Here is a 44,844-nt window from a genome sequence, read left to right on the forward strand (position 1 = left end):
CGCGGGACGCGCGGCGGCGGTAGTGCCCTGCGCATGAGCATGCGCAGGGCGGTCGAGCGGGAGATCCAGCAGGCCGGCACGCGCGAGAGGCGGGCGCCCGCCCGGCCCGCTAACTCCTTGACCACCGAGCCGAGTTGGTCGGCCAGGCGGCTGGTGCGGCGCTGGTAGCGCTCCACGACGCCGGGAACCTGCTCGCGGAACGTCTGCCGCCGGCAGCCGAGCACCGGGCACGCCAGGCGCCGCAGCCTCACCGAGACGACGACCCGCCGTCCGTCCACCGGCACGTCCGCGACCCTCCGCCCGTGGAAACCGTGCACCCGCGCTGTCGGCGTCCCGCACACGGGGCACGGCACCGGATCATCCCGGGTCCGCGCCGTCACCCGGATCAGATCGCCCTCGTCCGCCACATCCTCGATGACCAGCGCCGACAACCCCGAAAACACCACGCTCACAAGCTCGTTGACATCTCGCACACCATGCCGACGACGCCCGTCACCCTTCGTTACCACCGATTACGGGACAGAGCCGAAGACCGTACAGACCCCCTGCGCCGAGCGATGGTCGAGGCTGCGGAATCCCGGCCGGGCACCGATCCCGATCGCCGCGGTTTCACCATCGCATTCCAGGCCGCCCGGGACCTGCTGACCCGTGCGGAAGGAATCATCGAGCAGGGCATCGGGGAGATCGGCCGCCGGCTCCTGTCGGCCCTTCTGCCTGCGCGCCGCTTCCGCATCGGCACCCGTAAGGTGAAGTCCCCCATCTCGCGTTACGCGGAAAGGAAGCTGGACGGCCGCCCCGATGACAGCCAGGCCGTGACCTCGATGACCATCACGGCCCTTCCGCCCCCATCGCCCGAGCCGCCATTGCCTGCGACGACCATCCCGCAGTACGCCGGGCCCGGCAGAACCAGCAACCGCATGACACGTGTCCTGGCCCTCCTGCAGACAGAACCCCAACGGCAGTGGCGGGCACGGGAGATCGCCGAACTCCTCGGCGACGTCACCCTCGTCGCCACATATCGGCAACTCGCCCGCTGGGCCGAGAGAGGACTGATCACAAGAGTCAGGACCGGCCGCTACACAGCGGCCCCACCGGCCACGCCGTTCCGCTTGCGTCCTCCAACGAAACGCTAACTACCCGGCCTTGGGGATACTTCAACTCGCCAAGGTGCCCCGGCGCGGACACACCCGGGGCTGTCGTGATCGTCCGGGTGATGACAGACTTCTCCTGTAACAGGACCCCTGGTTCTAGATCATCTTGCTCGACACAAGTGATCTACCAGAGGTCCCGTTCCTCGTCATCACGGACTTGACCAACCGTCGACTGGCCAAACGCAACGGTGTTGGGTTTGCGGATCGCTTCTGATCTACAGGATCGGGGACTGCCCGCCGTCGCAGCGCAGCGCCGTGCCGGTCACATACGCGGCGGCGTCGCTGCAGAGGAAGGCGGCGCAACGGGCGAACTCCTCAGGGGATCCGTAGCGCTTCATCGGTATCCGGCCGGCGGACTTGGCACGCTCGGTTTCGATGTCGCGGCCCGACCGGGCGGCCCGGGCGGCGTCGAGTTGCTCCACTCGGTGGGTGGCGATGCGTCCTGGAAGCAGCATGTTCACAGTGACGCCGTTCTCGGCCACGTCGGTGGCCAGCATCTTTAGGTAGGCAGCGAGCGCGGTGCGGCCGATGCCGGAGAGGGCCAGGTCACCGATGGGGGACACCACCGCGCTGGATCCGATGGCGAGTACCCGCCCCCACCGTTGCCGCCGCATGTGCGGCAGGGTGAGCGATAGGAGACGATGGTGTGCCGTCAGGAGTGAGTCGACGGCTTCGCCTAGCTCGTGGGCTTCGATGTCCGTGACCGGTGCGGGGCGTGGCCCCGGGCCGTTCAGCACCAGGATGTCGATCGGTCCGAACGCCGCGGTGGCCTGCCGCACGAGCTCAGTGGGGCCGCCGGGCGCGAGCAGGTCGGCGCCGATGCCGGTGGCGACCGGAAGCTGTGCCGCGATGTCGCGGGCAAGCTCCGCGCGGCGGCCGCAGACCACCACGTTGGCGCCTTCGTGCGCGAGCAACTCGGCGACCGCGCGGCCGAGACCGGACGTCGAGGCGCACACCAGGGCGGTCCGCCCGGAGATCCCCAGTTCCATTGCTGACTCCCGATGTGTGTTGCTCGCGAGTTGGGGGCCGGCCGGCGGGGGCTGGCCGACCCGGTGCTGCCGGCGACGGCTACCGGGCGGCCCGGCGCACGGTGTTCTGAAGGGTGCCGACCCGCTCGACGACCGCCTCGACGACGTCGCCGTCGCGGATGACACAGGCCCCGGGCGTGCCGGTCGCGATGACGGACCCCGCGTCGAGCATCATGCCGCCGGAGAAGTAGGCGACCTGCCAGTGCGGGTCGCGCATCATGGCGGCGACCTGATTGGTGGCGATGGTCTCGCCGTTCACGACGGTCGAGATGCGGATCGAGGCGAGCTCGCCGACCTCATCCGGCGTCACGACCCACGGGCCGAGGCTGCAGAAGGTGTCGAACGCCTTGGACCAGGGGATGTAGCGGGGGTTGATCCGGATCGCGTCCTCCGCAGTCATGTCCAGGATGGTCGTGTAGCCGAAGATGACGGACTCGGCGTCCTCGGCCGCGACGTCCCGGCAGGTGCGGCCTATCACCACTCCGAGCTCGGCCTCCGCGGTGACCCGGTCCGACTGGGTCGGCAGCACGATCTCGTCCCCGTAGCCTATAACGCAGTTGCTCGGACGCAGGTAAGAGCCCGGGGTGCCGCTAGGCTGCTCGACTTCGAGGTCGTCGGCGTGCCGACGGTAGTTCAACCCGACCCCCCAGAGCTTGGGCGGGTGGCGATAGATCGGCCCGAAGGCCACCTCCGCGGACCAAACGGCCTTGGCCTGGATCTCCGGATCGGCCAACGCCAGCCGGATCTGCTCGGCCTGGCCGTCGACGACCACGTCGAGCAGCGTCGGCCCGAGCTTCGTTTCGGTCAGCTCGGCGAGGATGCTGAGCCGGGCGATTCCACCGTCGACCGCGATTCCGACATCCTCCTGGCCGTCCACGGTCATGGTGCAAAAGCGCATGTGAGTACTCCGGTTCCTGTGGCAGAAGGCTTTGCTGTGAAGGAAGATGAATGAGAGTCAGCTCGCGGCAAGTGCGAGGCGGGGGACCAGCGGGGTGCGATCGCGCAGGGCGACGCGGACGAGGTTGAGCAGGGTGAAGCGGACCGGACCGCCCGTGCGTGACGGAAGCTCGACGATCAGGCCGGCGTGCAGCAGGGACTGGATGGCGAGGGCGGCCTGCACCCGGGGGAGCCCTGACAAGCGGACCACCTCCTCGATGGTCCAGCCGTTGGGCCGGTCAGCGAGTTGGAGCGCCAGGTCCTGGGCGACCGGGGTCTGCCGGCCCAGCACGGCCTGAGCGGCGGCCACCGGGTCGATGCGCGTTGCCGGGTGGCTGGCGAGTGCTTCCGGCTCCTCCCGCGCCATGGTGAGCAGTTCGTCGATGGAGATCACCGTGGCCCAGGAGGCGGCGGATTCGAGAGCGCCCGGCAGGCCGTCCAGTCGGCGGCAGACCTCGGCGAGCTTGGTCAGATCGCTTTCGTCGACCTGGAAGTTGGGCCGCAGGTCAGCGAGGCGCCGAAGCAGGAACTCCAGTGCGGGCGCGGTCGTGCTTTCGGCATGCTCCGTGCCGGCCCGCCAGCTGGCGAGCGGGGCCACCGGGAAGCGATGGTGATCCGAGACGTCGTGCGGGACGCGGCTGGTCTCCAGGACGCTCAGGTTGGGGCACTCGCGGATGAGGGTCCACACGGTCTCGCGGCGGACCTGGCCGCTGTCGTTGCCGTCGAGGACGAGCAGCGTGGCGCGCTCGCCGATCTGCCTGGCCAGCCGGTAGACCCCGGCACCCTCACCGACCAGCAGTTCGGCGATCGCCGCCTGGAGTGGGCCGCGGTCGACCTTTTTCTGCAGTTGAACCCAGAGGATCGGGGTGGCCGTCAGCGCCTGGATCGATCGGGCCACGGCGACCGCCAGGTGGGTCTTGCCGACGCCGGCGAATCCGGACATGACCGTGATTCGCTGCTGATCGTTCAACAATTGCCTCATGAGCACGTCAAGCTCGCGAGTGCGGCCGACCAAGGGGCGGGCCAGCACATTGGTGGGCAGGCTGAGGGTGCCGAAGAGCGCCTCGTCGACCTCGCCCCCGGCTGCGAGCTCGAACGAGAGTCGCTCGTGCGGGGTCAACTGGAGGGCGTCCGCGAGCAGTCGCACGGTCTCCCGGCGTGGTGCGGCGACCTGTCCAAGCTCCAGGTTGCGGACGGCCCGAACGCTCACCGTGGAGAGGCCGGCCAGGGTCTTCTGACTGAGCTGGGACCTCCTGCGATAGCGCTGAAGTTGGATCCCGAAGTCCTCGACATTAGCCCAGTTAATCATCGTCACATGCTCCAGAATTGGATACCTGCGCGTGCCGCCGCCTGGGTGGGGCGGCGATGTCAGCGCAGCCGACAGCCATTCCCTCGTGGGAAATTCTCCTGGCCCCCGTAAGTCGGATGAAGGGTAATTCGGCGGATCAGCCGAGGAGCACTCCGGAGAGCCTCGCCGGACGCGGATCCGGCCAGTTCGCCTCGATTTAGTCGAGGCAATCCCCGTGTCTTCCTGGGCCGAAGACCGCGTCCCAGCCTGGCGGAAGGCCGATGGTGTCGGGCCAGAGGCTGTGCTGCCCGTCCCCGTTCACGAGCACCACAAATTCCACGTTGGGATTGTCGAAAAGGTTCGCCACTAATACTCCTTGAGCGCAGGAACTGCGCCGCCACGAACTCCGGTCGGTGTACCGACAAGACTCGACCTTAACCGTAGTGGCTCTGCCAGGGAACCCCCAGTGATTAAGTGCCGCGCGTCGAACAGGAGGCATTTGGGCAGTTGAGGCTGCCGCCGACTGCCTCGGGGTGACGGCGGGGGATGCGACGGCGGTGCCGTTCGGCCGCCCGGCACCTTGTCCAGCCCCGGTCAACGGGGATCCCCGGTATGGAGCCGGTGCTTTCGGGAGCGGCGCACTGAGGGCCCTTGCGTGAGGCATGTCACGTCATGCATGCCCGCCCGCGGCGCGGGCCCTGCGGTGCGGGGTGCGGGGTGCGGGGTGCGGGTGCGGGTGCGGGTGCGGGGTGCGGGGTGCGGGGTGCGGCGGTGCGGGGATGTGCGAAGGCCGGCTGCCCGGGGTTGCATCCCGCGGGAGCTGGCCGCGTGCCGTTCGCTGTCGGGGGCTCAGGACCGCAGCCCGGCGGCGATCTCCTTGACCAGTACCTCCGTCGGGCGGACTCGCTCGACCTTGGCCACGGCGGCCATCAGGTCGAAGACGTCGACCCTGGCTGCCTCGGCGCAGCGCGTGATCAGTGGGAAGAAGCTGGAGTGCGTCTGCGTCAGGCCGCCGAGCACCTGCAGGGTCCGGTCGTCGTGCAGCCGGGGGAGCGGGCGCACGATGGCCTCACTGAGCTCGGCGAGCGCGCGATAGTCGTACTCGGCGGGGTTCCGGTGGTGCGTCAGGATCGCCGCGAAGGCTTCGGTCACGGTGTTCCCCGCACCGCGTCCGATGCCGTCGAGGGTGGTGTCCACGTACCGTGCCCCCGCGGTCGCGGCGGCTAGGGCGTTGGCGTTGGCGAGGCCGAGGTTGTCGTGGCCGTGGAAGCCGAGCGGTACCGGCACCTCCGCGCCGACCCGCCGGAACAGCTCCGCGACCTCGTACGGCAGGTAGCCGCCGACGGAGTCGACCAGGTAGACGCTGTCGGCCCCGAAGCCGGCGCACCGCCGGACCGCGGCCACCACGCCGTCCGTGTCCAGGACGTTGGTCTTCATCAGGTTCACGAAGGTCCGTAGGCCCAGCTCCTTCGCCAGTCCGACGAAGTGCTCGGCTGGGGAGACATCGGTGATGTCGACGCCGATGCGGACGAAGCCCATGCCGGCCTCGGCGGCGCTCCGCAGCTGGCCCGGATCGGCGAGTCCGGGGATGCAGAACATGCCCCAGGCGGCCCGGCGCAGCGTCTCGGCCGCGACCGTGAAGCACCGGTCGTCGGCGATCAGGCTGGGCTGCGACAGCGCCTCACCCGCGCCGAGGCCCAGGCCGTGGCCGAGCTCGACGAGGCCGATCCCCGACTTCTCCAAGCCGGCCAGGACCGCTCGAATGGTTTCCTCCGTGAATTTGAAGTCCACGGAATAGCTTCCATCCCGGAGCGTGCAGTCGAGAATCTCGACCGCCGTTGCAGTCGTACGGACAGCGGGCTCCCGCGAGACGCCGGTCATAGCACTCCCTAGCCGTCGGAAAAATCGCACAGGGAACGTCACGGTACCCAGCGGAAGCCGGCTTGAGCGGCAGTAGCAGAGGCACCTTGGATGCGCTGTCGAGCACTCAAGATGCCTCCCTGGGAGCGCTGTTGATGCTTGTGGGTCCCCGCGAGCGGTGCGAGACTCCTGGCATAGATCGTTCACATGCTTGTGCCGACGGACCGCGCACCGACGGTCATCACGCGGCGATTGCCGGAAAGAGAGTCAATTCATGGGACACGTCCTCTCCGAGAGCCAGCTCGAAAACTATCGGGACAACGGGTTCCTGGTCGTCGAGGGACTCCTCGACGGCGACCTGGTGGCTCGGGCCCGCCAGGTTGTCGACGACCTACTCTCCGCTCCGGAACTGGACTCGGTCGCCGAGAAGGAGCCCGGTGACGCCTCCAAGGCCCGCCGGATCTGGGCCCCGACCAGCCGCGATCAGGTGTTCGCCGACCTCGCGGTGGACGCGCGCCTGCTGGACGCCGTCGCGGACCTGATCGGCGAGGACCTGATCCTGCAGTACTCGAAGCTCAACGTGAAGGCGCCCCACGTCGGCAGCGTCGTGGAGTGGCACCAGGACTTCGCCTACTACCCGCACTCCAACACGGACCTGGTGGCCGCGCTCATCTACCTCGACGACGCGACCCGGGAGAACGCCTGCCTGCGGGTGGCCGCCGGCTCGCACAAGAAGGGCCTGCTCAGCCACGAGGTGGACGGATTCTTCGGTGGGAAGATCGTGAGCCTCGACGGTGTCGGTGTCGACGCGTCCACCGTCGTGGACTGTCCGGGGACCGCTGGCAGCGTGGTCTTCCTGCACCCGCTGGTCGTCCACGCGTCCGAGCAGAACCGCTCCGACCGCTACCGCCGCGCGTTCATCCCCGCCTACCGCGCCACCGACGCCTTCCCGCTGTACTACGGGCCGCATGCCGCGCACAACGAGCCGACCGCCAAGCTGGTCCGCGGCAAGCTCTCCAAGACCGCCCGCAGCGAGGGCGGCACCTGGCGGCTGCCGATCGCTGCGGCCGAGTTCAACTCGCTCTTCGAGATCCAGGAGGGCGCCCACCTGCGGGCCGACCGCAAGGTGGCCACCGGCTACTTCTCGCACGAGGTGGACTCCGCCGCCGCGGGCGCCACCATGTAGCCTCCGCAGGAAACGCCTGATCGGGAGGGACTCGGCATGTCGTACGCCTGGGCCGCGGATGGAACGCGCATCGCCTGCCAGCTTCGGGGGACGGGTTCCCCACTGGTCCTGCTCGCGGGTCAGGCGAACGACCACCACTGGTGGGACGGTGTGCGCGAGGACTTCCACAGTGCCCGCAGCACGATCACGATCGACTACCGCGGGACTGGGGACAGCGACAAGCCGGATGTGCCGTACAGCACCAGGCTGCTGGCCGACGACGTGCGTGCGGTGCTGGACGAGCTCGGGATCGATCGGGCGGACGTGTACGGCACCTCGATGGGGGGCCGGGTGGCGCAGTGGCTGGCGGTCGACCAACCGCACCGCGTCCGCTCCCTCGTCCTGGGCTGCACCTCGCCCGGTGGGCCGCACGCGGTCGAGCGCGACGCGGCCGTCCGCAGGGCGCTCGCGGACCGCGACCCCGTCGCGGCCCGCGCCGCGCTGCTCGACCTGATGTACACCCCGGCCTGGCTGGCCTCACACCCAGGCCCGCACAACACCGTCGGCGATCCCGCGATGCCGGCCTTCGCCCGGACCCGGCACCTGGTGGCCAGCAACCGGCACGACGCCTGGGACGTCCTGCCGCGGATCACCTGCCCCACCCTGGTCGTGCACGGCACCGACGACCTGCTCAACCCGACGGTCAACTCGCGTCTGCTGGTGCAGCGCATCCCCGACGCCCGGCTCGAGCTGCTGGCGGGGGCGCGGCACGCGTACTTCGAGGAGTTCCGGGCGATCGCCGGACCCCTTGTGTCGGACTTCCTGGACTTCATCGACTGAAGGACCCGTTCATGGTCAGCATCGCGGACCTGCCCATCCGCCCCGAACTGAAGGGGCTGACCGCCTACGGCGCCCCGCAGCTCGATGTTCCCGTGCGGCTCAACACGAACGAGAACCCGTATCCGCTGCCCGACGGGCTGGTGGCGGAGATCGCGGCCCGGCTGGTGCCGGTGCTGCGCGAACTGAACCGCTATCCGGACCGGGACGCGGTGGCCCTGCGCATCGCGCTCGCCAAGCACCTGGAGGGCAGCACCGGGGTCGCGCTGAGCGAGCGGCAGGTCTGGGCGGCCAACGGATCGAACGAGGTCATCCAGCAGCTGCTGCAGGCGTTCGGCGGGCCCGGGCGAGTCGCCCTCGGCTTCGAGCCGTCCTACGCGGTGCACCGCGAGATCGCCCGCAGTACGGGCACCCGCTGGGTCTCGGCGCCCCGGGCCGCGGACTTCACGATCGCGCCGGCCGCGTCGTGCGCGGCGATCGCCGAGCACCGGCCGCAGGTCGTCTTCATCACCGCGCCGAACAACCCGACCGGCACCGGGGTTAGCGCCGACACCGTGGCCGCGCTCTACGACGCGGCCCAGGAAGCGGGTCCCTCGCTGGTGGTTTTGGACGAGGCGTACGTCGAGTTCCAGCGCACCCCGTCTCTGCTGCCGCTGATCGCCGGCCGGCCGCTGCTGGTCGTGGTGCGCACCCTGTCGAAGGGGCTCGGCTTGGCCGGGCTGCGCCTCGGCTACCTGGCCGGCTGCGCCGCAGTCGTCGAGGCCCTGCAACTCGTGCGTCTGCCCTATCACTTGTCCGCCCCCACGCAGGCCGTCGCGCTGACGGTGCTGGAGCACGCCCCAGCCCTGCTGGCCAACATCGAGAGGATCACCGCGGAGCGGGACCGGCTGGTGCGGGAACTACGCGCGGCCGGCTACGAGGTGGCCGCCTCCGAGGCGAACTTCGTGCAGTTCGGCCGGTTCCGGGACACCCGCCGGGCCTGGCGGGAGATCGCGGCCCGCGGTGCGCTCGTCCGCGACAGTGAAGTCCCCTCCTGGTTGCGGGTCTCGGTGGGGACGCAGGCGGAGAACGACGTGTTCCTGGCGGCCGTCCACGAACGGCTGCCGTAGTGCCTGCGCACCTGCCGCTCTTCGTGCTCACCACCTGGCTGCTGGCGATGTTGCCGGGCGCCGGACACGCCCTGATGTTGCGCCAGACCCTGGAGGGTGGGCTGCACATCGCCAGGGTCACCATTGTCGGCAACGCGACGGGCCTGCTGCTGTGGTCCCTGTCCGCAGCGGCTGGCCTGTCCGCGCTGCTGTCGGCCAGGCCGGGTGTGTACGTCGTGGTCCGGATCGCCGGCGGCGTCGTGCTGTGCGTGCTCGGGATCAACACGTTCCGGGCGCGCCGCGGCCGTCCGCAGCCACCCGGAGCGGCCGCCGCACCCGGCCGGCGGTGGGGCGCCTTCGGAGCCGGGCTCGCGACGAACCTGGGCAATCCGAAGGCCGGTGTCTTCGCGGTCTCGGTACTGCCGCAGTTCGTCACCACACACGGCCCGGTCTTCGCGTCGAGCGCGTTGCTGGGCGTGGTCTGGGCGGGTGTGAACGCCTGCTGGTACCTGCTGTTCACCTGGGGCGTCAGCCGTGGCCGGTCACTGGTGACCCGGCCGGCCGTACAGCGGGCCCTGCGCCTGGTGACCGGGCTAGTGCTGGTGCTGCTCGGGGTCGCGGTCGCGGCGGGATACTGACCGGGGAACGGACGATCTGCTGCCGGGGTACTGCCGGCCGGCAGTACCCGGGTGCGTTGCGAAGCCGCTCAGTACTGCGGCAGCTCCAACCCGGTCAGGCGGCGGGGGCCGTCCTCGAAGCACAGCTCGAAGGTGAGGGCGGCCCGGGCGGCCTCGATGCAGGCGAGCACCGCGTCGTGGTCCTCGCCCACGCCGGAGACGGTGTCCAGCGTGCGCGTGGCGGTGCCGCCCGACAGGTCCGTACCGGGGCGGACGAAACTCCGGTAGGCCGTGACACCAGGCAGGCTCCGCACCTCCTCGGCACCTTCGACGCCTTCCAGCCGGCACGGGCGCTGCGGCGCCAGGTTGTTGTACTGGAAGTACACCTTGCCGCCGAGGTCGAACGGCGCCGGCAGCCGGGACTCGCCCAGCGCGACGCGGGCGCCGAGCTCCACCAGGTCCACGTCGCAGGTCTCCCTGGCCATCATGTTGACGTAGCCGGAGATGCGGCCGTTGATCTCGATGATGCGCGGTCCATCGGCGGTGAGCTTGACCTCCGTGTGGGTGAAGCCGCAGTTGGCCCCGACCGCCCGGAGCGCGGCGCCGACCAGGTCGAGTACCTCACGCTGCTCCGCCTCGGGCAGGTGGCTCGGCCAGATTCGGCCGGTACCCCGGAACGGCGGCATGACCGGGGTCTTGTCGGTGAGCACCAGGTGGGTGATGCCCTCCGGGGTGCAGACGCTCTCCACCGAGACGTAGTCGCCGAAGGGCTCGCTCGGCCGGCCCTGCAGGAACTCCTCGACGATGAACGGCCCCCACTGCCCCGCGGCGACCAGCCGGTCCAGATACTCGCGCACCTCGGCGCGGTCGGCCGGCGAGCGTATGGCGAAGGTGTGCCGGCTGAGGGTCCCCTCGACGGGTTTCACGATCGCGGGCAATCCGACGGCGTCCAGGGCACGGTCCCAGCCGGTGATCGAGTTGATCAGCGCGGTACGGGTCCGGTCCACGCCCGATTCGGCCAGGGCCCGGCGCTGAAGTCCCTTGTCGGTGAAGAGGCGGGCGGTCCGTTCGGACGGCCCGGGGACGCCCGCCGCGGCGGCGAGCGCCGCCGCGGGCCGGATCAGCTCGTCGCAGAAGGTGAGCACCGCGTCGGGAGCGATCGTCCGGATCAGGTCGGCGTCCGCGGCCGGTACCCCGGACAGGGTGTGGACCTCGCCGAGCATCTCCATCACCGGCCGCAGCTGCTCGACGTGGTCGGAGTGGGCCGGTACCAGGAAGGCCACGTCGCCCAGATCGGCCAGGCCCGCGCCGATCTCGCCGGCGGGCACGGCGCCGAGGTCGTAGAGGACGGCGAAGCGCGGCCTGGAGCGGGTTGCCATGATCACTGGTCACTTTCCTGTGTCGGGTCGGGGTCTGCGGTGAGCTCCGAGCGTTCCCCGGCCGCTGAGGTGGCCGCGGTCAGTGCGGCGGCCGGGGTGCTCCCGGCCGGATCGGCGGCGAGGCGGACGAGGCTCTCGTGCAGGGTGCGGGCGTACGCCTCGACCGAGGGCCGGGCGATGAAGCCCGGGTCGAAACCGATGCGCAGCTGCCCGCTCTCGCCCGTGATCTCCACGTTGACGTGGAAGGCGAAGCTGGGCTTGCCGCGCCGCCACCGGCCGCGAATGGGCGTGGCCGACGCCTCGTCGAGGTCCCGGTGGGCATGGAAGTGCATGTAGTTGAAGACCACCTGGAACGCGGGCCGGCCCAGGCGCTCGGTCAGCAGTGCCTGCGGGAAGTGCCGATGGGCGTAGCCCGTGCGCTCCAGCTGGTCGGCGGACCGGACCAGGTCCGCCCAGCTGCCGGCGACGGTGGCGAAACGGACCGGCAGGGTGTTGAGGAAGAGCCCGCTCGCGCGGTCCGAACCCTCGCTCTCCGGGCGGGTGTTGAACACCAGTCCGGTCACGAGGTCCTGCTCGCGGCCGGACCAGGCGCCCAGCGCCGAGGCGTGCGCGGCCAGCAGCACCGACTTGAGCGAGGTGCCCAGCACGCGCGCCGCGTCCGACAGCGAGCCGACCAGGTCCGCCGCCAGGTCCAGCTCGTACCGCTCCGCCGCGTCCACCACGTGCGCGGGGGCGACGGGCCGGACGAGCCCGGCCGCGTCGCCCGCCTGGGCGAGCCAGTGCTCCGCCGCCTCCGCAGACGCGGCGGCGGCCAGTTCCGCGGCGATGAAGTCGTGCTGGACCCGGGCGTTGACCGCGGCCACCCGTTCGGCAGCCGCCGGGTCGACGCCCGCCTCGTAGAGGTGCACGAGTTCGACCGCGAGCCGGCTGAAGCTCCAGCCGTCCAGCACCGCGTGGTGAGCGGAGAGCGCCACATGGAACGAGTCGGGCAGCGTGACGACCAGGAACCGGACCAGCGGCGCGGTACGCCAGTCCAGCGGTGCGGCGCTCCGCAACGAGCGCCAGTCGTCGACCTGCAGCAGTGCCTGGTCCGCGGACTCGGCGTGCTCGACCCGCAGCTCGGGCTCGACCTGCTGCCACACCAGTTGGGCCGGTACGGACAGGTCGCCGAAGTCGAACGAGGTCCGCAGCGCGGGATGCCGGCGGGTCAGGCCCTGCACAGCTGCCCGGAACCGGTCCTCGTCGAACGGGGCGCACACCTTCCAGCCCTCGACGCTGTGGTACAGGTGAGGGTCCTGGCTGGTCTCGCACAGGTACAGCATCCCGGTCTGCAGCGCGGACGCGGGCAGCGCGTCCTGGAGGCTGTCCGGCAGGCGTTCGCGGTCCTCGTCGGTGAGCAGCGAGAAGGGACCGCCCGCCGCGGGCACCCCGGCGGCGGGGGCGGCTGCCGTGGTGTCCGGGGCCTCACCCGGCTGGAGGCCGGCGGCGTTCTGCAGCAGTGCGCGGACCGTCTGGTGGACCAGCAGGTCGCGCAGCGAGAGGTTGATGCCGTTGGCCCGTGCCTCGTTCACGACGCGCACTGCGAGAAGTGAATCGCCGCCCATGGCATAGAACTTGCTGTCGAGCGTGACCTCTGACGCCTCCAGGCTCTCCCTGAATATGGCCAGCAGGGTGCCCGCGGTCTCTTCCACGAGTATTTCTTCCGTACTCATCAATGCCCCTCGACCTTGGTCGGGATTCCGGGAATGTCACGCATGGTGCGCAGCGGCGAGAACACGACGAAGAGCGCCGCGCTCCACATGCCGAAGGTGCAGACCCACATGGTGGTGCGAAGGCCGGCGGTGGCACCGAGCGACCCGCCGAAGAGCGAGCCCAGCGGCACCACCCCGTAGCAGATCCACAAATACACCGAGCTCACCCGGCTCAGCAGGTCGGGCGGGCAGACCCGCTGGCGGTAGGAGAGCGAGGCGCTGTTGAACAGCGTCGAGTTCGCCGACAGGGCCGCCAGGCCGACGGCGAACATGGCCAGTCCCCAGCCCGGGCGGGCGGCCGGCATCAGCAGGTAGAGCGGCCCGGGGACCAGCATGGACAGCCAGACGATCCGCGCCGAGCCGACCGCGTTCGAGAGCCGGCTGGCGAACGCGCCGGCGAGCAGGCCGCCGATCGCGGCGGACGAGAAGACCAGGCCGATGGCCGTCGAGGAGGCGTGCAACTGCCGTGACATGAAGGTGACCTGGACCGAGGAGGCGGCCATGACGAAGAAGTTGGAGACGCTGGTGCAGATCAGCATCCGTCGCAGGACCGTCTCGTGGCGCACGAAGGCCAGCCCCTCAGCCATCGCGGTACGGAACGGCGGGCGCTTGGCCGCATCCGCCGGCTCAGCGGCCGCGGGGACCCTGATCAGCCCGAGAGTGAGCGCGCTCAGCCCGTAGGTGGCGGCGTTCGCGAAGAGCCCGCGCGCGGCGCCCAGCCAGCCGACCAGCAGGCCGGCCAGCGCCGGCCCGCCCATCTCGGCGAGTGAGTCCGACATGCCCAGCTTGCCGTTGCCGTCGACCAGTTGGGTGCTGCTGACCAGCTTGGGCAGCTGGCTTCGGTAGGCGACGGTGAAGAGCACCGTCAGGGTGCCGGTCGCGCCGACCACGAGGTAGAGGTAGGGCAGGCTCAGCCAGCCGGTCATGCTCGCCACCGGGATCGACACCAGCAGCAGCATCCGGCCGAGGTCGCACGCGATCATCGTCCTGCGCTGGTCGAGGCGGTCGGCGACCACTCCGGCCGGGAGCGAGAAGAGCAGGTACGGCAGCCAGCCGAGCAGAGTCAACAGCGAGACCTGGAACGTTGACGCGTGTAGGACGTCGAGAGCCAACAGCGGCATGGCGACCAGGGCGACCCGAGGGCCCAAGGTGCCCATTCCCTGGCCGGTCCACAGCAGCATGAAGTTCTTGTTCCGCCACAGCGAGTCCGCGGGACCCGCCTCGGTGCGCCGCGCGGGCGCCGTCCGTTGTGTCACTGTCCTGTCCTGCCTTGCCTGACAACGTTGGGAACTCTGCCAGGCATACAGTGCCAGCTCCGCCGTAGCGCGCACCAGACCAGTGAGTGCGAACTACCGCCATTGTGCCCGGGGTTCTGCCGCCCGCCCGGCCGGACCGGTGCCTAGCATCGGTCTGCGCGTTTGTTGCCGACGGCACCGCGCCGAACATGAGGACATGTGCCGGCGGCCGTTGCTGCCTCACGGGAAATGCCCGTGCAAACCGATCGAGATAGGTGAAAGCGCTCGTGGGAAATGAGCTTCCGGGGCAGGCCGACGCCCCCACCGGGTTCCCCTTCGGCGGAACATGCTGTGCGACGGCGCCCTGCCGGAAGTCGCGGTCGACCCGCATTCTTCCGGCCGAGTTGGCGAGCCGCATCGGCGCCCACGCCGAGGAGCTCATCTGCGCGGCCGTGCTCGTCCTGGCACGCAAGTACGCCGACAGCACCGCCTTCTCGCTGGGGATCCGGCGGACGACCTGGTCGCCGACCGCGTCGGCCCGCGATCTGGTCGCCTCGATGCCCTCCTCGCTACGGCTGGCCGACCATCTCGCCTTCGTCGCCGCGGCGTTGCGGGCGGTGCGCGCCCCCGAGCCGGAGCGGGACGCCACGGCCGAGATCGTCTGCGTGCTCGACGGGCCGGCCGCAGTCGGCCTGGGTGCGGAGCTGGTCGTCTCGCACGAGCGATCCCAGGAGGGTGCCATCGTTCTGCACGCGGACGCCGACGAACACCGGTTCGGCACCCCCTTCGTGCAGCGGATGCTCGGACACCTGGAGCGGCTGCTCTATCAGATGTGCACTGAGGTGGAACTGACTATCGGGCAACTTTCCGTCACCACGGACGCCGAGGTCGAGCAGCTGCGTGCACTGACCTGCACGCGGCGGGACTACCCGCGCGACTCGGGCGTCTACCAGCTGTTCGCCGAACAGGCGGCGGCCCGGCCGGACAGCGTGGCGATCAGTCACCAGGACGGGCCCACCAGCTACCGGGAGTTGCAGCAGCAGGCGGAGGAGCTTGCCCGCTGGCTGCGGGCGCAGGGGGTGTCCGCGGGCAGCCGCATCGCGTTCCTGCTGGAGAAGACCCCGCGGCTGCTCGCGGTGGTGCTGGCGATCGTGCGGCTGGGCGCCTGCTACGTCCCGATCGATCCCAGCACGCCGGCCGAGCGCCGGGCCTTCCTGCTCGCCGACAGCGGCGCCCGTCTGCTGGTCACCGAGGACCCGCGGGTCAGCGCCGACATCCCGGTGTTCGACCTCACCGCGTCCCGGGCGAACCCCGCGGACGGTGGACCGCTGCCGGCACCGGCGGGGCCGGAGGCCGAAGCGTACGTGATGTACACCTCGGGGACCACCGGCCGCCCCAAGGGCGTGGTGATCAACCAGCGCGCCGTGGTCCGGCTGGTGTACAACACCGACTTCGCGGACCTGTCGCCGGACGCCCGCATCCTGCAGACCGGCGCCATCGCCTTCGACGCCACGACCTTCGAGTTCTGGGGAGCGCTGCTCAACGGCGGCACCGTCGTGCTGGTGCCCGCCACCACCATGCTCAACGCAGTGGAGCTGCGGGCCGCCATCGAGCAGCACCGGGCGAACCTGATGTTCCTGACGGCCGCACTGTTCAACCAACTGGTCGACCAGGACCCGACGGCGCTGGCCGGCTGCCATGTGCTGGTGGGCGGCGAGGCGCTGTCCCCGGCGCATGTCGCGCGGGCCGTCGAGGCATGCCCGAGCAGCACCTTCAGCAACGCCTACGGTCCGACGGAGAACACCACGTTCTCAGTGGCGCAGCGCATCACCGAGACCGGCCAGGGCCGGATACCGATCGGGCGCCCGATCGCCAACTCCACGGCCTGGGTGCTTGACCGCGACGGCCACCCCCAGCCGCTCGGTGTCCCCGGCGAACTCCACGTCGGCGGCGACGGGCTGAGCTCCGGCTACCTCAACCGGCCCGAGCTCAACCAAGCGGCGTTCGTGGCGGCGCCCGGGATCGGCGAGGGCCGCCTCTACCGCACCGGTGACATCGTCCGCTGGACCGAGGACGGCCTGCTGGACTACCTCGGGCGCGCCGACAACCAGGTCAAGATCCGCGGTTACCGCATCGAACTGGGCGAGATCGAGGTCCAGTTGGGCCTGCTCCCGGGGGTCCGGGAGGCGGCGGTGGTGCTCCATCCGCTGGCCGACGGCATCCCGGCACTGCGGGCCTTCGTCACCGCGGAAGCCCGGATCGACGCGGCCGGCCTCGGCGAGCGGCTCGCCGCGGTGCTGCCCGAGTACATGATGCCCTCCGTGATCCAGCAGGTGCCCGCGATGCCCCGGACCCAGAACAACAAGATCGACCGGGCCGCACTGAACACGATCGCGCTGCCGTCCGCGGCCGCCGCAGCAGGGGAGCGCGCCCCGCGGACGGAGCTGGAGACCACAGTGGCCGCGGCCTTCGCCGAGGTGCTCGGGGTGGCGTCGGTCTCCCTGGACGACGACTTCTTCGAGCTCGGCGGCCACTCGCTGCGGATGATGCGGCTGTGGAACCGGCTCCGCTCGGTCACCGGCGTGCCGATCGAGCTCAAGCAGGTGCTCGACACCCCGACCGTGGCCGGCATCGCGGCCCTGCTGGAGCAGGGCGCCGCCGGGAGCGTGACGCGGCCGCGCCTGGTGCGCCGTTCGTGACCCGCCACCCGTGCTGTCCGTCGGCCAGGGATTCCAAGGAGTGAGCGTGTTCCCGCTGTCCTACGCCCAACAGGGGCTCTGGTTCCTCAACCGCCTGGAGGGACCCAGCTCCACCTACAACGTGCCGGTGCTGGTGCGGCTGACCGGACCGCTCGACGCGCCGGCGCTCGAAGCCGCGCTGCTGGACGTCCTCACCCAGCACGAGAGCCTGCGCACAGTCTTCGGCGAGCACGAGGGCGTGCCGTACCAGCGCGTCCTCCCGGTGGCCGACACGGGCTTCGACCTGGTCCGGCTGGACACCGGCCGGCGGCCGCTCGCACAGGTGCTCCGGGACATCGTCGGCGAGCCCTTCGACCTGGCCGACGACCTGCCGACGCGGGCCCGGCTGATCCAGGTGGCCGGCGAGGAGCACGTGCTGGCCCTGGTGCTGCACCACGCGGTCTGCGACGGCTGGTCCCTGACGCCGCTGCTGCGGGACCTGAGCACGGCCTACACCGCCCGCCGCGACGGCCGCGCACCCGACTGGGCCCCGCTGCCGGTGCAGTACAGCGACTACACGCTCTGGCAGCGGGAGTTGCTCGGCGACGACGAGGACCCCGACAGCCTCGTCAACCAGCAGCTGCGGTTCTGGCGGCAGACCCTGTCCGGGCTGCCCGACGAACTCGTGCTGCCGGACCAGGGCAGCGGCCAGCCGCGTGCCGCCGCCGCGCCGGCTAACGCCGAGGCCCCGGGAGCCACCTACGACCACCGGGTCGAGGCGGCCCTGCACGGCAGGCTGCTGGGTGTCGCCCAGCAGCACGGCTGCAGTCTGTTCATGCTGCTCCAGGCGGCGGTGGCTGCGCTGCTCACCCGCTGCGGCGCGGGGGTCGACATCCCCTTCGGCACCCCCACCGCGGGCCGCGCCGACGAGGCTCTCGACGCCCTGGTCGGTTACTTCGTCAACACCCTGGTGCTGCGCACGGACACCTCGGGCAACCCGACCTTCGCGGAGCTGCTCGCCCGGGTGCGGGCGGCCGACTTCGACGCCTACAGTCACCAGGACCTGCCCTTCGACCGGCTCGTCGAGGCGCTGAACCCGAAGCGGTCGGCCTCCCGCCACCCGTTGTTCCAGGTGATGCTGGCCCTGCACGAGGGCAGTCCGGGCGACGCGCTCCAGCTGCCCGGGCTGAGCGCGCAGCTGCTCCGTCTCGGGACGCGGACCTCGAAGTTCAACCTCTCCATCGACTTCGAGGACCGGCGCGACGCGGCCGGGCAGGCGGCCGGGCTGCGGATCTCCCTCGAGTACGCGACGGACCTCTTCGAAGAGGGCGCCGTCCGGCTGCTAGCCGATCGCCTCGAACGGGTGCTGGCAGGGGTCGCTGACGACCCGTCGGTGCGGCTGCGCGAGCTGCCGGTCCTGTCCGAGGCCGAGCAGCACCAGCAGCTCGTCGAGTGGAACGGTGCGCAGGTCGCGGAGCAGCCGGTCGACCTCGCCCGAACTGTGCAGACCCGGGCGGCCAGGCAGCCGGACGCGGTCGCGGTGTCCGGCACGGACACGCGCTACACCTACCAGGAGCTCACCGACACCGCGGCGGCCGTCTCCCACGCGCTGACCGCGTCCGGTGCCCGGGCCGACGACCTGACTGCGATCGTCTCCCGGCGTAGCACCTGGTTCGTCATGGCCGCGCTCGGCGCCCTCGGGGCCGGCACCGGCTACCTTGCGCTGGACGCCGAACTCCCCGCGGAGCGGGCGCAGAAGATGCTCGTGGACAGCCGCGCGCGGTTCGTGCTCACCGAACCCGGGCTGGCGGAGCTGAGCGCCGAGCTGCTGGCGGCCAGCGAGGGCGTGCAGTGCGTCGAGCCGCGGCCCGGAGCCGCTGGCCTGGCGGCCGGGGAGCTCTCCCCGGCCGCCGACGCCGGCACGCACCCGCTCGCCCTCGCCTACGCCGTGTTCACCTCCGGGTCCACCGGCCGGCCCAAGGGCGTCCTGGTGCCGCACCGAGGCCTGTCCAACCACCTGCTCGCCGTCGTCGAGCTCTACGGCCTCGACGAGCGCGACACGATGGCCTTCAACGCGCCGCTGACCTTCGACGTCGCTGTTTGGCAGGCGCTGACCATGGCGGTGGTGGGCGGTCGGGTCCACGTGCTGGATGAGGACACTATCCGCGACCCGCTGGCGCTCGTCCAGTGCGTCGCCGCCGAGGGCATCACCGTGCTGCAGATCGTGCCTCAGGTGCTGCGGGCGATCCTCGACCTGTGGGATCTCGACGACCGGTACGTCGACCTCCTGGGCGGGCTGCGCTGGATGCTGGTGCACGGTGAGGAGCTTCCCCCGGACTTGGTCGACCGATGGTTCTCGCGCCACCCCGGCATCCCGCTGGCCAACGTCTACGGGCCGGCCGAGTGCTCGGACGACGTGTCGATCTCGGTGATCCGCGCCGGCGACGACTACCGCCGCAAGCGGGCCCCGATCGGGCAGCTGCTGCGCAACATGAGGGCCTACGTCCTGGACGACTTGCTCCAACTGGTGCCGGCCGGTGTGGTGGGGGAGCTCTACGTCGGCGGCGCGGGCCTCGCCCGGGGCTACGCCGGCCGGGCCGACCTCACCGCCCAGCGCTTCGTCGCCGACCCGCTCGGCACGCCTGGCGAACGGATGTACCGCACCGGTGACCTGGTCCGCTGGAGCGCCGGCGGTGAGCTGGAGTTCATGGGGCGGGCCGACCACCAGGTGAAGATCCGCGGGCACCGGATCGAGCCCGGCGAGGTGCAGGCCGTCCTGGAGCAGCACGCCCTGGTCCACCAGGCGTTCGCGCTGGCCCGCGAGGACCGGCCCGGCGACACCCGCCTGGTCGCCTACGTGGTGCCGGTTTCGGGCGCTGCGCCCGAGCCGGCCGAGCTGCGGCGCCATGCCGTCGAGCAGCTGCCGGACTACATGGTCCCGTCGGCGTTCGTGTGCCTCGCCGAACTCCCGGTGACACCGAACGGCAAGATCGATCGGAAGGCCCTGCCGACCCCCGAGCCGGCCGCGACCCGGCTGGGAGCGGCGCCGCGTACCCCGCAGGAGGAACTGCTCTGCGGCCTCTTCTGCGAGCTGCTGGACCTGCCCCAGGTCGGCGTCGAGGACAGCTTCTTCGACCTCGGCGGGCACTCGATGCTGGCGATGCGCCTGCTCAGCCGCATCCGCACGGTGCTGGGACTGGACGTCACGGTGCGCTCGCTCTTCCAGGCGCCGACCGTGGCGGGGATCCTCGCGGCCAGCGGAGCGCGCGACGATGGTGAGGACTTTGGTGTGCTGCTGCCGCTGCGGCCCGGCGCCGACAGCCCACCGCTGTTCTGCGTCCATCCGGCCACCGGTCTGGCCTGGACCTACGCCGGGCTGGCCGCGTACCTGCCGCCCACCGTGCCGCTGTACGGGCTGCAGGCCCCCGGCCTGGCCGAGGGGGCGAGCCGCCCCGCGGACCTGGCCGAGCTGACCGACCGGATGCTCGCCGAGATCCGCGGCGTGCAGCCGGAAGGCCCCTACCGGCTACTCGGCTGGTCGCTGGGCGGCAACATCGCCCAGGCGCTCGCCGCCCGGCTGGAGGGCGAGGGACACCGCGTCGACCTGCTCGTCCTGGTCGATGCCTACCCCGGCGAGGTCTGGCCCTACCCGGCCCACGCCACCCCCGAGCAGTGGGACGAGTTCAGCCTGCTGAGCACGCTCGCGCCGGAGGCGGTCGACCCCACGCGGGTCGACACGGACCTCAGCGGCGTGCTGGACCTGCTGCGCCCGGCCGCCCTGGAGCGGTTGGCGGTGGCGCCCGAGGTGCTGGACCGGCTGGTCCGGGTTGGTGTCAACGCCAGCCGGCTGGTGGCCCGGCACCGCCCGGCGCGCTTCACCGGCCGGACCGTCTACTTCACCGCCACCCGCAGCCGCGGCGCCACCCGGCCGAGCCCGCGCTCCTGGGAGCCGTACCTGGCCGACCTCACCGAGCACGACCTCGACTGCCGGCACGAGGAGGCCATGGACGCCGAACCGCGCCGCCGGATCGCCCGGATCATCACGCCCGACCTGACCCGCCCGTGAGGGCAACGAACGTGAGCCATCGGAAGGCGAGTAACACCCATGACCGAACTCCTGCAACCGACCTCCTCACCCGCCGCCGAGTCGGAGCTGCGCAACCGCTTCCAGGGCCCGATCGTGGGGCCCGCCGACCCTGACTACGACACTGTGCGGGCGGTGTGGAACGGCATGCACGACCGCCGGCCGAGCCTGATCCTGCGCTGCACCGACACGACCGACGTCAGCGCCGCGCTGCGCTACGCCAAGGCGAGCGGCCAGGCGGTGACGGTCCGCGGCGGCGGCCACAACGTCGCGGGTACCGCGCTGGCCGACGGCGCCGTGCTGATCGACCTGTCGCTGATGCGGGAGGTGACGATCGACCCGGAGCAGCAGCTCGCCCACGCCCAGGGCGGCTGCCTGCTCGGCGACGTCGACGCTGCGACCACCGCGTACGGCCTGGCCTGCCCGGCCGGCGTCGTCTCGCACACGGGTCTGGGCGGACTCGCACTCGGCGGCGGCTACGGGTGGCTCGCCCGCAAGTGGGGCTTGACCTGTGATCACATCATCGCCGCGGAGGTTGTGCTGGCCGACGGCAGCGTCGTGGTGGCCGACGAGAGCAAGCACGCCGAGCTGCTCTGGGGGCTGCGCGGCGGCGGCGGCAACCTGGGCATCGTCACCCGCTTCACGCTCCGGCTGCGCCCGGTGGGCTCGGTGCACTTCCACACCGGTGTCTTCGCCCTCGCCGACGGGGTGGCGGCGCTCGCTCGCTACCGGGAGTTCGCCGAGGCGCAGGCGCCCGACCTGCACACCGTCGGCGCTCTGAAGTACGCCGGCTCGCAGGACTGGGTGCCGGCCGAACTGCGGGGCAAGCCGGCGCTGTTCCTGACCTCGGTCTGGTTCGGCGACCCGGCCGAGGGGCCGGCGCAGACCGAGCCGCTGTTCGCGACCGCGGCCGGCGACGAGGCCCGGCTGATGAGTTACGCCGAGCTGCAGGCCCTGGGCGACCACGGCGAGCCGCACGGGAACCGCTACTTCACCAAGTCCTGCTACCTGACCGAGCTCACCGCGGGTGCCGCCGAGGAGCTGATCGCGAGCGGGGCGGCGATGGTGTCCCCACGCTCGTCCATCGACTTCGAGTACCTGCGCGGCGCCATCGCCGAGGTCGCCGACGAAGCCTCCGCCTTCCCGCGCCGGGACGCCCCGTACATCGTCACCGTCTCGGCCCAGTGGACCGATCCCGCGCAGGACCAGGCCAACGCGGCCTGGAGCCGCGCGGGCGTCGAGCGGCTCGCGCCGTGGCACCTCGGCGGTGCCTACGTCAACTACCTGCAGGACGAGCAGCCGGGCAAGGTCGCCGAGGTCTACGGGACCCGGCGGTACGAGCGCCTGGCCGATCTCAAGCGCCGTTTCGACCCGGAGAACGTGTTGTCCGGCAACCAGAACATCCCTCCCACCGCATCCGCGCACCAGTAAGAAGGGGCATCCCAATGTCGCAGCACACTTCGCATACTCCGAGTGTCATGCCCCCGGCAACCTATGCCAGCAACGAGCCGGGAGCCTTCGTCAAGGCCCTGCGCTCGCCCTGGTACCAGCTCGTGGCAGAGCTCCACGAGACCCTCCAGTGGGCGACCATGGAGTACGCGCGCTCGCAGGGCCTCAAGCACCTGTGGCTGCCGATCACCACACGCACGGTCACCTGCCCGACCGCGCTGGGCAGCGACACCGAGGCGGTCAAGGTCAGCGTCAGCGGCGTTGACACCTACCTGGCGGACTCGATGCAGTTCGCGCTGGAGTACGGCTGCCGCCTCTCGCCCGGCGGGTGCTACAGCATCCTGCCGTCCTTCCGCGGCGAGACCCCGGACGCCACACACCTGAACCAGTTCACGCACAGCGAGGCCGAGATCCCCGGTGGGATGGAGGACCTCATCCGTTACGTCAACGGCTACGTCAAGGCGCTCGCCGCGGCCGTGCTCGACCAGCACGGCGACCGGCTGGCCGACGCGCGCGGCGACATCTCCCACCTGGAGCGAATGGTCAACCACACCGCCCCGTTCGAGCGGCTGACCTTCGACGAGGCCGTCAGGTTGGTGCAGGACGAGGACGGCTGCGTCCGTGACGAGGGAGACTGGCGCACCCTCACGCGCAAGGGCGAGCGCCTGCTGATGACCAAGGTCAGCGAGTTCCTCTGGGTGCACGACCTGGACACCCTGGCGGTGCCGTTCTACCAGGGCTTCGGTCCGGACGACAGCAGCCGAGCCCGCTGCGCCGACCTCTTCTTCGGGATGGGCGAGGTCGTCGGCTCCGGGGAACGCCACGTCGACGCCGACCTGCTGCGCAAGTCCATGGCGATGCACAACGTCAAGGAGGACGAGTACGACTGGTACGTCCGCATGCGCGAGGAGAGTCCGATGCTGACCTCCGGGTTCGGCATGGGCTTCGAACGCTTCCTGATGTGGGTGCTCAATCATGACGACATCCGCGACCTCCCGCTGATCTCCCGGGTCAACGAGCCCGAGGCGTGGCCCCCGGCGGTTGTCCGGCCGTAGCTCCGGCCCGTGTCCCAAATCCTTCGAACGTGCCGTCCCCATCCACCCGGTGGGTCCGGGGACGGCACGTCCCACCGCACGAATCGAGACACAGCGCGATGACGCTCCAGCCCGTACCGCTCCTGTGCCTGCCTTACGCGGGCGCGGGTGCGAGCGTGTTTTGGAAGTGGCGCCAACTGGCGCCGCTGGGCCTGCGACTCGCGCCCCTGCAGCTGCCGGGGCGCGAGGAGCGGACCAACGAGGAACCGTTCCGTAGTGTGGCCGACGCCGTTCATGCCCTGCTGCCCGACGCCGTGGCCGCGGCGGCCGGACATCGCCGGGTCGCCGTGTTCGGTCACAGCATGGGCGCCGTCCTGGCCTTTGAACTCGCCCGCGCCCTTGAGGAGCGCACCGAGATCCCGGTGGCTCACGTGTACGTGAGCGGATCGCCGGGGCCTTACCACGGCCGCGCCGAGAACACCGTCGACCTCGACGACGACACCTTCCTCGCCGCTGTGGAGCAGTTCGCCGGGCACCGGCACCCGGCCTTCGAGTTCCCGGAGTTCCGGGAACTGCTGCTGCCGATGTTGCGCGCGGACGTGGCCATGCACGAGAGCTACCGCCCGCTGTCCGACGCCCCGATCCAGGCGCCGGTCAGCTGCCTACGCGGCGACCAGGACACCCTGGTCAGCGCGGACGACGCTGCGCAGTGGTGCAAGGTGACGACCGGTCGGTTCACCTACATCGAGCGGCCCGGCGGCCACATGTACCTGCTCGACACGCCTGCAGAGCTGCTGCGCCTGATCGCCGCGGACCTGCACCCCGACGCGCCGGCAGAGGCGCTCGCCGGCCCGGCGCAGGGTGCTTCGAGCAGTCGGGAGACGCCGTGCGACTAGCAGACAGGACTGTCATCGTGACCGGGGCCGGCCGCGGGCTCGGCCGTGCGACCGCCGTCCGCTTCGCCCAGGAGGGCGCGGATCTCGTGCTCCTCGACGTCGGCGCGGACATCAAGGGCGTGCCGTACCCGCTGGCCAGCCGCGACCAGCTGGACCGGACCAACGAGTTGTGCCGGCAGGCCGGCGCCTCCACCCTGCCGCTACTAGCGGACGTCCGCGACAGCGCGTCGGTGCGGGCGGCGGTCGACGGCGCGCTGCGGCGGTTCGGCCGGGTCGACGCGCTGGTCAACAACGCCGGTATCGCGGCTCCGTCGGGCAAGCCGGTGCACGAGATCAGCGACGACGAGTGGGAGTTGATGCTCGACGTCGACCTCTCCGGGGCCTGGCGGATGATCCGGGCCGTCGCGCCCGCCATGCTGGAGCAGCGCAGTGGCAGCATCGTCAACGTCTCCTCGACGGCCGGCCTCGTCGGGTACCGGCACTTCGCGGCCTATGTCGCGGCGAAGCACGCCCTGGTCGGGCTGACCAAGGCGGCGGCGCTCGACTTCGCCCCGCGTCAGGTGCGGGTCAACGCCCTGTGTCCGGGCTCGGTGCGCGACGCCGCCCACGTCGAGGGCCGCATGCTCTCCGAGATCGCCCGCAGTCTCGACGTGGACGTCGACGAGCACGAGCAGACTTTCGTCACGGCCCAGCCGATGAACGCGCTGATCGAGCCGGAGGAGATCGCGAACGCGGCGCTCTGGCTGGCCGGCGACGACTCCCGCCAGGTGACCGGAACCACGCTCACTGTCGACGGCGGCTTCTCCGCCCGATGAGCGACCTTCTCGGCTGATGTGGATGAAGAGATGACTGAACAGACTCACACAGGGACCGACACCTGGCCCGTGCTCGGCGGCCAGGCCGAGCACGGCCTGGTCCTCCGGCTGTCCGGCGCCGCCGCGATCGAGCGGGCGGCGGCGGAGGTCACCCAAGCGGCCGCGTCAGCGCGACTGGCCGAGATGGGCAGCTACTGGATCACCGACGCCGGAGCTGGGTCGTGCTCGGCCGCGGCCGCCGGGCGCGGGCGCCGGGAGGCGCTGCGCCCGCTTCCGCGTGGCGCCGGTCTACGCGTGGTCCTGACACGCTACCAGGACGAGGCCGCCGACCTGAGCATCGTCGCCCGCCGTGGGCTGCTGGACCACGGCGGCCTGCGCAGGCTGGCTGGGGCGCTGACGACCGCCGACGCCGAGGCGACCGCCGTGCTCGGTGCCCTGCACGAGGCGGGCGTGCCCGGGACCGCGGGCTGGCGTCCGGCCGCCGCACCTGGCTGGGGGCTGGCCGGTGACATCGTGTCCGTTCCCGTGCCGGCAACCGGCCCCGAGTCCCGCGAAGCGGCTGGCCGGACGCCCGTGCGCCCCGGCTGCGTCGTCGCCGCCGCCGCTCTCGCCCTGAGCCGGTACGAGCGCAGCGCCGCGGTACGGCTGGCCGTAGTGTCGACGGAGTCCTTCGGGTACGCCCCCGAGGCCAAGGTGGTCCAGATCGAGGTCGACGAGGATCTGGCGATCGGGCAGTTGCTCGGCCAGGTCGAGTCCAGGCTCCGCGATCCGGGAGAGGCCGGTGGCGAGGAGAGTCCCGCGGTCTGCGTGGTGCTGACCGACCGCCGGCTTGACGAGACATACCTGCCCTTCGCCCCGCACGCCTTCCCGTTGGTACTGACATTCGTCCAGGAGCAGGGCGATGTCCTCCTCGACACGTCCGCCGGGGCGCCCGAGGCCGTGCACGCGACCGTCGCCGAGGCGTTCACCCGCCAGGTCGAGTGGCTCGCGTCCCAGCTGGACCGTGCGCCGGCCGAGCAGACCGTCAGCAGCCTCTCGCTTCTCTCCGACGCGCAGGCGCATGCCGTCGTCGCACTGGCGGACAACACCGCGCTGGGCGGTGCGCAGCTCACGGCCATCCCTGGCATCATCGAACTGCTGGCTCGGGCCCAGCCGGACGCGATCGCCGTGAGCGACGAGACACGGCAGTTGAGCTACCGGGAACTGGATGAGTCTGCCTCGACGTGGGCCCGCGCTCTGGTGCGGCAGGGCGTTGCATCCGGCGAGTTCGTCGGCGTCTGCCTCAAGCGCACCGTCGACCTGGTGGTCGCCCTGCTGGCCGTGCTGAAGACCGGTGCTGCCTACGTCCCGCTCGACCCGCACGCGCCGGACGAGCGCCTGCGGTATATCGCACAGGACGCCGAGCTCAGCGTGGTCATCAGCACCCTCTCCACCTTCCCCGCTCGGCCGGGTACGCCGGTACTCTCGCCCAGTGCCCTCTCGGAGGCGGCGCGGACGTCACCCGACCTGACACTGCCGGCTGTCCGCCCCGAGGACACCGCCTATGTCATCTACACCTCCGGAACCACCGGGCGGCCCAAGGGCGTGGTGGTGCCGCACGGCAACGTCGTGGCCCTGCTGGAGGCCACGCGCAAGGATATGGCGCTCGGCTCGGACGACGTCTGGACCTTCTTCCACTCGGCGGCCTTCGACTTCTCGGTCTGGGAGATCTGGGGCTGCCTGATCACGGGGGGACACCTGGTCGTCGTGCCCTACCTGGTCACCCGGTCGCCCGAGGACTTCCACGCCCTTCTGGTGCGCGAGGGCGTCACCTTGCTGAGCCAGACCCCGTCCGCCTTCGCCGGCCTGTTGGAGGTCGACGCGTCCAAGGGAGGGCCCTCACCGCGCATCGTCGTCTTCGGCGGCGAGGCCCTCGACCCGAAGATGCTGGGCGGCTGGTTCCGTCGCCATCCGGTCCGCGAGAGCCGGCTCATCAACATGTACGGCATCACTGAGACAACTGTGCATGTCACTCTGCACGACGTGCAGCCCTGGGCGCCCGCCGAGCGCGCTCGCACCGTAGGGCGCCCGCTCGCCGGGTGGTCCCTCTCCATCCGCGACGCGCAAGGCCGCCCGCTGCCCCCCGGCGCGGTCGGCGAGATCTGGGTCGGGGGAGCCGGACTCGCGAAGCAGTACCTCAACCGGCCCGAACTCACCGTCGAGCGCTTCGTGGTTGACGGCGTCACAGGCCAGCGCCTGTACCGCAGCGGCGATCTGGGGCGGCTCAGGCTCGATGGCTCGGTCGACCACGTCGGACGGCTGGACGACCAGGTCAAGATCCGCGGTTTCCGCATCGAACTGGGCGAGATCCGCTCGGTTCTCCTCGACGACCCCGGCGTGACGGATGCCGCGGTGATCGTCCGCGGCCAGGAAGCCGGACCGGCCCACACACGCATCGTCGCCTACGTCGTGGCGGCCGACGGCTCGAGCGCCGCGGACATCCGGCGGCGCGCCTCGGGCCTGCTGCCCGATTACATGGTGCCGGCGGAGCTGATCACGCTACCCGCACTGCCGTTGACCATCAACGGCAAGCTGGACCGCGCGGCGCTGCCCGATCGAGCCACGGCTGCGGGGCGGACGGAGGAGGTGCTCGCCTCCGATCACCCCGCGGCTTCCGACACCCTGGACAGGCTCCTCGCCATCTGGCGGGCCGTCGTGGCGCCGGACGCCCGAGCCGACGACCACTTCTTCGAGAACGGCGGTAACTCCCTGCTCGCGGTCCAGCTCCTGAGCGCTGTGCGCAAGGCAGGACTGGGCTCGGTCGCGTTGCGCGACCTCTACGCCCACCCCACGCCGTCGGGGCTGGCGGCCTGCCTCATGCCCGGCGTGCCAGGCTGAGCCCGGTCGGGGGCACGGCCCGGCTCAGCCCGTGCCGACGCCCCGACGGACGCTCGGGCGGGCCTGGTCGAACTCGCCACGGCCGTTCCTCCCACCAGCCGACAGTACGGCGGCACGAGCCGATCAGCCCGGGTACGCCGCGCTGAGGCGGGGAGGAGCGACCGAGCACCTTCCCGGTGCCGACCGCCGCCCGGAGTCACCGCCAGGGTGTCTGCTGAAGCGACGTCAGGAAGTGGTGGCACATGCGTCAGCCGGTGCGTATCCCCATACCGGCCGCACCGGAGCGGATGAACCCCGTCATCACCACGGTGCTGGCGGTGGCCTGCGGGCTGACCGTGGCCAACCTCTACTACGCCCAGCCTCTGCTCGAACTCGTCGCCCGTTCATTCGGGGTGAGCCAGGGCACGGCGACAACAGTGGTGACACTGACTCAGGTGGGCTACGCTCTCGGGCTGTTGTTCGTGCTCCCGCTCGGCGACCTGGTCGAGAACCGCCGACTCGCCACCCGGACGCTGGTGGTGACGGCGACCGCGCTGCTGCTCGCCGCGGCGAGCCCGTACTTCGCCATGTTCCTCGCCGCCTCGGTGCTGGTAGGCACCACGTCCGTGGTCGCCCAGGTGCTCGTCCCGCTCGCCGCCCACCTCGCGCCCGCCGACCGGCGCGGCGCGATCGTCGGCCAGGTGATGAGTGGCTTGCTGATCGGCATCCTGCTCGCCCGCACGGTCGCCAGCCTGGTGGCCGATCTGCTCGGCTGGCGGGCGATCTACTGCGTCTCCGCGGCGCTGATGGTGCTGCTCGCCCTGGTGCTGCGCTGCGTACTGCCGCACCGTGCCCCCGAACACACCGCCAACTACCGCTACCTGCTTGCCGGCCTGGGCGAACTGGCGCGCCGGGAACCGGTGCTGCGCCGCCGCGCGCTCTGCCAGGCGACGATGTTCGCAGCCTTCACGGCCTTCTGGACCGTCATCGCCTACGAGCTCATCGACGAGCACCACTTCGGCCAGGCCCAGATCGCCCTCTTCGCTCTGGCCGGCGTGGGCGGTGCGGCCGCGGCCCCGGTCGCTGGCCGCATCGCCGACCGCGGCCATGGCAGCAGCGCCAGCGGTGCCGCGCTGCTGCTTGCCTCGCTCGCCTTCTTTCTCGCCGCCGCCGGACACCGGTGCGTCCCACTGCTCGCCGCCGCCGCGGTGCTGTTGGACTTCGCCGTCCAGGCCCACCAGGTCATGAGCCAGCACGAGATCTACGCCCTGCGCGGCGACGCCCGCGCCCGGATCAACACCGTCTTCATGACCTCCGTCTTCGTCGGCGGCGCCGGCTCCTCGGCCGTCGCCGGCGTCCTGCACACCGCGTTCGGCTGGCGCGGCGTCTGCGCGTTCGGCGCCCTCCTCCCACTGGTGGGCCTGCTCATGTGGGCTTACGGCGCGTGGACGATGACACCGCGTGGTCGGCCGTCCGCAGGCCCGGAGCATCCAGCGGAGCCCGCGCGGAGCGCGACCCGTACCCAACAGCGAGTGACCGGGCTGTGACCTCCGTGCGGCGTCCGAGCCATCCTTGTGACGTCTCGTTGGCCAGACTTGCGAGCCGACCCGGCTACCTTCACCAGTCAGGCGTCGAGCACCGCCTCCTTGAGCTGCACGAAGTGCGCCAGATGGCATCCTTCCGCGTACCGCTGCCGGACGAAGCTGACTCGGCTTCCGAGGCGCCGGTGCGGAAATCACCGGTGCAGCCAGGAAGTGATGCAGCCGGGCTCCGAGATCGAGGACCTCGACCGTCACGTTCTTCGGATCCCCGAAGGTCCATCGGGTGACGGTCGCGGACCCCGACCTGGTTGTGCTCATGTGTTCGGGGTTGCGGGTGAGGTCGACTGATGTGGTTACTTGAAGCAAGGTGCGTCCTCCGCTGGCGTGCTCTCACTGGTGAGAGCGCGCCAGCGGGGGGGATAGGTGGAGCCACCCTGGGTCGATCCCGTGTTGGTGTCACGTGGCCCTTTTCGTCAGTCGGTGCCTGCCGCGACCCTGCCGTGAGGTGGTGCAACGAATCGACTTGTCAAAAGCCGGCTGGGCGAGATCGGAGGCCTCGTTCGCTGGCGCGAGTGGGGCTGGGTCGGGGGTTGCCGCAGGCCGGGGCCTCCGCCTTGGTCCTGCTCAACTATGGCTGCTTGCAGGTCAGTTATCGCCGAAGTTGAACACCGCGGTGACGGGTGCATGGTCGCTCCAGCGCTCCGCGTGGGAGGCGGCGCGCTCGACGTGGGCCTCGATGCATTTGCCCGCAATGCCCGGAGTTGTCACGATAAGGTCGATGCGCCAGCGGAACGACACCTTTCGAAAAAGGTCCACCCGTTCGAGCATGGCTTGTTCGAGGGTGCTCGCTGGCCTGGTCGTGGCGGCCCGCCCGGCACCGCTGGGGCGCGAGCGCGAACCGGAGCCGGCAGAGGTGATCCGGAGGGCCGCCTGGGCGCAGATCACCGAGCGGACCGACCAGCCGGCATACGAGGCGGCGTTGTACGCGCGGCGGTGGGATGGCGGCGCCGACTGGCGCTCGGGGGAGAGCTGTGGACTGTACCCGCAGGGCAGCGCGCCGGCGGCCGGCCTGCCGGTCGTTCGGACCATGACATAGGCCTTCCCCGGTGGGACTGCCCGCAGGGCTGCGGCCTTCGTGCCTTCAGGGACGGGTCGGGAAAGGCGGCAAGGGAACGCCCGCGCCCCGGACCCGGACCTGATCCGCCCGGGCTGGCGAGTGGCAGCGAAGGGTGTCCCGGCCGGCCGGCAGGCGGTGTGGGATCCCAGATTCCGTGTCCTCTCCCCATGGGCGATGTCCACCGCGTGGCCAAAAGGACACGGGAACGGAAATCGGCAGGTGAATCGCCGCTGCCCGAGCCAAGGGTTGTCACGCAACGGCGGGACGCAAGTGAGATGACCTCTCATGCCATCAGTGTGCTCGCGACCACTGGCAGTGCCGCCGCGGCCCGGCAACGCCCATCTGGACACGGCGGGCGGCGACGACCGGCGGGTGCCGGCGGGTGCTGGCGGTGCTGGGATTCCGAAGGAACCGGTCGGCCCCGGGCGCTCGCCGAAGGCCCGGCCGACGCGGGGGCGGCGAAAAGGTTGGTGTGCAGGGCCGACGGAACCGGGTAACGTCTGTGTCATGTTCTTCCAGACGCCGATTTACGAGTGAGCGCGTGATGGGCCCCTGCTGACGTCCTTCGACGTCGCCGCCCGTCCCCCACCGATGAATCCGTAGATCACTTCACTTCACTTCACTACCGGGAGAACCCACGACCATGAGCAAGAACATCAACAACCCCGTGGGCATGGGCGGCGGCCAGCGCAAGAGGCAGTCCCGCGCCGAACGGCAGAACAACGGTCCGCACCGCAACCTCGACCGCCAGGGTGCAGCCGACCAGAAGGCGGAGCTGGTGCGCAAGATGCGCGAGAAGGCAGGAACGGCTGAGGGCGCCGGGCAGGCGGGCGGCGACACCGTACAAGGCTGACGCACCGCCGCTGCAGCGCGGCACCGCACGGGGCAGGGCTCGGACCGCGACGCGCGGTCCGAGCCCTGCTGCCGTACCGGGCGCGGCCGGTCCCGCTCGGCTCTGGCCGGCCGTCGCACGGCCCGGTCTTCGAGGGTGTCGACGACGCGGTCGGACAGGGCGACCGAGGCGGTGATGCCCTCACGGTCCCTCCGCGGCGCTCTCTGCGGGGCCGGGAATCCTGCCACCGGGCACGGTTCCCCGTCGGCAGAGGTGGTCGTGCTGGACGAGGGCGATCAGGCCTGCTTCCAGTCGTGAGTTCACGCCGAGTTTGCCGAGGATGCTCGTCACGTGTTTCTTGACGGTCCGTTCGGTGATGCCCATGCGCGAGGCGATGGGAAGGTTTCCCAGCCCGACACCCAGGAGGAGCAGGACGCTGGACTCCCGGAGGGTGAGGGCGGACAGGTCGCGCGTTGGCCGGAGGGCGGCGAGCATGATGCCGCCGCAGGGGCAGTCGGTGGATCTCGGGAGGGCGTGGGGGGCCACCGGTGATGTCGTCCGTTCATCGTGGGGTGGTGTCGTGAGGCGTCGCGCGGGAGTCGGCCGGACGAGGAGGCGGGTGTTCCATCTGGTTGCCCGCTGTTCGACGGCGGTCAGGGCGTTCCATGGAACCGGCGCGATGTTCATGTCCTGTGATCCTAGGTTCGCGGGAGCGGGCAGGACCGGGGTCAGGCGGCTGGACCCGACCCCCTGGCCGGTTGGATGAAGCCCGCGAGGCGGGGCCTTGACAGCCCGTCGGTCGGCCGGTGGATTCGCGTCGGGTGGTGAGGATCGCCCCCGCCGATCGGCGGGGGCGGTGGCGGACGTCTGGCCGGAGGAAGGGGGTGGCGGCCGGTTCGCTGCCGGACGGCCGGCGTCATTGTCGTGCTGGGACATGGGTGTGTCAGTACCGTCCCAGGTCAATGGTGTCAGGCGCCGCCGGTGATGGCCTGGGTGTGTGCGTCCAGGGTCCGGCGGGCGTCGACAGCAGCGTACCGGGCAGCCGGCTGTGACAGTTGCTCCGGCGGGGCCGTAGGTGAGTGGCCTCGCCGGTATCTGTTAGAACATGTAGGGTGCGAGCCCTGCCGTGCCTCCGCCGATGACGGGCACTGCCAGCACGAACCAGCCTCGCAGGCTCTTAACGGGAGAGCCTTCCTGTCGGAGTATCAGCGCCAGTGCCATGCCCGCCGTGGCGGGCAGCAGGACTCCGAGCAGCACCAACGTCAGGAGGTTGGGGACCTCGTGGCGGGTGATGGCCCAGCCCGCTCCGAGGCTGAGGGCTGCCGCTGTCAGCAGGTCCCTGGTCGGCGTGAGCAGTTCGTGTCGGGCCCTGCTGGCGCCCGCGATGCGCGCACGGTGACGGATACCCAGCAGCATCCAGGCGACCCCGACGATGACGAGCGCGGTCTCCGCGCCGAGAACGAGTTGTGCCGGTTCCACTGCTGTCTCCTTCTATGAGCATGCCTGCTGGATGCCGTCCAGGCCGAGCAGGATCAGGGCTGCGTCCTTCAGGTCGGCTCCCACCGTGGCGCCCTGGCCTTTGCGGATGCCCTTGATGGCGTTGACGACTCTGCGGACTCCGTACTTCTTGAGGATCTTCGCGACCTTCCACACCTTCGAGGCCGGGAGCAGGGTCCCGGCGGCGGCGGCGGTCACCAGGCCGATGCACTTGATGTCGAACCAGCCGGCCTGCACCGCCCGGGTGTCGCCGTAGCGGGGACCGGGCGCCTCGGCGATCTGCTGCTTCAGGCGGATGATCACCGCGTCGCCGCCTTGGTCGACAATGGTGTCCGGGACCGCCTCCAACTGGGTCAGGTACGGCTCGTACGCGGCGGTCACGAGTTGTTCGAACTCCGCGTCCGTCAGGTTCTGGAGCTTTGCGGGCACCTTGTTCACTGCGGAATCGGCCGGCTGAGCCGGGGCCGCCACGTGGGCTCCCGGGCGCTCGGACCACGCCGCGTGGGCACCGGACACCGTTGCGACCATGGCGCCGGCGGTCAGCGCCGCGACGAGCATCGCCGCCGCGGGCGACAGGAACCGGCCGGCAGCCGTTGTGTGGGACATCTGTAGTCACTCCCCGCTTATTGGTTGGGCATGCCGCCACGCAGTGACTTGGGTACCTGCCGCGCCACGCCGTCTTGACGAAACCCATCGCTGAAGCTCGACCTCCTCCGGCGCCGAATCCCTCCTCGCTCCGTGGCGGACCGTGGCCGAATCCGAAATGTGGATCAGAGTTATTTGGGCGTGTCCGTTGACGCCGGCCGCCGCAAAGGAGGTCGGCGTCAACGGACACGCCCACCGGGTGAAGTCCCCTGAGGAATTACTCGCGGAATGGAACCGGTCCTTGTGCGGCTTCAGCGACCGCGGTCACCGATTCTGTCGAGGGCCCAGGCCATCGGGACAGCGGTGACAATGGCGACGACGATCCGGCACCATGCCGAGGAGGACACGTGGTCGGTCGTCACCAGGGTCCCGCCCCACAGGGCGAGGACCCCTGCTTTGGCGAGGCCCCTGTTCACGTGAGCAGGGCCGTCAGGCAGCCCGAAGCCCCGGCCCCCACGACGTTCACCGCGATCTCCCTGGCCGCCTTCTTGTTGACCTTCCCGACGACCAGCGCGGCAGCACCGCCGACCCCCATCCGCATCAGGCAGTTCTTCGCCGTTTCCGTCATCTTCTTGGTCTCAAGGGCCTTGCAGTACTTCTCCCGGTCCTGCTCCGTCTTGTTGAAACGGCAGTTGATGGCGTTGTGGTCCTGCCGCGGGTCCACGAGATCGGGGGTGTCGACCGGGTCCGTTTCCACCGTGGCCGTTCCCGCGGAAATGGTGGTCACCGGCACCGGATTCGCAACCGGGGGCCCGGCGTAGGCGGCACCGGATCCCGCCAGAAGAAGGCTTCCCGCTATCGCTGCCGCAGTGAATCCCGCTGCAAGGTTCTTCAATTCAATTCCTCTGAACCGATGAGTACGAGGAGCCGATTGGCTCTCCCCTTTGCCGTCGAACCTAACGGTGGAATTCACCCCATGAAATGGGACCTTCGTACACCGGCCCGGTCGTACACCTTTCCGAGGCAGGGTCGCTCCGTAAATGATCACTGCCGGACGCATTGTTCGAGGCCAGGGCACCACATGCCGCCGCGTCGCCGGCCGCGTCTAGGCAGGTCGCCTGCCCGGGTTCCGATCATGGGGGAGCAGTCCCGCCCGCTGGGCCCACAGGGCGGCCTGGAGACGGTTGGCCAGGCCCAGCCTGCGGAGAAGGGCTCCGATGTTGTCCTTGATGGTGCCCATGCTCAGGTGGAGATGCTGACCGATCTCGGTGTTGGACAGGCCTTCGGCGAGCAGGATCAGGATGTTGCGCTCTCGTTCGCTGAGGCTGACCGTCTCATGGGCCCGGCGGTCCACGCATCTGTGGTGTTCTAGGTAGCCGGCGACCACCGCAGTGGTGATCTCGGCCGAAAGCACGACCCTGCCTGTCATCAAGTCCCTCACCTGCGAAGCGAGTGTGTCGGGATCAACGTCCTTGAGGAGGAAGCCGGAAGCGCCGGCTCTCAGTGCGGAGGCGACGTAGGCGTCATGGTCGAAGGTAGTGAGCATCGCCACCACGGGGGGCGCGGCCAACTCCATCAGACGCCGCAGAAGAGTGAGCCCATCGATGTCCGGCATCCGCACATCCAGCAGTACAAGATCGGGCGTGTGCTCCATGACCGCCGCCATGGCCTGACCACCGCTGATGGCCGCCACGACCCGGATGTCCTCAGCGATGTTCAGGACCAGCTCCAATCCTGACCGGATCAGAGCCTCGTCGTCGACCACCACTACATGAATCACTGCCTCGGCCTCCCGCCGGCGAGGTTGCCCTGCCCGTCACCGCTCCTGCTTTGTGTGCATCCCGTTGTGCCGGGCACGCACTCGTCCGCCCCGTCGACGCGGCCGAGGCCAGCCCGTGCAGGCGGTCGGCCACCCGTGCGGCCCGCCGCCGGGATGTCCGCCATCGCGCCGGACCTGCGGGCGACGGATCCCGGAACAGACCGCCGAGGTCCGGCTCTCATCGAGGAACCCGGCTTCCACCAGCGGATCCGCTGCGTCCGCTCCCGTACCGTCACACACCGGCCCGCGCCCGGACATCGGCCTACAGAGCTGCTTCGGGCATCCGGGCAGCCGGTTGCGGTGTTCCTCGGACGGAGAGTCACGACCTGGCCCGCCGGATGGCCTCTGCCGATCGGCAGAGGCCATCCGGCGGGGGCCGCGCGGGGAGCCTCCACCTGCGGTCGGATCCCTGACCGGCGGTCGGGGGCCAAACTACTGCTGTGGGTCCCCGCCCTGCGGACTCATGGCCCCGTGGACGGCCCCGGGCGAGGTCCCAGCGCCGCCGGTGCGAGCCGCTGGGGCCCGCACCAGGACGGTCACTGCCGCACGTCCGATCCCTCATGGAGTACGTCATCCTTGCGCTCCGTTCCACCCGGCGCCCTCGCCTCGCGGCGGCTCCGCCGGCATCGCCGTTGCGGCTGCCGCACATGGCCGACGGCCACCATCGTGTCGGCGAGGTCCCGGTGCGCGGCTCTCGAAGGTCCTGCGACAGTTGCGGCACGGCCGGTGTCCTGGGCAGGGTGGGACATCGGCAACGTCATATCCGGCAGGCACACGGATTTCGCCCCCTTCTCCGCGCAGGCATGCTGGAAGCGACACGCGCGCGGAGCCGACGGGACGACCGCGGGGAGAGGAACAGCAAACCGGCATGAGCATCCGGTCACGCCGGTTCGCGGCCGATATCGGCCTCCTCGCGGTGGGCTCCCTGACCGTGTACCTCCTGTTCGTGCGGCTGGCCGAGTGGCCGGCGGGGACCTGGCTGCTCGGCGAATCGCCGGCGAACCTGTTGGTCGCCGCGTGCGCCGTGGCGGCGACGACGGCCCGTCGCCGCCTCCCGCTGGCGGCCGTGGTGGTCGCGGCGGCCCTGGTGGCGCTCGATCCGCTGGCCGGCGGCGTTCTGCCGGTGCCGGCGTACACGGCCGGCCAGCGTTGTACCCGGCTGTGCCACAGGCTCGCCCTGGGGACCGTCCTGCTGGGAGTTCCCGCTGCCGTCACCGCGGCCAGTGCCGTCCTCGGCTCGGCGCCGCTCCTCGACCAGCGGATCATGGTCGTCATGGTCTCGACCGTGGTGTGCGGAGTGCTGCCCGGCATGGCCGGAGCACTCGAGGGCCAGCGCCGACGCCTTGAGTCGGCCCTGCGCCAGCGCAACGCCTACCTCGAACAGGCCCAGCAAGCGGCGGAGGAACGGGCCAGGTCACACGAGCGAGCCCGGATCGCCGGCGAGATGCACGACCTGCTCGGCCACGGCCTGAGCCTGGCGGCCCTGCACTCCGGTGGTCTGGTCCTGGCGAGCAAGGGCACCAGCCCCGTGCTGCGCGAGAGCGCGGTCCTGGTGAACAGCACGGTGCGGCAGTCGATGAAGGAGCTGCGCGAGATCCTCGGGGTGCTCCGTGCCGCGGCGCCCGCCGCGGCCGAACCCCTCACCGGGGCGAGCGGCACTCGCGCGGACATCGCCGCGCTGGCCGATGAATCCCGGGCCGCGGGCGTGATGGTGAGGCTGGACTGGCAGGGAGCCGACCTGGCCGGCGCGGCGTCGCCCGTACGACACGCGGTGCACCGGGTGGTGCGCGAGGCACTGACCAACGTTCACAAGCACGCGGCCGCTTCCGAGGTCGAGGTGGTGGTCCGCCACGGCCGGAAGGCGGTAACGGTCGGGGTCCGCAACGGTCCGGTGCTCGTGCCGAGGCTGCTTCAGCCCCTGCCGGGCAGTGGGCTCGGACTCATCGGCCTGCACGAACGTGTCCGGCTGCTCGGAGGTACGCTGCGGACCGCGCCGACCGCGCAGGGAGGCTTCGCGGTCGAGGCGCACATCCCGCTGGACACCCCAGTCGGTGAGATGCCCGAACCATTGCCGCATGTCACCGGGCGGCCGACGGCGGCGAGCAGCCCGCAGAGGTGGCTGAACCGGAGCGCCGGCCGCCTGGTACCGGTGCTCGGGCTGATCGGCACCATCACGCTGCAGTTCTTCACCCTCGTCTTCGTCCCGTACCGCGGAGGCGAGGTGCCGCCTGCGCCGCCCGCCGAGCTCTCCCACGACGAGTTCGTCCGCTACCACGGTCCCGGAGACCCGTTTGCGCAGGCGGCCGTCCGGCGGCGGGAGCCCGAGGCGCCGGCCGATACCGTGCGCGCGTGCTACCCCGACTACGGCGACGGGCCGGCAGCCCGTCCGACGGTGCACCGTTACTGTTTCCTCGGCGGCCGGCTCGTCCAGGACACCGTGATCCCCGCCGACATTCCCGTCCCGAGAGGCCCCGGCCCGTGATACGCGTGCTCCTCGCCGACGACCAGGACCTGGTCCGCGCCGGCATCAGGCTCGTCCTCGGGTGCGCGGACGACATCGACGTGGTGGCACAGGCGCGCAACGGCGACGATGCGATCCGGCTGGTCACCCGGGTCCCGGTCGATGTCGCGCTCCTGGACATCAGGATGCCGGAAGCGGACGGTCTGTCGGCGGCCGAACGGATCGCCGAGCTGGCCCCCGCCGTGAAGGTCGTCATGCTGACCACCTTCGGCGAGGAGGAGAACATCGCCCGCGCGCTCCGGGCCGGCGCGGCGGGCTTCCTCCTCAAGGACAGCCCACCGGAGGAGCTCATCCAGGCGATCCGGACGGTGGTGCGCGGCGACCCCGTGGTGTCCCCGCGTGTCACCCGCCATCTCATCGACCGGTACCTCGCGGCGAGCGCTTCCCGCAACGAACCGGCCGCCGACCACCCGGGGCCCGGCCGCTTCTCCAGCCTCACCGCCCGGGAGCACGATGTCTTCGTCCTCCTCGGGACCGGTGCCTCCAACGCCGACATCGGAGTATCGCTGCAACTGGGCGCGGGCACGGTGAAGACGCACGTGAGCAGCGTGCTGGCCAAGCTGGGGTGTGCCAACCGTGTGCAGGCCGCCATCCTCGCCCACGACGCGGGGCTGCTGGGCGGTGTCTGAGCCCGGCCCCGAGCCCCTGGGCACCGCGTGCGCCGGTGGCCCGCGGCAGCCTGTGGTGGTCTCACCCGTCGTGCCGGCAGCGCACTGGAAGCGGGCGGCAGGGCGGAGCCGCTGCCGTGCACCGAGCGGTCTGCACGGCGGCGGGTGTCATCGCACGATAGGTGCCCTGCTCCAGCTACGCGGCCGGTTTCTCCAACCAGTGCGGGGACAAGGGGGCACCGGGATCCGCTCGGGCCGCGGGAGGCCAGAGCCCCGGCCCCGCCCTCCCGCCACGACCCGTGCCAACCGGGACGTGGACCGCCGCCGGTCTCCCGGCCCACGGCTCCCGGCTGATCAGGTTCACCGGCAGCGCCGACGGGGCCCCGAGCACGGGCATCCGGCTCGTGGGCCCGACGACCCCACGGCGGCATGGCGGAAGGCGTCGCCGAACCTCAGGCAGGGCCCGCCCGAGTCAGTTGCCGTTTCTCTGCCGGACCAGGGACCCGAGGGCCCGCTCACACGGGGTCGTACGCAATCTGCAGGTCCGACGAGTAAGCCTCCTCCTGCGCATCGCCCGCGCCCGGCTCGACGGAGCTCCTGCTGATGCCGTCGACGAGCGAGTAGTTGAAGCGGAACCCCAGGTTTGCCGTCCCGGCGCGGCCGGACACCTTGACCCGGAACGTGCAGTTCCCCCAGAGCTTGTAATTGACGTTGTGGCGGTTGTCCGGCACGGTGGAGTGCCAGAAGTAATCGACCCCGACGTTCGGGTGTGAATCGCTGTAGGGGAGCTGCATGTGACCCGCCTTGCAGGTCATGTTTCCCGCGGCGATTGCCCGGATGCTCGGCGAGGTCGTGAAGGACCAGGCCATGGGGGCGTTCCTGCCGACATGGCCCGCCATGTTCACCTGCCCGTTGAAAGTACCGTTCGTGTCCGTCCTGTTGTAGGACGGCGCAGACATCTTGAACGTGTGACTGCCCTCGTTGACGCCGGCGTGTGCCGGAGCGGAGCCTGCGAAGAGAGCCAGCGCGAGGGCGGGCATCGATATGGCCGCGAGTCGCTTGCCGGAGATAACAGACACGAGAAATCCGATTCTGATCGTAGGGTGTACGAGAAGGGCTGCGCCATGAAAGTTGCCTGAGCTCGGGACAGCTACTGGTCGAATGTGATGTCGAGCTCCGAGACGTACCCGGGGCCGCCGTCCTGCCCGGTGCCGCGCTCGGTCGGGCCCTGGCCCGGAAGCTCCACCCGTACTGCCCTCCAGTTGAACGAGTCCTGCGAGGCCTGCTCCACGGAGAAGCGGACGACCTGCCCCTCCGTCAGTTCCCGGTATCCGTCGGCGGCGATGCACGAGAAATGTGCCCACACCGGCTCCGGAATTGCCGACGTGACCAGAACACCCCATCCCTCCTCGGGGTGCCATTCGCGGACACTGCCTTCATGGAGTTCCTCTGTCGGGTCGTCGGACATTTCTGGCCACCTTCCTGAACAGTTGCGGGAGCCATCAGCGAGGGCACCCAGTAGTTGCTCCGCTCAGCCGGAACCGAAGTCCGCGGCCGAGATCGCTCGGCAAGAGAGTACGGGAACCAGGACTGCTGCGAATCCGCCGAAAGGCAGGGTGCAACCAGCCGATCGGCTGCCTCCGTATCCGTCTGAAGTGCCGACTTCAGCCCGGGAGATGAAGGTCCGTGACTACCTCTAGCGCTTATCGGCGAATATTCATTAACGTCCCGGTCACCCCAGTGCACCTGCCACACCGCAGCTGCCACATGACGACTCGGGAGGACCAACCCCAATGAGAGCTCCTCGGATCAGCCGGACCTGTTACGCGGCAGTGGGCCTCGTGCTCGCCACCGTCGGCACCCTCGCTCTCCCGACCGGCACCGCCGTCGCGGCTCCCACGGCCGACCCGACCCCCGGCCCGCTGCTCAGCTACGTCGTCAACACCAAGGCAGACCACGGCCAGGTGCAGAAGGTCGAGCAGGCCGTCACCGGCCTCGGCGGCACCGCCGTCCAGTCGTACGAGCAGGTCGGCGTCGTCATAGCCCGCTCGACCGACGCCAGGTTCGCCGAGAAGCTGCGCCTGGTCGAGGGGGTCGACTCGGTCGGTGCCAGCCGTACCAAGGGCATCCAGGCCTCCGACCAGGGCAAGGCCGACGTCGCCGCCGAGCCGACCGGCACCGCCGCCCCCGGCCAGGAGCCGTACGAGGCCTACCAGTGGGACATGCGTCAGATCGGCGTCGACAAGGCCCACAAGATCTCGCTCGGCAGCCGCAACGTCACCGTCGGCGTCCTGGACTCCGGCATCGACGCCACGCACGAGGACCTGGCCGCCAACGTGGACGCCTCGCAGTCGGTCTCCTGCATCGACGGCGGCAAGCCGAACACCGACTGGAAGGCCTGGCAGCCCGGCGCCGACGGTGACCACGGCACCCACGTGGCCGGCACCATCGCCGCCGCCAGGAACGGCAAGGGCATCGTCGGCATCGCCCCGAACGTCAAGCTGGCCGCGGTCAAGGTCGTCGACGACGGCGGGATGATCTATCCGGAGTACGCGATCTGCGGCTTCGTCTGGGCCGGCGAACACCAATTCAAGGTGACCAACAACAGCTACTACGTCGACCCGTGGATGTTCAACTGCCCGAACGACAAGGACCAGGCCGCGATCACCGCCGCCGTCCGCAAGGCCGTCGCCTTCTCGCAGCGCAAGGGCGTGCTCAACATCGCCGCCGCCGGCAACGAGAACATCGACCTGGCGCACAAGACCGTCGACGTGGCCAGCCCGGACGACACCACCCCCGCCTCCCGCCCGGTCACCAACGACTGCCTGTCGCTCCCGACCGAGCTCCCCGGCGTCATCGCCGTCTCCGCGGTCGGCGTCAACGGCGACAAGGCGTCCTACTCCAGCTACGGCAAGGGCGTCGTGACCGTCGCCGCGCCGGGTGGCGACCGCGACTACCAGATCCCGGACACCCCCGACAAGGACGGCCGCATCCTGTCCACCATCCCCGGTGGCAAGTACGGCTACATGCAGGGCACCTCGATGGCCGCCCCGCACGCCACCGGGGTGGCCGCGCTGCTCGCCGGCACCTTCCCGTGGGCCGGCCCGGACGAGCTGACCAAGCTGCTGACCAACCAGGCCGATTACCACCCGTGCCCGACCGGCGAGTTCAACCCGGGCGGCGCCGGCGAATGGAAGGCCACCTGCGAGGGCGGCGCCGACGACAACGGCTTCTACGGCGCGGGCATCATCAACGCCGAGAAGGCGGTCCAGTGGTGGCGCTGACGCGCTGACCGCGACGACACCTGAGCGCTGAGCTGGGGAGCGGGCCACTTGGGTTCCGCTCCCCGGTTGCCCGTGCAGGCCGCGGATCGGCGGGATCGAGTCCAGGAGCGGCAGCAGTTCTGTGACGTCGTGGCGGTTCCCGCCGGTCAGTGTGACGGTGAGCGGGGTGCTGTGCCGGTCGACGATCAGGATGCTGCGCGGCGGACTCAGTGGGTCGGCCCCTCCAGTTCCTTGACCAGCAGGTGGGTGGTGGTGAGGTCGAGGTCGGTGGCGCGGCGCAGGCATCGGATCGTCTCGTCGCGGTCGCAGACCAGTCGGGCGGAGGCCTCGGTGGGGTGGTGGGCAAGCGGCCATCCCGGACCGGGGCGGCGAGGGCGGCCGGGCCGTGGACGAGGGCGAGGAAGGTGCCGTCGCGCAGAACACGGACGGCCGTGACCTCGGCGCCCTCGGCGTGCAGGGCGAGGGCCTCCTGCTGGGCGGCAGTGGGGATCGGCGTCAGGGTGGCAGCGGCCGCTGCGAAGGCGACCACGGTCAGCAGTTGTTCTTGACCGTGGTGATTCCCGGGACCTCGGCGACGAGTGAGCCGAGGACGGCACTCAAGTGCTCGATCGCCATGGTGTAGCAGACTCATCCTCACGGCCTTCGTGCTGATCGCGCGCGTTCCTCGGTCGGAGAGCATGATCAGGAGGAGGTCGTTTCCACGTACGGCAGTTACCGATACGAGTGACCAAGTTCAGCAGTCCGTTCGAGGTGGCTGCTTAAGGATCAGTTCAGCCACAGTTCGGGGAGTGGGCAAGCAGGATGGTGGCCAGGCCGAGGAGGGCCGCGATGACGGCGGCCATCCAGGCGGTGCGGGCTGCGGCCCAGCGGACCGCGAGCCAGGAGCCGGCCAGCGCCAGCACGCCGAGGCCTCCCAGGACGATCGTGCCGAGTTGGGCGTAGACGTAGCCCGGTCCCTTGCCCCAGCAGGAGAGGTCGCGGTGGAAGAGGAACCAGGAGACCGTTGCGGACACGGCCAGGACGACGGTCGCGGTGAGCGGGGCGGCCGCACGGCGCCATGGGTTCGCGGCGGAATTCTCATTCACGAGGGCTCCTAGGTGAGGGTGGGGAGGACGCCGGCGCGCCCTCCCCGGTCTCGGTCACTCGGTCACTGGCCGCGGACCGCTGCGTTGAGCAGCGCTGCCGTGCGGCTGTTCCACAGCACGGCGGACGAGACATTGTCGCTCTTGCCGCCGTCGTCGACGCCGCCGAGGGAGGCGATGGCGGTGCCGAGCTGGCTGCCGTTGTTGAAGTTCTCCATCAGCAGCGAGCCCGACACGCCGTTGGCGAAGCCGTCGCACGGGAACTCGACGTGCCAGGCGTACTTCTTCAGCTGGCGGGTGGAGGTGATGCACTGGAGCGGGGTGTTGCGGTTGCCCGGGTAGCCGGTGATCTCGACGTAGTTGAAGTAGGGGGCGTTGGTGCGCCAGCCGTTCCCACCGGTCACGTCCTGGACGCGGCGGCCGCGCTGGTCCTTGAGCACGAGGAAGCCGTAGTCGTAGTCCGGGTTGCGGTTCTTCTTCCAGGTGGTGTCGATCCAGCGGGACTTCACCGACCACTTGCCGTACGGGCTCTGGCCGTCGCGGTAGCCCGGCACGAAGACGCCGCTGGGCATCGGGACGTACTTGAAGATGCAGTGGCCGGCAGTGGCGATGATGTTCTTGGACGCCGTGTTGATGACCGTGCCGGTACAACGCCAATTGGTCAATCCGATCTTGAAGAAGATCGCACCGACGGTTGGGACGCCGGACGAGGGCCAGGACCCCCGCGGGGACACGACGCCGTCCTGCGTCTGCGGCGCAGCGGCCTCGGCCGGGCCGGCCGAGGCCTGGTCGATCGGTCCCGACGCGGCCTCGGCATCGGCGCTGCCGTTCGGGGTGGCATCGCCGGCCGGCTGGGGCTGGTCGGCGATTTTCCGGTCCATAGGGATGGCGGCCCGCATCTCCTCGGGTGTCCAGGAGTCCTGGGCCGCCTGGTCGGCCGCCGGGTCGTCGGTGGCGTCGCCGGCGAGGCGCTCCACCCCGGTGTACGGGGAGGGGTCGCCCTGGCCGACGATCGCGGCGTCGGCTCGGCCGGTGGCCGCGGGGGCCGCCGAGGCCGGGGCGGCGATCGAGCCTGTCAGGGCCAGGACCGCCGTCGCGGCCAGGACGGTTCGCCCGAGCGAGGACCGCGGAGTCCGCGCGGCATGCGGAGCCTGCGAGTCATAAGAGTTTTGCGGATTGCGGAGACGCATGGGAAACCTCACGATCTGCGTCGATGGCACGCGGGCGTGGAGGGTCGAATGAACGGAGTAGCGGAGTACACCTGGCTCCCCCCAGCCGGCATGGCCGCCTGATCAGGCGGCGCTGGCTAGAGACTCTCGCAGAGCAATGATCGACTATTCGTCAGGCCGAAGAAGGAGGAGGTGCCAGCTCACTGGCTGTCAACCTGCCTGCCATTCGGCGGTGTTGTTGACCATCGCGGTTGGGTTATCTTCATCGAGCGTGCATGACGGGCTCGTTGTATTGGGGTCTGTTCCGACTCGCGGGGAAGTGAACCGTTTCCGAGGTCCATTGGCGAGATGTCAGGTAAGCAACGCCTTATGAGGATCGCTGGAACGAGACGGCTACCGATCGCCCGCTGATCGTCGCAACCGTCCTGCTGGCCCCCTTCGCGAACACGGGCCGCCCGGCGCTGAAAGCGGCGGCAGCTAGGCCGTGTCCTGTCGATCAGTTGAGTCGTTGATATGACTATGGGGAGTAGGGGTGATCTGACTGACAGTCAATGGGAGCGGCTCCGGCCGCTGCTGCCGGTGAGCAACGGGCGTTGTGGCAGGTGGCGGGACCACCGGCAGGTCATCGACGGCATCCTGTAC

At 70.5% G+C, this 44,844-nt stretch carries 37 protein-coding genes and 2 pseudogenes; 19 read left to right on the forward strand and 20 right to left on the reverse strand.

Translation table 11 applies throughout. The features are described 5' to 3' along the window. On the reverse strand, window positions 1-431 hold a 431-nt coding region (locus KS423_RS03245), incomplete at its 3' end, for a transposase family protein (RefSeq protein WP_224274653.1). Between the two features lie 126 nt (window positions 432-557). Here KS423_RS03245 and KS423_RS03250 point away from each other — a divergent pair. Beyond that, window positions 558-1,133: a hypothetical protein gene (locus KS423_RS03250; protein ID WP_224274595.1), complete on the forward strand. Its 576-nt coding sequence runs from the start codon at window positions 558-560 to the stop codon at window positions 1,131-1,133. Window positions 1,134-1,366: 233 nt separating this feature from the next. Here the strand turns inward: KS423_RS03250 and KS423_RS03255 are convergent, their stop codons facing one another. The 5 genes from KS423_RS03255 to KS423_RS03275 all read right to left on the reverse strand — a co-directional run bounded on the left by KS423_RS03255 (window position 1,367) and on the right by KS423_RS03275 (window position 6,284). Next, window positions 1,367-2,140 carry an SDR family oxidoreductase gene (locus KS423_RS03255; protein ID WP_224274597.1) on the reverse strand — a complete coding sequence of 258 codons (774 nt, stop codon included), beginning with the start codon at window positions 2,138-2,140 and terminating at the stop codon, window positions 1,367-1,369. Between the two features lie 79 nt (window positions 2,141-2,219). Further along, window positions 2,220-3,077 carry a fumarylacetoacetate hydrolase family protein gene (locus KS423_RS03260; RefSeq protein ID WP_224274598.1) on the reverse strand — a complete coding sequence of 286 codons (858 nt, stop codon included), beginning with the start codon at window positions 3,075-3,077 and terminating at the stop codon, window positions 2,220-2,222. Between the two features lie 57 nt (window positions 3,078-3,134). Then, on the reverse strand, window positions 3,135-4,424 hold the full coding sequence (locus KS423_RS03265) for a helix-turn-helix domain-containing protein (RefSeq protein WP_224274600.1): 1,290 nt from the start codon (window positions 4,422-4,424) through the stop codon (window positions 3,135-3,137). 196 nt (window positions 4,425-4,620) lie between these two features. After that, window positions 4,621-5,067 carry an MbtH family protein gene (locus KS423_RS47900; RefSeq protein ID WP_308020128.1) on the reverse strand — a complete coding sequence of 149 codons (447 nt, stop codon included), beginning with the start codon at window positions 5,065-5,067 and terminating at the stop codon, window positions 4,621-4,623. Between the two features lie 185 nt (window positions 5,068-5,252). After that, the gene (locus KS423_RS03275; RefSeq protein WP_224274604.1) at window positions 5,253-6,284 is read right to left on the reverse strand and encodes a hypothetical protein; all 1,032 of its coding nucleotides are present in this window, start codon (window positions 6,282-6,284) and stop codon (window positions 5,253-5,255) included. A gap of 253 nt (window positions 6,285-6,537) precedes the next feature. Between KS423_RS03275 and KS423_RS03280 the strand changes: the two genes are divergently transcribed. From KS423_RS03280 to KS423_RS03295, 4 genes are read left to right on the forward strand one after another with little or no spacing between them, the layout of a single operon-like run. Further along, window positions 6,538-7,449 (forward strand): phytanoyl-CoA dioxygenase family protein, encoded by a 912-nt coding sequence (locus KS423_RS03280; protein ID WP_224274605.1) that lies wholly within the window; start codon window positions 6,538-6,540, stop codon window positions 7,447-7,449. A 36-nt stretch (window positions 7,450-7,485) separates the two neighbouring features. Then, window positions 7,486-8,268: an alpha/beta fold hydrolase gene (locus KS423_RS03285; RefSeq protein WP_224274607.1), complete on the forward strand. Its 783-nt coding sequence runs from the start codon at window positions 7,486-7,488 to the stop codon at window positions 8,266-8,268. A gap of 11 nt (window positions 8,269-8,279) precedes the next feature. Beyond that, entirely contained in the window at window positions 8,280-9,374 is a 1,095-nt protein-coding gene (locus KS423_RS03290) for a histidinol-phosphate transaminase (protein WP_224274608.1), read from the forward strand. Next, a complete protein-coding gene (locus tag KS423_RS03295; RefSeq protein ID WP_224274610.1) occupies window positions 9,374-9,991 on the forward strand; it encodes a LysE family translocator in 618 nt (205 codons plus the stop codon). Before KS423_RS03290 ends, KS423_RS03295 begins: the two co-directional genes overlap by 1 nt. Before the next feature lie 68 nt (window positions 9,992-10,059). Here KS423_RS03295 and KS423_RS03300 read toward each other — a convergent pair whose 3' ends face one another. From KS423_RS03300 to KS423_RS03310, 3 genes are read right to left on the reverse strand one after another with little or no spacing between them, the layout of a single operon-like run. Next, window positions 10,060-11,349, reverse strand: a complete 1,290-nt coding sequence (locus tag KS423_RS03300; protein WP_224274612.1) for an ATP-grasp domain-containing protein — start codon at window positions 11,347-11,349, stop codon at window positions 10,060-10,062. A 2-nt stretch (window positions 11,350-11,351) separates the two neighbouring features. Further along, a complete protein-coding gene (locus tag KS423_RS03305; RefSeq protein WP_224274613.1) occupies window positions 11,352-13,040 on the reverse strand; it encodes a condensation domain-containing protein in 1,689 nt (562 codons plus the stop codon). A 20-nt stretch (window positions 13,041-13,060) separates the two neighbouring features. Beyond that, window positions 13,061-14,356 (reverse strand): MFS transporter, encoded by a 1,296-nt coding sequence (locus tag KS423_RS03310; RefSeq protein ID WP_224274615.1) that lies wholly within the window; start codon window positions 14,354-14,356, stop codon window positions 13,061-13,063. Between the two features lie 383 nt (window positions 14,357-14,739). On the opposite strand from KS423_RS03310, the gene KS423_RS03315 reads away from it, so the two are divergent. The 8 genes from KS423_RS03315 (at window position 14,740) to KS423_RS03350 (ending at window position 29,694) form a co-directional block, all read left to right on the forward strand. After that, window positions 14,740-17,034, forward strand: coding sequence for a non-ribosomal peptide synthetase (locus KS423_RS03315; RefSeq protein ID WP_224274617.1), 2,295 nt, complete (start codon window positions 14,740-14,742; stop codon window positions 17,032-17,034). A gap of 46 nt (window positions 17,035-17,080) precedes the next feature. After that, entirely contained in the window at window positions 17,081-21,079 is a 3,999-nt protein-coding gene (locus KS423_RS03320) for an amino acid adenylation domain-containing protein (protein ID WP_224274619.1), read from the forward strand. A gap of 39 nt (window positions 21,080-21,118) precedes the next feature. Next, on the forward strand, window positions 21,119-22,528 hold the full coding sequence (locus tag KS423_RS03325) for an FAD-binding oxidoreductase (RefSeq protein ID WP_224274620.1): 1,410 nt from the start codon (window positions 21,119-21,121) through the stop codon (window positions 22,526-22,528). A gap of 47 nt (window positions 22,529-22,575) precedes the next feature. After that, window positions 22,576-23,601: an amino acid--tRNA ligase-related protein gene (locus tag KS423_RS03330; RefSeq protein WP_224274622.1), complete on the forward strand. Its 1,026-nt coding sequence runs from the start codon at window positions 22,576-22,578 to the stop codon at window positions 23,599-23,601. A gap of 155 nt (window positions 23,602-23,756) precedes the next feature. After that, window positions 23,757-24,476, forward strand: a complete 720-nt coding sequence (locus KS423_RS03335; RefSeq protein WP_374119895.1) for a thioesterase II family protein — start codon at window positions 23,757-23,759, stop codon at window positions 24,474-24,476. Then, window positions 24,467-25,291, forward strand: coding sequence for an SDR family oxidoreductase (locus tag KS423_RS03340; protein ID WP_224274625.1), 825 nt, complete (start codon window positions 24,467-24,469; stop codon window positions 25,289-25,291). Before KS423_RS03335 ends, KS423_RS03340 begins: the two co-directional genes overlap by 10 nt. A gap of 30 nt (window positions 25,292-25,321) precedes the next feature. After that, window positions 25,322-28,168 (forward strand): amino acid adenylation domain-containing protein, encoded by a 2,847-nt coding sequence (locus KS423_RS03345; protein WP_224274627.1) that lies wholly within the window; start codon window positions 25,322-25,324, stop codon window positions 28,166-28,168. 254 nt (window positions 28,169-28,422) lie between these two features. Continuing rightward, window positions 28,423-29,694, forward strand: coding sequence for an MFS transporter (locus tag KS423_RS03350; RefSeq protein ID WP_224274628.1), 1,272 nt, complete (start codon window positions 28,423-28,425; stop codon window positions 29,692-29,694). Window positions 29,695-30,333: 639 nt separating this feature from the next. On the opposite strand, the pseudogene KS423_RS03355 reads toward KS423_RS03350, so the two are convergent. Beyond that, window positions 30,334-30,474, reverse strand: a pseudogene (locus KS423_RS03355) (exodeoxyribonuclease III); the annotation flags it as partial. Between the two features lie 974 nt (window positions 30,475-31,448). Between KS423_RS03355 and KS423_RS03360 the strand changes: the two are divergent. Further along, window positions 31,449-31,658: a DUF6243 family protein gene (locus KS423_RS03360; RefSeq protein WP_063352004.1), complete on the forward strand. Its 210-nt coding sequence runs from the start codon at window positions 31,449-31,451 to the stop codon at window positions 31,656-31,658. 180 nt (window positions 31,659-31,838) lie between these two features. On the opposite strand, the gene KS423_RS03365 is transcribed toward KS423_RS03360, so the two are convergent. The 5 genes from KS423_RS03365 to KS423_RS03385 all read right to left on the reverse strand — a co-directional run bounded on the left by KS423_RS03365 (window position 31,839) and on the right by KS423_RS03385 (window position 35,499). After that, complete coding sequence (locus KS423_RS03365; RefSeq protein WP_224274630.1) at window positions 31,839-32,132, reverse strand: LuxR C-terminal-related transcriptional regulator; 294 nt, start codon at window positions 32,130-32,132, stop codon at window positions 31,839-31,841. A 603-nt stretch (window positions 32,133-32,735) separates the two neighbouring features. Continuing rightward, the gene (locus KS423_RS03370; protein WP_224274632.1) at window positions 32,736-33,116 is read right to left on the reverse strand and encodes a hypothetical protein; all 381 of its coding nucleotides are present in this window, start codon (window positions 33,114-33,116) and stop codon (window positions 32,736-32,738) included. A gap of 12 nt (window positions 33,117-33,128) precedes the next feature. Then, window positions 33,129-33,740, reverse strand: a complete 612-nt coding sequence (locus tag KS423_RS03375) for a hypothetical protein (protein ID WP_224274634.1) — start codon at window positions 33,738-33,740, stop codon at window positions 33,129-33,131. A gap of 451 nt (window positions 33,741-34,191) precedes the next feature. Continuing rightward, window positions 34,192-34,614, reverse strand: coding sequence for a hypothetical protein (locus KS423_RS03380; protein WP_224274635.1), 423 nt, complete (start codon window positions 34,612-34,614; stop codon window positions 34,192-34,194). A gap of 210 nt (window positions 34,615-34,824) precedes the next feature. Next, window positions 34,825-35,499: a response regulator transcription factor gene (locus KS423_RS03385; protein WP_224274637.1), complete on the reverse strand. Its 675-nt coding sequence runs from the start codon at window positions 35,497-35,499 to the stop codon at window positions 34,825-34,827. A 907-nt stretch (window positions 35,500-36,406) separates the two neighbouring features. Here KS423_RS03385 and KS423_RS03390 point away from each other — a divergent pair. Together KS423_RS03390 and KS423_RS03395 are read left to right on the forward strand one after the other, a co-directional pair. Beyond that, window positions 36,407-38,020: a sensor histidine kinase gene (locus KS423_RS03390; RefSeq protein ID WP_224274639.1), complete on the forward strand. Its 1,614-nt coding sequence runs from the start codon at window positions 36,407-36,409 to the stop codon at window positions 38,018-38,020. Then, window positions 38,017-38,688: a response regulator transcription factor gene (locus KS423_RS03395; RefSeq protein WP_224274640.1), complete on the forward strand. Its 672-nt coding sequence runs from the start codon at window positions 38,017-38,019 to the stop codon at window positions 38,686-38,688. The genes KS423_RS03390 and KS423_RS03395 overlap by 4 nt, the downstream gene beginning before the upstream one ends. Window positions 38,689-39,182: 494 nt before the next feature. Here the strand turns inward: KS423_RS03395 and KS423_RS03400 are convergent, their stop codons facing one another. Then, entirely contained in the window at window positions 39,183-39,746 is a 564-nt protein-coding gene (locus KS423_RS03400; protein WP_224274642.1) for a hypothetical protein, read from the reverse strand. Between the two features lie 71 nt (window positions 39,747-39,817). Continuing rightward, a complete protein-coding gene (locus KS423_RS03405; protein ID WP_224274644.1) occupies window positions 39,818-40,135 on the reverse strand; it encodes a cold-shock protein in 318 nt (105 codons plus the stop codon). Window positions 40,136-40,460: 325 nt separating this feature from the next. Here KS423_RS03405 and KS423_RS03410 point away from each other — a divergent pair, with 325 nt between their 5' ends. Continuing rightward, on the forward strand, window positions 40,461-41,951 hold the full coding sequence (locus tag KS423_RS03410; RefSeq protein WP_224274645.1) for a S8 family serine peptidase: 1,491 nt from the start codon (window positions 40,461-40,463) through the stop codon (window positions 41,949-41,951). 63 nt (window positions 41,952-42,014) lie between these two features. Here the strand turns inward: KS423_RS03410 and KS423_RS48375 are convergent. Continuing rightward, window positions 42,015-42,239: pseudogene (locus KS423_RS48375) on the reverse strand (hypothetical protein); the annotation flags it as partial. Between the two features lie 97 nt (window positions 42,240-42,336). Here KS423_RS48375 and KS423_RS03420 point away from each other — a divergent pair. After that, window positions 42,337-42,573 carry a hypothetical protein gene (locus tag KS423_RS03420; protein ID WP_224274647.1) on the forward strand — a complete coding sequence of 79 codons (237 nt, stop codon included), beginning with the start codon at window positions 42,337-42,339 and terminating at the stop codon, window positions 42,571-42,573. A gap of 148 nt (window positions 42,574-42,721) precedes the next feature. On the opposite strand, the gene KS423_RS03425 is transcribed toward KS423_RS03420, so the two are convergent. Together KS423_RS03425 and KS423_RS03430 are read right to left on the reverse strand one after the other, a co-directional pair. After that, entirely contained in the window at window positions 42,722-43,036 is a 315-nt protein-coding gene (locus KS423_RS03425) for a hypothetical protein (RefSeq protein ID WP_224274649.1), read from the reverse strand. A 62-nt stretch (window positions 43,037-43,098) separates the two neighbouring features. Next, the gene (locus tag KS423_RS03430) at window positions 43,099-44,223 is read right to left on the reverse strand and encodes a serine protease (protein ID WP_224274651.1); all 1,125 of its coding nucleotides are present in this window, start codon (window positions 44,221-44,223) and stop codon (window positions 43,099-43,101) included. Window positions 44,224-44,721: 498 nt separating this feature from the next. On the opposite strand from KS423_RS03430, the gene KS423_RS03435 reads away from it, so the two are divergent. Next, window positions 44,722-44,844: transposase (locus KS423_RS03435; protein ID WP_224274655.1), on the forward strand; the 123-nt coding region annotated here is incomplete at its 3' end.

This window comes from Streptomyces sp. LS1784, assembly GCF_020103755.1.
Taxonomy (GTDB): domain Bacteria; phylum Actinomycetota; class Actinomycetes; order Streptomycetales; family Streptomycetaceae; genus Kitasatospora.

What these genes read in the sequence shown, in the direction of transcription:
- KS423_RS03410 (WP_224274645.1), top strand. Translation starts at nt 40,461, where the DNA reads ATGAGAGCTCCTCGGATCAGCCGGACCTGTTACGCGGCAGTGGGCCTC.
- KS423_RS03265 (WP_224274600.1), bottom strand. Translation starts at nt 4,424, where the DNA reads ATGATTAACTGGGCTAATGTCGAGGACTTCGGGATCCAACTTCAGCGC.
- KS423_RS03430 (WP_224274651.1), bottom strand. Translation starts at nt 44,223, where the DNA reads ATGCGTCTCCGCAATCCGCAAAACTCTTATGACTCGCAGGCTCCGCAT.
- KS423_RS03250 (WP_224274595.1), top strand. Translation starts at nt 558, where the DNA reads ATGGTCGAGGCTGCGGAATCCCGGCCGGGCACCGATCCCGATCGCCGC.
- KS423_RS03280 (WP_224274605.1), top strand. Translation starts at nt 6,538, where the DNA reads ATGGGACACGTCCTCTCCGAGAGCCAGCTCGAAAACTATCGGGACAAC.
- KS423_RS47900 (WP_308020128.1), bottom strand. Translation starts at nt 5,067, where the DNA reads ATGCCTCACGCAAGGGCCCTCAGTGCGCCGCTCCCGAAAGCACCGGCT.
- KS423_RS03290 (WP_224274608.1), top strand. Translation starts at nt 8,280, where the DNA reads ATGGTCAGCATCGCGGACCTGCCCATCCGCCCCGAACTGAAGGGGCTG.
- KS423_RS03285 (WP_224274607.1), top strand. Translation starts at nt 7,486, where the DNA reads ATGTCGTACGCCTGGGCCGCGGATGGAACGCGCATCGCCTGCCAGCTT.
- KS423_RS03360 (WP_063352004.1), top strand. Translation starts at nt 31,449, where the DNA reads ATGAGCAAGAACATCAACAACCCCGTGGGCATGGGCGGCGGCCAGCGC.
- KS423_RS03325 (WP_224274620.1), top strand. Translation starts at nt 21,119, where the DNA reads ATGACCGAACTCCTGCAACCGACCTCCTCACCCGCCGCCGAGTCGGAG.
- KS423_RS03260 (WP_224274598.1), bottom strand. Translation starts at nt 3,077, where the DNA reads ATGCGCTTTTGCACCATGACCGTGGACGGCCAGGAGGATGTCGGAATC.
- KS423_RS03300 (WP_224274612.1), bottom strand. Translation starts at nt 11,349, where the DNA reads ATGGCAACCCGCTCCAGGCCGCGCTTCGCCGTCCTCTACGACCTCGGC.
- KS423_RS03330 (WP_224274622.1), top strand. Translation starts at nt 22,576, where the DNA reads ATGCCCCCGGCAACCTATGCCAGCAACGAGCCGGGAGCCTTCGTCAAG.
- KS423_RS03375 (WP_224274634.1), bottom strand. Translation starts at nt 33,740, where the DNA reads ATGTCCCACACAACGGCTGCCGGCCGGTTCCTGTCGCCCGCGGCGGCG.
- KS423_RS03345 (WP_224274627.1), top strand. Translation starts at nt 25,322, where the DNA reads ATGACTGAACAGACTCACACAGGGACCGACACCTGGCCCGTGCTCGGC.
- KS423_RS03255 (WP_224274597.1), bottom strand. Translation starts at nt 2,140, where the DNA reads ATGGAACTGGGGATCTCCGGGCGGACCGCCCTGGTGTGCGCCTCGACG.
- KS423_RS03365 (WP_224274630.1), bottom strand. Translation starts at nt 32,132, where the DNA reads ATGCTCGCCGCCCTCCGGCCAACGCGCGACCTGTCCGCCCTCACCCTC.
- KS423_RS03390 (WP_224274639.1), top strand. Translation starts at nt 36,407, where the DNA reads ATGAGCATCCGGTCACGCCGGTTCGCGGCCGATATCGGCCTCCTCGCG.
- KS423_RS03405 (WP_224274644.1), bottom strand. Translation starts at nt 40,135, where the DNA reads ATGTCCGACGACCCGACAGAGGAACTCCATGAAGGCAGTGTCCGCGAA.
- KS423_RS03275 (WP_224274604.1), bottom strand. Translation starts at nt 6,284, where the DNA reads ATGACCGGCGTCTCGCGGGAGCCCGCTGTCCGTACGACTGCAACGGCG.